58 protein-coding genes (2 of these 58 only partly in view) are annotated in these 56,459 nt (G+C 69.9%); 19 read left to right on the plus strand and 39 right to left on the minus strand.

The features are described from left to right. The 17 genes from rplF to rpsJ all read right to left on the minus strand — a co-directional run. On the minus strand, positions 1–387 hold the 5' portion of the coding sequence (gene rplF / locus IQ279_RS14175; protein WP_206348892.1) for a 50S ribosomal protein L6. 153 nt of this gene lie to the left of the window's left edge; 387 of the gene's 540 nt are visible here — the first part of the coding sequence; it begins with the start codon at positions 385–387; its stop codon lies beyond the left edge, outside the window. A 24-nt stretch (positions 388–411) separates the two neighbouring features. Then, complete coding sequence (rpsH, locus tag IQ279_RS14180) at positions 412–810, minus strand: 30S ribosomal protein S8 (protein WP_093660615.1); 399 nt, start codon at positions 808–810, stop codon at positions 412–414. Positions 811–1,027: 217 nt separating this feature from the next. Continuing rightward, positions 1,028–1,213: a type Z 30S ribosomal protein S14 gene (locus tag IQ279_RS14185; RefSeq protein WP_004571834.1), complete on the minus strand. Its 186-nt coding sequence runs from the start codon at positions 1,211–1,213 to the stop codon at positions 1,028–1,030. Positions 1,214–1,216: 3 nt separating this feature from the next. Next, positions 1,217–1,780: a 50S ribosomal protein L5 gene (gene rplE, locus IQ279_RS14190; protein WP_206348893.1), complete on the minus strand. Its 564-nt coding sequence runs from the start codon at positions 1,778–1,780 to the stop codon at positions 1,217–1,219. After that, on the minus strand, positions 1,780–2,103 hold the full coding sequence (rplX, locus tag IQ279_RS14195; RefSeq protein ID WP_206348894.1) for a 50S ribosomal protein L24: 324 nt from the start codon (positions 2,101–2,103) through the stop codon (positions 1,780–1,782). Before rplX ends, rplE begins: the two co-directional genes overlap by 1 nt. 3 nt (positions 2,104–2,106) lie before the next feature. After that, positions 2,107–2,475: a 50S ribosomal protein L14 gene (gene rplN, locus IQ279_RS14200; RefSeq protein ID WP_206348895.1), complete on the minus strand. Its 369-nt coding sequence runs from the start codon at positions 2,473–2,475 to the stop codon at positions 2,107–2,109. Between the two features lie 100 nt (positions 2,476–2,575). Beyond that, positions 2,576–2,863 (minus strand): 30S ribosomal protein S17, encoded by a 288-nt coding sequence (gene rpsQ, locus IQ279_RS14205; RefSeq protein WP_093660607.1) that lies wholly within the window; start codon positions 2,861–2,863, stop codon positions 2,576–2,578. Continuing rightward, positions 2,863–3,087, minus strand: a complete 225-nt coding sequence (gene rpmC, locus IQ279_RS14210; RefSeq protein WP_093851454.1) for a 50S ribosomal protein L29 — start codon at positions 3,085–3,087, stop codon at positions 2,863–2,865. Before rpmC ends, rpsQ begins: the two co-directional genes overlap by 1 nt. Beyond that, complete coding sequence (rplP, locus tag IQ279_RS14215) at positions 3,087–3,506, minus strand: 50S ribosomal protein L16 (RefSeq protein ID WP_093660605.1); 420 nt, start codon at positions 3,504–3,506, stop codon at positions 3,087–3,089. The genes rpmC and rplP overlap by 1 nt, the downstream gene beginning before the upstream one ends. A 5-nt stretch (positions 3,507–3,511) precedes the next feature. Beyond that, positions 3,512–4,342, minus strand: coding sequence for a 30S ribosomal protein S3 (rpsC, locus tag IQ279_RS14220; RefSeq protein ID WP_206348896.1), 831 nt, complete (start codon positions 4,340–4,342; stop codon positions 3,512–3,514). Next, a complete protein-coding gene (rplV, locus tag IQ279_RS14225; protein ID WP_006130776.1) occupies positions 4,342–4,689 on the minus strand; it encodes a 50S ribosomal protein L22 in 348 nt (115 codons plus the stop codon). The genes rpsC and rplV overlap by 1 nt, the downstream gene beginning before the upstream one ends. Before the next feature lie 46 nt (positions 4,690–4,735). Beyond that, positions 4,736–5,017, minus strand: a complete 282-nt coding sequence (rpsS, locus tag IQ279_RS14230; RefSeq protein ID WP_101255276.1) for a 30S ribosomal protein S19 — start codon at positions 5,015–5,017, stop codon at positions 4,736–4,738. Positions 5,018–5,031: 14 nt separating this feature from the next. Beyond that, the gene (gene rplB / locus IQ279_RS14235; RefSeq protein WP_093851457.1) at positions 5,032–5,868 is read right to left on the minus strand and encodes a 50S ribosomal protein L2; all 837 of its coding nucleotides are present in this window, start codon (positions 5,866–5,868) and stop codon (positions 5,032–5,034) included. Between the two features lie 39 nt (positions 5,869–5,907). Continuing rightward, complete coding sequence (rplW, locus tag IQ279_RS14240) at positions 5,908–6,231, minus strand: 50S ribosomal protein L23 (RefSeq protein WP_101255275.1); 324 nt, start codon at positions 6,229–6,231, stop codon at positions 5,908–5,910. Beyond that, positions 6,231–6,881: a 50S ribosomal protein L4 gene (gene rplD / locus IQ279_RS14245; protein WP_206348897.1), complete on the minus strand. Its 651-nt coding sequence runs from the start codon at positions 6,879–6,881 to the stop codon at positions 6,231–6,233. Before rplD ends, rplW begins: the two co-directional genes overlap by 1 nt. An 8-nt stretch (positions 6,882–6,889) precedes the next feature. Continuing rightward, positions 6,890–7,537, minus strand: coding sequence for a 50S ribosomal protein L3 (gene rplC / locus IQ279_RS14250; protein WP_093851460.1), 648 nt, complete (start codon positions 7,535–7,537; stop codon positions 6,890–6,892). A gap of 14 nt (positions 7,538–7,551) precedes the next feature. Next, positions 7,552–7,860, minus strand: a complete 309-nt coding sequence (gene rpsJ, locus IQ279_RS14255; RefSeq protein WP_004571821.1) for a 30S ribosomal protein S10 — start codon at positions 7,858–7,860, stop codon at positions 7,552–7,554. A gap of 566 nt (positions 7,861–8,426) precedes the next feature. On the opposite strand from rpsJ, the gene IQ279_RS14260 reads away from it, so the two are divergent. After that, a complete protein-coding gene (locus tag IQ279_RS14260) occupies positions 8,427–8,624 on the plus strand; it encodes a PIN domain-containing protein (protein WP_206348898.1) in 198 nt (65 codons plus the stop codon). A gap of 538 nt (positions 8,625–9,162) precedes the next feature. Here IQ279_RS14260 and IQ279_RS14270 read toward each other — a convergent pair. Continuing rightward, a complete protein-coding gene (locus tag IQ279_RS14270; protein ID WP_206348900.1) occupies positions 9,163–9,930 on the minus strand; it encodes a hypothetical protein in 768 nt (255 codons plus the stop codon). Positions 9,931–10,433: 503 nt separating this feature from the next. On the opposite strand from IQ279_RS14270, the gene IQ279_RS14275 reads away from it, so the two are divergent. Continuing rightward, positions 10,434–11,048, plus strand: a complete 615-nt coding sequence (locus tag IQ279_RS14275) for a hypothetical protein (protein ID WP_206348901.1) — start codon at positions 10,434–10,436, stop codon at positions 11,046–11,048. A 652-nt stretch (positions 11,049–11,700) separates the two neighbouring features. Here the strand turns inward: IQ279_RS14275 and IQ279_RS14280 are convergent. Together IQ279_RS14280 and IQ279_RS14285 are read right to left on the minus strand one after the other, a co-directional pair. Beyond that, a complete protein-coding gene (locus IQ279_RS14280) occupies positions 11,701–14,622 on the minus strand; it encodes a type 2 lanthipeptide synthetase LanM family protein (protein ID WP_206348902.1) in 2,922 nt (973 codons plus the stop codon). Positions 14,623–14,725: 103 nt separating this feature from the next. Further along, entirely contained in the window at positions 14,726–14,929 is a 204-nt protein-coding gene (locus tag IQ279_RS14285; protein WP_206348903.1) for a DUF6229 family protein, read from the minus strand. 507 nt (positions 14,930–15,436) lie between these two features. On the opposite strand from IQ279_RS14285, the gene IQ279_RS28495 reads away from it, so the two are divergent. Genes IQ279_RS28495 through IQ279_RS14320 form a run of 8 tightly spaced genes read left to right on the plus strand, consistent with a single transcriptional unit; the run spans position 15,437 to position 23,605 of the window. Continuing rightward, entirely contained in the window at positions 15,437–20,164 is a 4,728-nt protein-coding gene (locus tag IQ279_RS28495; RefSeq protein WP_206348904.1) for a DUF6531 domain-containing protein, read from the plus strand. A 10-nt stretch (positions 20,165–20,174) separates the two neighbouring features. Further along, positions 20,175–20,729, plus strand: coding sequence for a hypothetical protein (locus tag IQ279_RS14295; RefSeq protein ID WP_206348905.1), 555 nt, complete (start codon positions 20,175–20,177; stop codon positions 20,727–20,729). Then, the gene (locus tag IQ279_RS14300) at positions 20,726–21,361 is read left to right on the plus strand and encodes a DUF4291 domain-containing protein (RefSeq protein ID WP_206348906.1); all 636 of its coding nucleotides are present in this window, start codon (positions 20,726–20,728) and stop codon (positions 21,359–21,361) included. The genes IQ279_RS14295 and IQ279_RS14300 overlap by 4 nt, the downstream gene beginning before the upstream one ends. 20 nt (positions 21,362–21,381) lie before the next feature. Beyond that, positions 21,382–21,750, plus strand: coding sequence for a YwqJ-related putative deaminase (locus IQ279_RS14305; RefSeq protein WP_307792356.1), 369 nt, complete (start codon positions 21,382–21,384; stop codon positions 21,748–21,750). 25 nt (positions 21,751–21,775) lie between these two features. Then, positions 21,776–22,249 (plus strand): SUKH-3 domain-containing protein, encoded by a 474-nt coding sequence (locus IQ279_RS14310; RefSeq protein ID WP_206348907.1) that lies wholly within the window; start codon positions 21,776–21,778, stop codon positions 22,247–22,249. Then, positions 22,242–22,382, plus strand: coding sequence for a hypothetical protein (locus tag IQ279_RS28500; protein WP_277402545.1), 141 nt, complete (start codon positions 22,242–22,244; stop codon positions 22,380–22,382). The genes IQ279_RS14310 and IQ279_RS28500 overlap by 8 nt, the downstream gene beginning before the upstream one ends. A 12-nt stretch (positions 22,383–22,394) precedes the next feature. Next, entirely contained in the window at positions 22,395–22,631 is a 237-nt protein-coding gene (locus tag IQ279_RS28505) for a YwqJ-related putative deaminase (protein WP_307792357.1), read from the plus strand. Further along, complete coding sequence (locus IQ279_RS14320) at positions 22,628–23,605, plus strand: SUKH-3 domain-containing protein (protein WP_307792354.1); 978 nt, start codon at positions 22,628–22,630, stop codon at positions 23,603–23,605. Before IQ279_RS28505 ends, IQ279_RS14320 begins: the two co-directional genes overlap by 4 nt. Before the next feature lie 89 nt (positions 23,606–23,694). On the opposite strand, the gene IQ279_RS14325 is transcribed toward IQ279_RS14320, so the two are convergent. The 4 genes from IQ279_RS14325 to IQ279_RS14340 form a co-directional block, all read right to left on the minus strand. Beyond that, positions 23,695–23,901, minus strand: coding sequence for a DUF397 domain-containing protein (locus IQ279_RS14325; protein ID WP_206348908.1), 207 nt, complete (start codon positions 23,899–23,901; stop codon positions 23,695–23,697). After that, positions 23,898–24,785, minus strand: coding sequence for a helix-turn-helix domain-containing protein (locus IQ279_RS14330; RefSeq protein WP_206348909.1), 888 nt, complete (start codon positions 24,783–24,785; stop codon positions 23,898–23,900). The genes IQ279_RS14325 and IQ279_RS14330 overlap by 4 nt, the downstream gene beginning before the upstream one ends. 449 nt (positions 24,786–25,234) lie before the next feature. Continuing rightward, positions 25,235–25,417 (minus strand): hypothetical protein, encoded by a 183-nt coding sequence (locus tag IQ279_RS14335; protein WP_206348910.1) that lies wholly within the window; start codon positions 25,415–25,417, stop codon positions 25,235–25,237. Positions 25,418–25,817: 400 nt separating this feature from the next. Beyond that, positions 25,818–26,792 (minus strand): PASTA domain-containing protein, encoded by a 975-nt coding sequence (locus tag IQ279_RS14340; RefSeq protein ID WP_206348911.1) that lies wholly within the window; start codon positions 26,790–26,792, stop codon positions 25,818–25,820. Positions 26,793–27,096: 304 nt separating this feature from the next. Between IQ279_RS14340 and IQ279_RS14345 the strand changes: the two genes are divergently transcribed. Continuing rightward, the gene (locus IQ279_RS14345; RefSeq protein ID WP_372445134.1) at positions 27,097–27,564 is read left to right on the plus strand and encodes an ATP-binding protein; all 468 of its coding nucleotides are present in this window, start codon (positions 27,097–27,099) and stop codon (positions 27,562–27,564) included. A gap of 27 nt (positions 27,565–27,591) precedes the next feature. Here the strand turns inward: IQ279_RS14345 and IQ279_RS28805 are convergent, their stop codons facing one another. After that, a complete protein-coding gene (locus tag IQ279_RS28805) occupies positions 27,592–27,753 on the minus strand; it encodes a hypothetical protein (RefSeq protein WP_372445144.1) in 162 nt (53 codons plus the stop codon). Then, entirely contained in the window at positions 27,680–27,967 is a 288-nt protein-coding gene (locus tag IQ279_RS14350; protein ID WP_372445135.1) for a helix-turn-helix domain-containing protein, read from the minus strand. The genes IQ279_RS28805 and IQ279_RS14350 overlap by 74 nt, the downstream gene beginning before the upstream one ends. Positions 27,968–28,327: 360 nt before the next feature. On the opposite strand from IQ279_RS14350, the gene IQ279_RS14355 reads away from it, so the two are divergent. From IQ279_RS14355 to drmC, 5 genes are read left to right on the plus strand one after another with little or no spacing between them, the layout of a single operon-like run. Then, positions 28,328–29,251, plus strand: a complete 924-nt coding sequence (locus IQ279_RS14355) for a helix-turn-helix domain-containing protein (protein ID WP_206348912.1) — start codon at positions 28,328–28,330, stop codon at positions 29,249–29,251. Then, entirely contained in the window at positions 29,248–29,415 is a 168-nt protein-coding gene (locus IQ279_RS14360; RefSeq protein WP_206348913.1) for a hypothetical protein, read from the plus strand. Before IQ279_RS14355 ends, IQ279_RS14360 begins: the two co-directional genes overlap by 4 nt. Positions 29,416–29,426: 11 nt before the next feature. Continuing rightward, on the plus strand, positions 29,427–33,062 hold the full coding sequence (drmA, locus tag IQ279_RS14365) for a DISARM system helicase DrmA (RefSeq protein WP_206348914.1): 3,636 nt from the start codon (positions 29,427–29,429) through the stop codon (positions 33,060–33,062). Next, positions 33,059–34,945: an MrfA Zn-binding domain-containing protein gene (gene drmB, locus IQ279_RS14370; RefSeq protein ID WP_206348915.1), complete on the plus strand. Its 1,887-nt coding sequence runs from the start codon at positions 33,059–33,061 to the stop codon at positions 34,943–34,945. Before drmA ends, drmB begins: the two co-directional genes overlap by 4 nt. Beyond that, the gene (gene drmC / locus IQ279_RS14375; RefSeq protein WP_206348916.1) at positions 34,942–35,694 is read left to right on the plus strand and encodes a DISARM system phospholipase D-like protein DrmC; all 753 of its coding nucleotides are present in this window, start codon (positions 34,942–34,944) and stop codon (positions 35,692–35,694) included. Before drmB ends, drmC begins: the two co-directional genes overlap by 4 nt. A 36-nt stretch (positions 35,695–35,730) precedes the next feature. On the opposite strand, the gene IQ279_RS14380 is transcribed toward drmC, so the two are convergent. Continuing rightward, positions 35,731–36,186: a hypothetical protein gene (locus IQ279_RS14380; protein WP_206348917.1), complete on the minus strand. Its 456-nt coding sequence runs from the start codon at positions 36,184–36,186 to the stop codon at positions 35,731–35,733. A 387-nt stretch (positions 36,187–36,573) separates the two neighbouring features. Between IQ279_RS14380 and IQ279_RS14385 the strand changes: the two genes are divergently transcribed. From IQ279_RS14385 to IQ279_RS14395, 3 genes are all read left to right on the plus strand, one after another. Beyond that, positions 36,574–37,416 (plus strand): hypothetical protein, encoded by an 843-nt coding sequence (locus IQ279_RS14385; RefSeq protein ID WP_206348918.1) that lies wholly within the window; start codon positions 36,574–36,576, stop codon positions 37,414–37,416. Positions 37,417–37,568: 152 nt separating this feature from the next. Further along, a complete protein-coding gene (locus tag IQ279_RS14390; protein WP_206348919.1) occupies positions 37,569–38,165 on the plus strand; it encodes a DUF5819 family protein in 597 nt (198 codons plus the stop codon). A gap of 1 nt (position 38,166) precedes the next feature. Next, positions 38,167–39,393 (plus strand): HTTM domain-containing protein, encoded by a 1,227-nt coding sequence (locus IQ279_RS14395; protein ID WP_206348920.1) that lies wholly within the window; start codon positions 38,167–38,169, stop codon positions 39,391–39,393. A 129-nt stretch (positions 39,394–39,522) separates the two neighbouring features. Here IQ279_RS14395 and tuf read toward each other — a convergent pair whose 3' ends face one another. The 12 genes from tuf to nusG all read right to left on the minus strand — a co-directional run. Then, positions 39,523–40,716 (minus strand): elongation factor Tu, encoded by a 1,194-nt coding sequence (gene tuf / locus IQ279_RS14400; protein WP_206348921.1) that lies wholly within the window; start codon positions 40,714–40,716, stop codon positions 39,523–39,525. A gap of 227 nt (positions 40,717–40,943) precedes the next feature. Beyond that, the gene (gene fusA, locus IQ279_RS14405; RefSeq protein WP_206348922.1) at positions 40,944–43,064 is read right to left on the minus strand and encodes an elongation factor G; all 2,121 of its coding nucleotides are present in this window, start codon (positions 43,062–43,064) and stop codon (positions 40,944–40,946) included. 39 nt (positions 43,065–43,103) lie between these two features. Beyond that, positions 43,104–43,574, minus strand: a complete 471-nt coding sequence (rpsG, locus tag IQ279_RS14410; RefSeq protein ID WP_093660564.1) for a 30S ribosomal protein S7 — start codon at positions 43,572–43,574, stop codon at positions 43,104–43,106. A gap of 2 nt (positions 43,575–43,576) precedes the next feature. Beyond that, positions 43,577–43,948: a 30S ribosomal protein S12 gene (rpsL, locus tag IQ279_RS14415; RefSeq protein ID WP_003948652.1), complete on the minus strand. Its 372-nt coding sequence runs from the start codon at positions 43,946–43,948 to the stop codon at positions 43,577–43,579. A 383-nt stretch (positions 43,949–44,331) separates the two neighbouring features. Next, entirely contained in the window at positions 44,332–44,832 is a 501-nt protein-coding gene (locus IQ279_RS14420) for a DUF1707 and DUF4190 domain-containing protein (RefSeq protein ID WP_206348976.1), read from the minus strand. A 326-nt stretch (positions 44,833–45,158) separates the two neighbouring features. Beyond that, a complete protein-coding gene (locus tag IQ279_RS14425) occupies positions 45,159–49,082 on the minus strand; it encodes a DNA-directed RNA polymerase subunit beta' (RefSeq protein ID WP_206348977.1) in 3,924 nt (1,307 codons plus the stop codon). Positions 49,083–49,225: 143 nt separating this feature from the next. Then, the gene (gene rpoB, locus IQ279_RS14430; RefSeq protein WP_206348923.1) at positions 49,226–52,711 is read right to left on the minus strand and encodes a DNA-directed RNA polymerase subunit beta; all 3,486 of its coding nucleotides are present in this window, start codon (positions 52,709–52,711) and stop codon (positions 49,226–49,228) included. Positions 52,712–53,191: 480 nt separating this feature from the next. Beyond that, positions 53,192–53,578 (minus strand): 50S ribosomal protein L7/L12, encoded by a 387-nt coding sequence (gene rplL / locus IQ279_RS14435; RefSeq protein WP_101258311.1) that lies wholly within the window; start codon positions 53,576–53,578, stop codon positions 53,192–53,194. Between the two features lie 93 nt (positions 53,579–53,671). Beyond that, positions 53,672–54,223: a 50S ribosomal protein L10 gene (rplJ, locus tag IQ279_RS14440; protein WP_206348924.1), complete on the minus strand. Its 552-nt coding sequence runs from the start codon at positions 54,221–54,223 to the stop codon at positions 53,672–53,674. 478 nt (positions 54,224–54,701) lie between these two features. Next, on the minus strand, positions 54,702–55,421 hold the full coding sequence (gene rplA / locus IQ279_RS14445) for a 50S ribosomal protein L1 (protein WP_206348925.1): 720 nt from the start codon (positions 55,419–55,421) through the stop codon (positions 54,702–54,704). A gap of 160 nt (positions 55,422–55,581) precedes the next feature. Next, the gene (rplK, locus tag IQ279_RS14450) at positions 55,582–56,016 is read right to left on the minus strand and encodes a 50S ribosomal protein L11 (RefSeq protein ID WP_206348926.1); all 435 of its coding nucleotides are present in this window, start codon (positions 56,014–56,016) and stop codon (positions 55,582–55,584) included. A gap of 174 nt (positions 56,017–56,190) precedes the next feature. Next, a protein-coding gene (nusG, locus tag IQ279_RS14455) for a transcription termination/antitermination protein NusG (protein WP_206348927.1) crosses the window boundary here: on the minus strand, positions 56,191–56,459 show its final stretch. It continues 562 nt past the right edge of the window; the window shows 269 of its 831 coding nt (coding positions 563–831); its start codon lies beyond the right edge, outside the window; it ends in the stop codon at positions 56,191–56,193.

Below are 56,459 nucleotides of genomic sequence, written 5' to 3' on the forward strand. Positions count from 1 at the left end.
CGGGGACTCCACCTTGAAGGCGATGCCCTCGGGAGCCTTCACCGTGATCGGGTGGCTGTAACCCAGGGAGAACTCCAGGTCGGAGCCCTTCGCCTGGACGCGGTAACCGACACCGCTGATCTCGAGCTGCTTGCTGTGACCCTGGGTCACGCCAGTGATCATGTTCGCCACCAGCGTGCGGGACAGACCGTGCAGGGCCTTGTTCCGGCTCTCGTCGTTCGGGCGGGAGACCTTGATGGAGCCGTCCTCACCCTTGGCGACCTCGATGGGCGCGGCGACGGTGTGCGAAAGGCTGCCCTTGGGCCCCTTCACGTTGACCGTCCGGCCATCGATGGTGACGTCCACACCGGCGGGAACCTGGATGGGGAGCTTGCCGATACGCGACATGAGCTTTACCTCCGTTCCCTTCCGTTACCAGACGTAGGCGAGGACTTCCCCACCCACGCCCTTCTTCTGAGCCTGCTTGTCGGTGAGGAGCCCGTGGGAGGTGGAGATGATCGCCACGCCCAGGCCGCCGAGCACCTTCGGCAGGTTGGTGGACTTTGCGTAGACCCGCAGACCCGGCTTGCTGATCCGCTTGATGCCGGCGATCGAACGCTCGCGGTTCGGACCGAACTTGAGCTCCAGGACGAGGTTCTTGCCCACCGGGGCGTCCTCGACCTTCCAGCCGGTGATGTAACCCTCCTGCTGGAGGATCTCCGCGATGTGCGACTTGATCTTGCTGTGCGGCATCACGACGGTGTCGTGGTAAGCCGAGTTCGCGTTTCGCAGACGCGTCAGCATGTCTGCGATCGGATCGGTCATGGTCATGTGATGGCCTTCGGCCTCTCTCGCCGGGGTTTCCTGTCTGCTCCGTCCCTCTCCCCGTACGCGGGACGCGACGGGACGGGTGCGGTGCGGGGACCTACGGCGTAGTAAGACGGTCATGGGCGGCGAGCGCCCAACCCACAAGCCTAGGGCACGCGGGGAGGGCGTTCGCCGACCAGGATGCTCTTACCGAGAGTTCCTGAGGTCCGCTCGCGCGGACTTACCAGGAGCTCTTGGTGACGCCCGGCAGCTCGCCGCGGTGGGCCATCTCGCGAAGGCACACACGGCACAGGCCGAACTTGCGGTAGACGGAGTGGGGCCGGCCGCAGCGCTGGCACCGCGTGTACGCGCGCACCGCGAACTTCGGCTTGCGGGCGGCCTTGGCAATCAGAGCCTTCTTCGCCACGGCTCACGCCTCCTTGAAGGGGAATCCGAGGTGACGCAGCAGGGCGCGGCCCTCCTCGTCGGTGTTCGCCGTGGTGACCACGGTGATGTCCATGCCTCGGACCCGGTCGATCTTGTCCTGGTCGATCTCGTGGAACATGACCTGCTCCGTGAGACCGAAGGTGTAGTTGCCCCTGCCGTCGAACTGCTTCGGCGACAGACCGCGGAAGTCGCGGATGCGCGGCAGCGCGAGCGACAGCAGGCGGTCCAGGAACTCCCACATCCGGTCGCCCCGCAGGGTGACGTGGGCACCGATCGGCTGGCCCTCGCGCAGCTTGAACTGCGCGATGGACTTCCGGGCCTTGGTCACGGCCGGCTTCTGGCCGGTGATCGTGGCGAGGTCGCGGATGGCGCCCTCGATCAGCTTGGAGTCGCGGGCGGCCTCGCCCACACCCATGTTGACCACGATCTTGGTGAGACCGGGGATCTGCATGACGTTCTCGTACTTGAATTCGTCACGCAGCTTGCCCGCGATCTCCTCGCGGTAGCGCGTCTTCAGACGCGGCTGCACGTTCGTGGCGGTAGTCATCAGATGTCCTCACCGGTCCGCTTGGCAACGCGGATCTTGTTGCCGTCCTCGTCGAAGCGGTAACCGACGCGGGTGACGACCTTCTTGCCGTCCTTCTCCACGACGAGCTGAACATTGCTCACGTGGACGGGGGCCTCGGTCGTCACGATGCCGCCGGTCTTCGAACCGCGAGCGGTCTGGCCGGCCTTGGTGTGCTTCTTGACCCGGTTGACACCCTCGACCAGGACACGGTCCTCGCGGGGGTAGGCCTCGATGACCTTGCCCTGCTTGCCCCTGTCCTTGCCGGTGATGACCTGGACCAGGTCGCCCTTCTTGATCTTCATCGGTTACAGCACCTCCGGCGCGAGCGAGATGATCTTCATGAACTTCTTCTCGCGCAGCTCACGGCCGACGGGGCCGAAGATACGGGTGCCGCGGGGGTCGCCGTCGTTCTTGAGGATGACGGCGGCGTTCTCGTCGAAGCGGATGTACGAGCCGTCGGGGCGGCGGCGCTCCTTGACGGTGCGCACGACGACGGCCTTGACGACCTCGCCCTTCTTCACGTTGCCACCGGGGATCGCGTCCTTGACGGTGGCGACGATGACATCCCCGATACCCGCGTAGCGGCGGCCGGAGCCACCGAGAACACGGATGCAAAGGATCTCCTTCGCGCCCGTGTTGTCGGCGACACGCAGCCGCGACTCCTGCTGGATCACGTCTATCTCCTGATCGTCTGCCGGTTCCCGGCGGGTGCGCGCTCACCGCGCGCACCTCGCCGAGCCTGGCGGAACTCGTCCCGAGAAGGGATCTCGGGAATTACTTGGCCTTCTCGAGGATCTCGACGACGCGCCAGCGCTTCGTCGCGGACAGCGGCCGGGTCTCCATCAGGAGGACGCGGTCGCCGACACCCGCGGCGTTCTGCTCGTCGTGCGCCTTGAGCTTGTTCGTACGGCGGATGACCTTGCCGTACAGGGCGTGCTTGACGCGGTCCTCGACGGCGACGACAACGGTCTTGTCCATCTTGTCGCTGACGACCAGACCCTCACGGGTCTTGCGGAAGCCGCGGTTCTGCTCTGCAGTCTCAGTCACATTCGTCTCGCTCATCAGGCGCTCTCCACCGTCTCGATGCCGAGCTCGCGCTCACGCATCAGGGTGTAGATCCGGGCGATGTCCTTGCGGACGGCCTTCAGCCGGCCGTTGTTCTCCAGCTGTCCGGTCGCCGCCTGGAAACGGAGCTTGAACAGCTCCTCCTTGGCCTCGCGCAGCTTCACGACGAGCTCCTCGTCGCCGAGCTCGCGCAGCTCGCTCGCCTTGGTACCGGCCGCCATCACGACTCACCTGCCTCGCGCCGCACGATCCGGCACTTCATCGGAAGCTTGTGAGCAGCGCGGGTGAGCGCCTCACGAGCAATCTTCTCGTTCGGGTAGGACAGCTCGAACATCACCCGGCCGGGCTTGACGTTCGCGACCCACCACTCCGGCGAACCCTTACCGGAACCCATGCGGGTCTCGGCGGGCTTCTTGGTCAGCGGACGGTCCGGGTAGATGTTGATCCACACCTTGCCGCCACGCTTGATGTGACGGGTCATGGAGATACGAGCTGCCTCGATCTGCCGGTTCGTCACGTAGGCAGCGGTCACGGCCTGGATGCCGTACTCGCCGAAAGCAACCTCGGTGCCGCCCTTGGCCATGCCCTTGCGCTTCGGGTGGTGCTGCTTGCGGTGCTTGACCCTGCGGGGGATCAGCATGACGGTCAGGCCTCCTTCCCGGCAGAGCCGGTGCTCTCGGCGGCCGGAGCGGCAGCGGTGCCCTCGGCGGCCTTGGGCGCCTCGGTCCGCTCCTGCTGCGGCTTGCGGCCGCGGCCGCCGCGCTCGCCACCGCGGCGCGGGCGGTCGCTGCCACCACGCGACGGGCGGTTGCCGGCGCGGGCGGCGGCGTTCTCGGCGCGGACCTCGGCGATGTTCTTGACGTCGCCCTTGTAGATCCAGACCTTCACACCGATGCGGCCGAAGGTCGTCTTGGCCTCGAAGAAGCCGTAGTCGACGTTGGCGCGCAGGGTGTGCAGGGGGACCCGGCCCTCGCGGTAGAACTCGGAGCGGGACATCTCGGCGCCGCCGAGGCGGCCACCGCACTGGATCTTGATGCCCTTGGCGCCGGCCTTCATCGTGCTCTGCATCGACTTGCGCATCGCACGGCGGAAGGAGACGCGGGAGGACAGCTGCTCGGCGACGGCCTGGGCCACCAGCTGAGCGTCCGTCTCCGGGTTCTTCACCTCGAGGATGTTGAACTGGATCTGCTTGCCGGTCAGCTTCTCCAGCCGGCCGCGGATGCGCTCCGCCTCGGCGCCGCGGCGGCCGATCACGATGCCCGGACGGGCGGTGTGAACGTCGACGCGGACGCGGTCACGGGTGCGCTCGATCTCCACCTTGGAGATGCCGGCCCGCTCCATGCCCTGCGTGAGCAGGCGGCGGATCTCGACGTCTTCCTTGATGTAGTCCTTGTACAGCTTGTCGGCGTACCAGCGGGACTTGAAGTCCGTGGTGATGCCGAGCCGGAACCCGTGCGGGTTGACCTTCTGCCCCATTACCGGGTTCCTTCCTTGCTGCTGACGACCACCGTGATGTGGCTGGTCCGCTTACGGATCCGGTAGGCGCGGCCCTGGGCGCGCGGCCGGAACCGCTTCAGGGTCGGGCCCTCGTCGACGTAGGCCTCGGAGATGAAGAGGCTGTCGACGTCCGTGTGGTCGTAGTTGTGCGCGGCGTTGGCGATGGCGCTGTCGAGCACCTTGCCGACGGGCACGCTCGCGGCCTGCGGGGCGAAACGCAGGACCGCCTGAGCCTCCGTGGCGTCCATGCCACGGATGAGGTCCACCACGCGGCGGGCCTTCATGGGCGTGACGCGGATGTACCGCGCCTGGGCCCTGGCTTCCATGGTTGTCCCTTCGGTGTCAGTCATAGGTCTTCGCTACTTCCGCACATCAGCGACGACGCGACTTGCGGTCGTCCTTCTCGTGGCCGCGGAAGGTGCGGGTCGGCGCGAACTCGCCGAGCTTGTGGCCGACCATCGACTCGGTGACGAACACCGGGACGTGCTTGCGGCCGTCGTGCACCGCGATCGTGTGGCCCAGCATGGCCGGGACGATCATGGAGCGGCGGGACCAGGTCTTGATGACGTTCTTGGTGCCTGCGTCGTTCTGTACGTCCACCTTCTTCATCAGGTGGTCGTCGACGAAAGGCCCCTTCTTGAGACTGCGCGGCATCGAAAACCCGCCTCCTAGCGCTTCTTGTTCGTCTTGCGGCGGCGGACGATGTACTTGTTGCTGGCCTTCTTCGGCGAGCGAGTACGTCCTTCCTTCTTGCCCCACGGCGAGACCGGGTGACGACCACCGGAGGTCTTGCCCTCACCACCACCGTGCGGGTGGTCGACCGGGTTCATGACCACACCGCGGACGGTCGGGCGGACGCCCTTCCAGCGCATACGGCCGGCCTTGCCCCAGTTGATGTTCGACTGCTCGGCGTTGCCGACCTCGCCGACGGTGGCGCGGCAGCGGACGTCGACCAGGCGGATCTCACCGGACGGCATGCGCAGGTGGGCCATGCGGCCCTCCTTCGCCAGCAGCTGCACGGAGGCGCCCGCGGAGCGGGCGAACTTCGCGCCGCCGCCGGGCCGCAGCTCGATGGCGTGGATGGTCGTACCGACCGGGATGTTGCGCAGCGCGAGGTTGTTGCCCGGCTTGATGTCGGCGCCGGGGCCGTTCTCGACGCGGTCGCCCTGCTTCATGCCGGCCGGCGCGAGGATGTAGCGCTTCTCGCCGTCGACGTAGTGGAGCAGCGCGATGCGCGCGGTGCGGTTGGGGTCGTACTCGATGTGCGCGACCTTGGCCGGCACGCCGTCCTTGTCGTGACGACGGAAGTCGATCACCCGGTAGGCGCGCTTGTGGCCGCCGCCCTGGTGGCGGACGGTCACACGACCGGTGTTGTTACGGCCGCCCTTGCTGTGCAGGGGGCGGACCAGCGACTTCTCCGGCGTGGACCGCGTGATCTCGACGAAGTCGGCGACGCTGGAGCCACGACGGCCCGGGGTCGTCGGCTTGTACTTGCGGATACCCATTTCTCAGTCCTCGTCCGATATCGGACGGTACGACCTCCGTTAGGAGACCGGACCGCCGAAGATGTCGATACGGTCGCCCTCGGCGAGGGTCACGATGGCGCGCTTGGAGTCGGCGCGCTTGCCGTAACCGGTGCGGGTGCGCTTGCGCTTGCCCTGGCGGTTGATCGTGTTGACCCCGGTGACCTTGACCGAGAAGACCGCCTCGACGGCCTGCTTGATCTGGGTCTTGTTGGCACGCGGGTCGACGACGAACGTGTACTTGTTCTCGTCCAGCAGCGCGTAGCTCTTCTCGGAGACCACCGGCTTCACGAGGATGTCGCGGGGGTCGGAGAAGGTCTTGCTGGTGACGGTGGTCTCGGCCATCAGGCCTCGCTCCCTTCGTGCTGGGCGGCCTTGCGGCCGGCCACGAAGCTGTCGAGGGCGGCCTTGGTGAAGACCACGTCGTCGGAGACGAGCACGTCGTAGGTGTTCAGCTGGCCCGGCTCCAGGATGTGGACCTGGGGCAGGTTGCGGGCGGACAGCCACGCGGCCTCGTCGCTCCGGTCGGCGACCAGGAGCACGTTCTTGCGCTCGCTGATCTTCCCGAACAGGGTCTTGGCGGCCTTGGTGGAGATCTCGCCCTCGACCACGCCGCTCACGACGTGGACGCGGCCGTGGCGCGCCCGGTCGGAGAGGGCACCGCGCAGGGCGGCGGCCTTCATCTTCTTCGGGGTCCGCTGCGAGTAGTCGCGCGGCACGGGGCCGTGCACGACGCCACCGCCCGCGAACTGCGGGGCGCGGGTCGAACCCTGGCGGGCGCGGCCGGTGCCCTTCTGGCGGTACGGCTTCTTGCCGCCGCCCCGGACCTCGCCGCGGGTCTTGGTCTTGTGCGTGCCCTGGCGGGCAGCGGCCAGCTGTGCGACGACGACCTGGTGGATCAGCGGAACGCTGACCTGCGCGTCGAAGATCTCCGCGGGGAGCTCGACGGTCCCGGCCTTGTCGCCCGCCGGCGAAAGGATGTCAATGGTGCTCATCGGTTACCTCAGGCCCCCTTGGCCGCGGTACGGACCAGGACGAGGCCGCCGTTCGGACCAGGGACCGCGCCCTTGATGAGCAGCAGGCCCTTCTCCGCGTCAACGGCGTGGACGGTCAGGTTCTGGGTGGTGACCCGCTCGTTGCCCATGCGGCCGGCCATGCGCAGGCCCTTGAACACGCGGCCCGGGGTGGCGCAGCCACCGATGGAGCCGGGAGAGCGGTGCTTGCGCTGCGTGCCGTGGCCGGCGCCGAGGCCGGCGAAGCCGTGGCGCTTCATGACACCGGCGGTGCCCTTGCCCTTGCTCTTGCCGGTGACGTCGACCTTCACGCCCGACTCGAACACCTCGGCGGTGACCTCCTGGCCGAGCGTGTACTCGCCGGCGTCGGCGGTACGCAGCTCCACCAGGTGGCGGCGCGGGGTGACGTCGGCCTTGGCGAAGTGGCCCTTGAGGGGCTTGTTCACCTTGCGCGGGTCGATCTCGCCGAAGGCGATCTGGACGGCCTCGTAGCCGTCCTTGTCTGCGGTGCGCACCTGGGTGACGATGCAGGGGCCGGCCTTGACGACGGTGACCGGGACGACACGGTTGTTCTCGTCCCAGACCTGGGTCATGCCGAGCTTCTCGCCCAGGACACCCTTGATCTGCTTGGTGGTCATCTCTACCGCGCCTCTCAGAGCTTGATCTCGATGTCGACGCCGGCCGGCAGGTCCAGGCGCATCAGCGAGTCAACGGTCTTGGGCGTCGGGTCGAGGATGTCGATCAGGCGCTTGTGGGTACGCATCTCGAAGTGCTCGCGCGAGTCCTTGTACTTGTGCGGCGACTTGATGACGCAATACACGTTCTTCTCTGTGGGCAGCGGCACCGGGCCCGCGACCGACGCACCAGTACGGGTCACCGTCTCGACGATCTTCTTCGCCGAGGTGTCGATGACCTCGTGGTCGTAGGCCTTGAGCCGGATGCGGATCTTCTGTCCCGCCATGGCTACTTCGTAGTCCTGTCTCTCGTCACGCTCCGGGACCCGGCGGGACCACACTCTCCTCCGACCCACGCGGTCGGGCGTGTCGCATTCCCGCCACCATGGAAATCCTTGAATTTCCCTGCCTGGGGATGCGGTGCGCGAGACCGCGGAACCGGGGGAGGAAACCCACCGGGCGCCTGGTCGGTACCCCGCCCACGCTTCCCGGAAGATTCCCGTACTTCCGCCCCTGACGAGGGGCGACGAATACATTGGGACTCGCTTCCGGTCCTCCCGGCGGGAGGCGCGCAGCATCGGCACTCAACCGAGCAACCCGGACAGTCTGCCACACGGGGCATCGCCGATGCCAATCGGACCCATCACGTTACCCCGCCGGAACGCCGCCGAACCATGCCGGACCATGCCGGACCGGTGGCGCTTCCCCGCCGTCCGCGCGGCCATGGAGGACGCGGTCAAGCGCCGCCTGTGCAGTGAGTTCCGTGACGCCATCCGCGACGGCGAGATCGACACCACCGGGATCACCGAGTCCACCGGCCCGAAGAACCGCGACGGCAGCCTCAAGAAGCACGATGCCCTACCCCGGGAAGGCGGCGGTGTTCACCGCCGCCTTCCCGGGCGACAAGTCAGCGCTTTACCGCTGGGGCCGGGACGCGGTCGCCAGGCGGAACGGACTGACGGTGCTCCCCTACGACGGCGGCTTCGACGTGATCGCCGAGATCACCGGCCAGTGGACCCGCTGGGCGGCCGAGCCGGGCTCGGCGCACTGACTCCTCATCGGAGTGGGCTGGCCCAACGTCGACGAGGACGACCACCGCGACATGGCCGGGGAGCTGCGGGACTTCGCCGACGACGTCGACGAGGACACCCAGGCCGCGCACAAGGGCATGGAGCGGCCGGTCTCCTCCGGGCAGAGCGAGGCCCTGAGCGCACTGAACGGCTACGCGACGCCCCGCCGCCCGCGCCCGGCCCGACTCGCTGCGCACGGTGAAGTCCGATCCGCGCACCAACAGCGTCCCGCTGGACAGGAAGACCCGTCCGAACGATCCCGTCGACGTCGCCACCGGCGAGATGACCCTGGCCCAGACCGGCCTGGAACTTCCGGGTGTCCTGCCGCCGGCCCCTGCGCACCCCGGACGGGCCGGTGACGGGCCTCTCCCACGGCTTCGACACGGCCGGGAACGACGAACCGGGCCGCACCACGACCTGGACGTACGACGAGGCGGGCAACGTCACCTCTCATGAAAGCGCGAGGCCACGGAACAAGCTCAGGACTGGGTGCACGAGCGGTCATCCCCAGGGGTGCCGTCAGGCGGAACCGGAAGATGTCAGGACCGTCCTTCCCCGCTCCACCGCCCCGTGATGCTGTTCCGCCTCCTCGGGCGTGAGGACTCCCCGGTCGACGGCGTGATCAATACTCTGGTGCTGGTATCCCTTGTGTGCGGTGACGGGGTCCAGTTGCTGTTGGAACTGATAGATCTCCTCCATCTTCTTCAGGTAAGCCGGCGCCGCATCGTCGCCGATCTCCTGGCTGACGAGGTTGATCAGCACGTCGATCGGGACCGCCGTGTGATCGACGACAGAGCGTCCGAAGGAATAACAGAAGACGTTCTGCGTGTTACCGATCACGCCCTTGTCGGAAAAGTTGTAGCGCCAGAACTTGACGTCCACTCGGACGATGGCATTGTGCTCCAGAGCGATGAAGGTCTTGTCGTCGAGCTGCTCTCCCATGGAGGAGTTCCCGAGGATTGCGTTCACCGCCGTAGTGACGAGCGAATGGATGCCGCTCTTAACGGCCCCGTCTTTCCCTGCGAAGAAGGTGTCGACGGCACTGGAGATTCCCGCATCAGCACCTTCGTGCACGTTTGCCAGATACCCATGGTCGTAGTATGTGGGAACACCCACGATCTTGATGAGCTGAGATTCAGGATCGCTGTAAGAAAGTCGAAGTTCGTTATCGAAGACCTCTCCCTTGTTCTTCGCGGCGTTCAGCATGAAGTCGAGTTGCTCCTGCTGCCTCCTCTGGTCCGCGTCCGAGGTGTTGAGCGCATTACGCAGGGCGCTGATGACGGACACCGCAGCTCCATTCTCTTCGGTGAAACCTTGCAGGGAGATCGCTGCTCATGTCTGCGCCAGCGCAAACCAACCCCACCGCACGCTCATCCCTTCCAGTTGCTTCCGGCGTAGAGGGGTCTCCCAGCGGGTAGGGGAAAAGACAGGGACGACTTCGCAAGGAGAAACCTTTCACCTTTGCCGCTGCCGCGCCAGAATTTACCTGACCCGCGAAGCTCCCGTCTCGGAGCGAGGATGAAGGTACCCGGAATCGTGTCCGGGCCGGCCACGAAGACGCATGGATCCGCGCACGCGCACTCTCGGTGCACGCCTTGCGCACGCCCCAGAGCGAGGGCGCTCGTCCCAGCCCCTGTGCGCACCGGCCATCGCCCTTACCAGATGGGGTGGTTTAGCCGGCCGCTGGATGATCTCCCGGTCAGCGGTGTGCATCATTGGCTCATCTCCCATGCGCACACCCGATTTCCGAGAGGTGAAAGATGACCCGCGGTTGGAACAGAGAACAGTTCATGGACGCCGCCATGGAAGCACGGGGCCTGTACGACAACGCGGGCACGGCCGTGATCAACGGGAGAGACTCGTTCGAGACGCCATGGGTGGACGTGGCGTGGTGGGTGTACGACAGCACGCTTCGGGCGTGTCGGTCGAACGCCATCGAGGGTCTCATCGCGGGCGGTCTCCGGTCGGGGCGCCCCGGCGAGCCCGGAGGAGCTGGAATCGATGACATTCTGCGTGAGAATCTCAAGACCATCGACGAACGCGTTCCGGGTGTCGATCGGGGTGCGATTCTCCACACCAGGAACTGGTCGATCCTCGTCAACGACTCCTGGCTTCTCGGCGGTGTCCACTCGACCGCCCCCTTCTACCTTGCCTCTGAACGACGGCAGGAAAATCTTTATCTGGCACCGAAACTCAAGGTATTCGGGAGGGAGCTGGCCAACCTCAGGTCCTTCGGCTACCGAATTGTCATGGGCGCTCAGGAAGCCACCGGAGAAGCAGCCGTCCTTCCTGACGCGGCAGATCCGAAAGCGGATTTCGTCTTCTGCCAGTCCAATGCCACGGAGTACGAGACAGGCGAGAACTGGCGCGTACTGGAAGGAAAAATCGGCGAGCCCTGGGACTGAGAGGTTTTCTCACGTGGCGATGCCGTGGGGCGCGGCATCATGACGGTTCGTGAGCGTCGGTCTTTCGCGTCGGCTTGTCCCTGACGAGCAATGGGAGCCGGCCTCGTGCTTGCATGACGGTCCACCGACGGAGTCGGTGGACCGTTCCGCTTTCTCTGACTGGTAGTGGGCAGGCTCAGAAGCCGTCTGTCGTCTCGGGTGGATGCCGGGTTCCATCGTTCCGCGGCCTGTTCCGGCTCCCCCAAAAGGGCGGGAAGACTGCCGGTGAGTCGGGGTCCGGCGGGAGTGCAGGACGTCCGAGGAGACGACCAGGCCGAAGACGGCCAGCTCACTCCGCAGCACCGCGATGTCCGCGAGGCGGTTTCTGCCCAGTGCGAGCCTGCGGAGCAAGGTGCGGGAGGGCCCTGCCCGGATCGTGGGCGGCCCGCGGTTTGTGCCAGGGAGCCATGGCCTGGGAGATGGTTTGGCGGCCGTCGTCCTGGACGCGGAGACGGGGGTATAACCCGATGGAGTGCTTCACCCTGGGAAGTGCCTCCGACAGAGGCGGGAACAAAGACCTCAGCAATCCTCCTTGCGACTCAGGATCACCTGCATCACGAAGGACTCCGCGTCTGCTGGGCGCGCGAGAAAGCGAGAAAGCGAGAAAACGAGGCTATCGCGGACTTTGGCCCTCGGGAGCGGTGAGGAGCAGCGGGGTGCGGGGGCGCCCGGGTCCGGCGGCGTCCGGGGTGAGGCGGAGCAGCAGGTGCAGGACCCCGCTGAGGCCGGGCATCAGCCCCGGGGAGAAGGACTCCCGGGCCAGTCCGCCGACCGGGCCGCGGTGTTCGAGGTCGGTGAGCAGCCCGGCCAGCAGGTCCCGGGTGTCGGGGACGCGGACCGGGGGCGGGACGGGCACGGCGCCGGGATCGGCACCGGGGCAGGGCGCGGGCAGGGCGCGCAGGTGGGTGAGCAGCTCGACGAGCCCCAGATCGCCGTGGCACAGGGTGTGGCTCCAGCCGAAGCCGTCGGCCAGGCCGGCCGCCGCCGCGCGGTGGGCGTTGGCCAGGTGGGCCGAGTCCCCTGTGCGGTGGTAGAGGTCGACGGCGGCCAGACCGATGCCGGTGCTGCCGTGGCACCAGGCGGTGGCGTGGTCCTGTTGGCTGCCGATGCGGGCGTCGTGCCAGTTGCCGGCCTCCGGGTCCCACAGCGACTCCTCGTAGGACAGGGCGGCCCCGGCCAGCTCGCGCCAGCGGCGGCGGTCGGCCTCGGTGCCGGCCCCGCCGAGGGCGAGGCGGTGCAGCGCCCAGCCCATGCCGGTGGCGCCGTGGGCGAAGCCGCCGATGCCCTCGGCGAAGAGCGCGGTGGACCAGCGGGCTCCGCGGTCGTCGCGGACGGCGGTGCGTTCCAGGCGGTGGGCCGCGCGGGCGGCGGTGGCCAGCCACCGTTCCTCGCCGGTGAGGTGCGCGAGGTTCAGCAGCGGGACGATCACCCCGGCGGCGCCGCCGAGGATGTCTAGGTCGGTGTCCTCGTCGAGCAGTTCGGGGGTGAGCGCGGCGGCACGGAGCCGGGCGCGGGCCAGGTGGGCCTCGTCGCCGAGCAGCCCGTGCAGTTCGGTCCACGTCCACACCTGGGAGGCGATGCCGGTGTAGCCGCCGATGAAGGCGGTGGCCGTGGTGTCCTCGGTGGCGGCCAGCACGCGCAGCGCGCCTTCCAGGACGCCTTCGAGCCCGGGTACGGGGTCGGCCCGGCCGCGCCGCACCTCCCGCAGGTATCCGGCCAGGGCGACCGCGACGCCGCCCTGCCCGGTGTACAGATCGGCCGCCAGCGGGCGGATGGCCCAGCCGACACCGGTGAGGACCGGGCTCACCCAGGTGACGGTGGAGTCCTCGCCGGTGACGGCCTCCTCGCACAGGGTCCGCACGATCGCCGCCGCCATGGCGCGCCGGCGCCGCTCCAGCCCGTCGTGCCGGGGGGCGGGCAGGTCCGCCCGCACGCGGGGCGGCAGGGTGCGTTCGTTGAGGTATGCGCCCACCAGGGCGCCCTGGATGACGGACTCCTCCATCCGGAGATCCGCGCCGCGCCAGTCCGCCACCGCGTGCCGGATCGTCGCCTCGTCCACCACGGCGGTGAACACCGGGATGTCGCCGGCGAGCAGGTCCTCGATCTCCGATTCGATGGTCTGGGGGGAGTCCGGTGCGCCGGGCAGGGCCCGGGCGTTGCCGAGCAGTACCTCGCGGGCCCGCCGCCGGGCCTCCTGTGGCCGGTGCAGGGAGGCCGGGTGCCACAGCATCCGGCCGATGTCGACGTACGCCTGGGTGCCGCGGCGCAGGTTCCGGACCCGGCAGCCGGTGAACGGCCGCAGCAGCTCGGGCAGTCCGCCGCCCTCGGAGTCCATCCGGTGCAGATGGGCGGTCAGTTCGCGGAATCCTTCGAGCACCCGGTCCCAGTGCCGGAACAGGGCCGGTTCGGCGGCGGGCAGGTTCGCCGAGGGCGGTGGTGCGATGAGTTCGGTGTCCATCCGGGCGCCGTCGGTGCCGCCGCCGGTGATGACGGGCACCGGTATCAGGGGCTGCTGTCCGGGGATCGCCCCGGCCGCCGAGATGTCGGTGCCGCCCATGGCGTAACCGCCCATCCGGGTCGGCAGGATGCCGGTGCGCAGCACGGTGCGCCGGATGACGGCGGCGGCGGCGTCCACGGCGGCCCCGCGCCCGCTGTCCTCGGCGGGCGGGACGTCCTGGGTGAACAGGCATTCGGCGTCCACCACGACGGGTTCGGGGCCGTGGGCGATGAGGTTCTCGGCGTGCAGGTCGGTGCCGCCGGTCAGGCGCATCAGGGCCAGCCAGTGGCCCAGGGTGCGGTAGTACCGCGCGAGTTCGGCCTCGTCGGCGCAGTAGCGGTGGGGGACGTGGGCGGTCCAGCCGTAGCCGTCGCGCAGGAGTGCGCGGGGGGTGCGCGGGCGGGGGCCGGAGGGCGCGCCGGGGTGCGACCAGAGGCGGACGAGCAGGCGTTCCAGCGCGGTGTCGGTGTCCAGGGGGCGCGGCTTGTACATCACGCTGCCGCCCTCGAAGGTGAGGTGGGCTACGGTACGCCCGCCCTGGTGGGGGTCGCCCGCCCCGAGGCGCAGGGCCGTCAGCCGCCCGGCGGGGCGGCCCAGGAGTGCGGGGAGCCGGTCGCGGTCCCCGGCCAGGCGCCGGGCGAGTTCGGCGGCCGCGTCGGCCAGGGGGGCGGTGGCGCGTGCCACGCGCTCGCCGAGTCCGGGGTACCTCCTCTCCAGGCGCTCGCGGAACTCCGGGGTCCGGGCCTGCTCCTGGAAGGCCGCCCAGCGTTCGGGGCCGTCCGCGCCGGGGAGGGCTCCCGTAAGGCTCTGGGCCCGCAGTTCCAGCAGCAGGAGCCGGTTGAGCTTGCGTTGCAGGGAGGCGAGCTGGGCGGTGCGCGCGGTGGCCGCGATCAGGGTCCGCTCCGCGTCGCTCAGGCCGGGTACGGCCGCCAGGCGGCGGCGCAGCTCGGCGGGGAATCCGGCGGTCCAGGCGGCCACCGGCGCCTCGAAGTGGCCGGTCTCGGCCGGGGTGTCCTGCCTGCCGGTGACGTCTGTCATGGCCTGCTCGCTCCTGTCGGTGTCCGCGACCATGCCGCGGCGGGGTCCTCCGGTGGTGCCCCGGACGGCGGCACGGCACCGTCCGGGGCTGTGGTGGCGCCGGTCAGCAGCAGTAGCTGTTCATCGAGCCGCTACAGCTGCTGCACGCGGTGAACAGGGCGTCGGTGGCGTCCACCAGCGCGGCCTCGGTGGCGTCGCCGCCCACGTACAGCGGGCCGGCCGGGCTGAGCTCGCCGTGGGAGCTCTCCGCGCCGTCGAGCCAGGCGGCGACGATCTCGTCGGCCCGCGTCAAAGTTGCCTGGGGCATGACAAACCTCCAGAGTGGTGGGAAGTGTGAGGGCCAAGGTTCAGGTATTCACACTCCGTCCACAAGGACACCGGGCGGAATCCGGACTCTCCTCACTGGCGACAACAGGAGCTTGCGTCCGGGAAGGCACCGGCCCCCGCCGGGGCGCTCCGGGCGGACCGGCGGCGCCATGACGTGAGACGTTGTGCGCCCCGGCGCGCGCTCCCCTCGCCCGGCGGCCCGCGGGACCCGCCCGCGCGCGCCCCGGCGTACGCCGGAACCGGCCATGATCCGCCGGCCGACAGGGCCCGATCGCGCGGCCCGGCCCCCGGCGGGCCCGTCCCGGTGGCCCCACCGGCCCCTGCCGTACCGCAGCCGGCCCGTCCCTGGCCGTCGGTGCGGCCGGACCGTTCCGCCCAGGAGCAGGAGCCCCCCGGACGTTTCCCGGAGGCGCCGTGTCACCCCCCTGCGGCATGATGACCGCACGACCACAGTGCGAACTCATCGGCTGGCGGGGGGAGTTGGGCCATGGGATATGTGCTGCCCGAGGGCGCCGACGCGATGCTCGACATCATCGGCGTGGGCTGGCCCAACGTCGACGAGGACGACTACCGCGACATGGCCAAGGAGCTGCGGGACTTCGCCGACGACGTCGACGAGGACGCCCAGGCCGCGCACAAGGGCATGGAGCGGCTGATCTCCTCCGGGCAGAGCGAGGCGCTGAGCGCGCTGAACGGCTACTGGGGCAAGGTCAACGGCAAGCACATGAAGGATCTGGGCGATGCCGCCCGGGTGCTGGCCGACGCGCTGGACGGGGCGGCCGGTCTGATCGCGGGCCGCAAGGCCGTGGCGGTCGGCGAGCTGATCGCGCTGGCCGCCTCCATCGGCATCGGACTGGCCGCCGCCCCGTTCACCGCCGGACTGTCCACCCTGCTGAGCGCGGGCGCGATCCAGGCGTGCCGCATCGCGGTCAAGCGGGCGCTGAAGGAGGCCGCCGACCTGGCGGTGGAGGAGATCGTCACCGCGATGTCCGAGCCGGCGGTGGCCGCGCTGGAGAACATGGCCGCCGAGCTGGTGGTGCAGCTGGCCGCCAACGGACTGGGCACCCAGGACGGCGTCGACATGGACAAGGTCGGCGACGCGGGCAAGGAGGGACTCCAGCAGGGATGGAACCTGGCCTCCGCCGACGGCGGACCGCCGGTCCCGCCGCGCCTGGGCGGGCTGATCGGCACCCTGGACATCGACGAGGACGAGCACGACCGGGCCGCGACCAAGCTCAACACCGCCGCCGGCTCCCTCAACGGCCGCACCTCCGGCAAGCTGGGCAAGGCGCGCGGGCACCAGGGCCGCACCCGCGGCCGGGACGAGATCGCCGACCTCGTCAACGAGGTCGCCGACCGGGGCATGGACGCCCTGGAGAAGGCCACCAGACAGCTCGGCGACCACCTCGGCGGCGCCCTGCCCAAGGGCGTGCGCGGCATCGCCGACTCCCACAAGGACAACGACCGCCGCACCAAGGACTCCTTCGACAGGATCAAGACCGGCGACGGCACCGACGACGGCGGCAGGAGGGGCGGTGGGCCGGGAGGAGGCGGGCCGCGCCGCGACGGCGACACCCCCGCCGCCCGCACCCGGCCCGACTCGCTGCGCACGGTGAAGTCCGATCCGCGCACCAACGGCATCCCGCTGGACAGGAAGACCTGTCTGAACGATCCCGTCGACGTGGCCACCGGCGAGATGATCCTGGCCCAGACCGACCTGGAACTGCCGGGCGTCCTGCCGCTGGTGCTGCGCCGCACCCATCTGTCGAACTACCGGTGGGGCCGGTGGTTCGGCCGCTCCTGGGCCTCCACTCTGGACGAGCGGCTGCACGTCGACGGCGACGGCACGGTGGTGTGGGCGCGTGAGGACGGCTCGGCGCTGACGTATCCGCGGGTGCCGGGGGCCGGCGGGGAGCCGGTGTGGCCGATGGAGGGTCCGCGGCTGCCGCTGGCCCGCACCGCCGGCGAGCCGGGCATCCTCTTCGCGGTCACCGATCCGCACACCGGCATCACCCGGTGCTTCGCCCGGGCCGAACTGCCGGAGAGCGTCTTCGACGCCCCGGCCTTCTGCCACCTGGCCGCGGTCGAGGACCGCAACGGCAACCGCGTGGAGATCGCCCGCGGCGCCGACGGCACGCCCGAGGCGGTGGTCCACTCCGGCGGCTACCAGGTCCAGGTCACCACCACCCGCCCGGACGGAGGCGGTCCGGTGCGGGTGGCGGGCCTGGCCCTGCGCACCCCGAACGGGCCGGTGACGGTCCTCTCCTACGGCTTCGATGCGGCCGGGAACCTGGACGCGGTGGTCAACTCCTCCGGCCGGGCCCTGCGCTTCTCCTACGACCGGGACGCACGGATCACCTCCTGGACCGACCGCAACGACTCCGCCTTCGAATACGCCTACGACGACGCCGGCCGCGTGGTGCGCACCACCGGCCCCGACGGCTTCCTCTCCTCCACCTTCGAATACACCGCGAACGAGGCCGGGAACCAGGTCACCCGCTACACCGACTCCACCGGCGCCGTCACCGCCCTGGAGATCAACGGCCTGCGCCAGGTCACCGCCCGTACCGACCCGGCCGGCCACACCGTCCGCCAGACCTGGGACGACCGGGACAACCTGCTGACCCGCACCGACGGACTGGGCCGCACCACGACCTGGGCGTACGACGAGGCGGGCAACGTCACCGCGATCACCCTGCCCGACGGCAGCACCGCCACCGCCCGCCACAACGACCTCAACCTCCCCGTCGAGATCACCGGCCCCGACGGCGGCATCTGGCGTCAGGGATGGGACGAGCGCGGCAACCACATCTCCCTCACCGCGCCCGACGGCGCGACCACGGCCTTCACCCACGACAGCACCGGTGCTCCGGTGACCGTCACCGACCCGGCGGGCGCCGCTCAGCACGTGACGAACGACTCCGCCGGACTGCCGCTGACGGTCACCGATGCGGCCGGTCACACCACCACCGTCACCCGCGACGCGTTCGGCCGACCCGTCGCCGTCACCGACCCCCTCGGCGCGGTCACCCGCCTGGAGTGGACGGTCGAGGGGAAACCGGCCCGCCGCACCGCCCCGGACGGCACCACCGAGTCCTGGACCTGGGACGGCGAGGGCAACTGCACCTCCCACACCGATCCGAACGGCGGCACCACCCGCTTCGAGCACACCCACTTCGACCGGCTCGCCGCCCGCACCGGCCCGGACGGGGCACGCTACGAGTTCGCCCACGACACCGAGCTGCGCCTCACCCAGGTCACCAACCCCCAGGGACTGAACTGGAATTACACCTACGACCGGGCCGGCCGGCTGGTGTCCGAGACCGACTTCGACGGCCGCACCGTCGCCTACGCCCACGACGCGGCCGGGCGCCTGACGGCCCGTACCACTCCGCTCGGCCACGAGATCCGCTACGAACACGACGTCCTCGGCCGCCTGGTGGCCAAGGACGCCGACGGCGCCCGCACCGAGTACTCCTACGACGCCGCAGGACGCCCCGCAGGCGCCGCCTCGCCCACCTCCAGCCTCACCGTGGAGCGCGACATCCTCGGTCGGGTCCTGGCCGAGACGATCGACGGCCGCACCACCCGCTACACCTATGACGCCCTGGGCCGCCGTACCTCCCGCACCACCCCCACCGGCGCGGTCACCGAACTGGCCTACGACACGGCGGGCAACCGCACCGCCCTGACCGCCTCCGGCCACCCCCTCGCCTTCACCCACGACGCGCTCGGACGTGAGCTGGAACGCTCCTTCGGCGCCACCGACCGGCCCGTCACCCTGGCCACCGCCTTCGACGCCCTGGGCCGCCCCACCGAACAGACCCTGGCCGCCCAGGGCCGCACCCTGCGCTCCCGCGGCTACGCCTACCGTCCCGACGGCCACCTCACCGCCGTCACCGATCACCTCACCGGCACCACCCGCCACTACGGCCTCGACCCGGTCGGCCGGCCCCTGACCGTCACCGCCGAGGACTGGACCGAGACCTACGCCTACGACACGGCGGGCAACCAGACCTCCGCCTCCTGGCCCGACGCCGCCCCGCACCCCGAGGCCCGCGGCGAACGCACCTACGACGGCACCCGCATCACCCAGGCCGGCCGTATCCGCTACACCCACGACGCGGCCGGCCGCACCGTCCTGCGCCAGAAGACCCGCCTGTCCCGCAAACCCGAAACCTGGCGCTACGAGTGGGACGCCGAGGACCGCCTGGTCTCCTGCACCACCCCCGACGGCACGGTGTGGCGCTACCGCTACGACCCGCTGGGCCGCCGCACCGCCAAGCAGCGCCTGACCGCCGACGGCGAGGTCGCCGAGGAGACCCTGTTCACCTGGGACGGCACCCGCCTGGCCGAGGAGTCCAACACCGCCACCCACACGGTGCTGACCTGGGACCACGACGGCCACCGCCCCCTGGCCCAGACCGAACGCCTCCTCGACCCCGGAGATCAGGCCGAGATCGACCGGCGGTTCTTCGCCATCGTCACCGACCTGGCCGGTACCCCCACCGAACTCGTCGACGAGACCGGCACCGTCGCCTGGCACACCCGCACCACCCTGTGGGGCACCACCACCTGGAACCGCGACGCCACCGCCTACACACCCCTGCGGTTCCCCGGCCAGTACGCCGACCCCGAGACCGGCCTGCACTACAACCACTTCCGCCACTACGACCCCGACACCGGCCGCTACACCACCCCCGACCCCCTCGGCCTGGCCCCCGCCCCCAACCCGGTCGCCTACGTCCACAACCCCCACACCTGGACCGACCCCCTCGGCCTCGCACCCGACTGCGAGAACGGGGACGTCGTGACCGTCTACCGTAAACAGACCGACCACCCGCTGAGTCAGCGAGTACACATTGGAGACAACGGCGAGGTGACGATCACAGGGAACGGAAAGCTCTACGTGAACATGAGCGGAGACATCAGGCACACCACCGAGTTCCGCGGTGACGGGGGACAGATCGTCGCCTTCGACGTTCCCCGGGCGTACCGTGATGCCGTCAAAGCCGACGCCCTGCCCCAGGACAAGGACGAGCACCCGGACGGCTCCGCGTTCACCCGACAGGAGTGGAAGCAACTCCTCAAGGAGTACCCCGAGATCTCCGACCCCACCAAGGGGCCGGATCTCTACGGGATTCCGAACAATCTCCTCGGCCAACTCAGGAATTCCGTTGTCCCCGGCTCGGGACGCGTAATTCAAGAAGGATGATTCTCACCCGATGATGCACAGCGAGGAAAGTCTGGAGGCGGAGGCGGAGCGTCTTCGGCGCCGCCCTGCCGCCGAATCGGCTCCCCCCGTCCTCTCCGAGTTCACGGTGGACCTCCCCGGTGATCCGGACCGGTACGCCGAGCGTCTTCGCTCGGTCCTGTCGGCCGCGGTGAACCTGGGGATCGCCGCCGACTTCGAGCAGGAGGAACTTCCCACCGAGGGCGTACCGGGCTGGTTCGCGGCGGTCTGCGCACCGGGCGGTGAAGGGGTCCCGGATTTCGCCGGGGATGGTCGTGGCGCGTACGAGTCCCACACCCAGAGCAGGCCGTGGTCACTCCAGAACTGGCTCTACCGGTTCGACCCCGATGACGACTCCAGGGGGTGGCAGTGGTGGGACGTCACACGGGCCGGTCCCTCACACGTGCACATCTGGGTCGACAGTTGGGGCGAGTCCTTCTTCGGATGCCAGGAGTTGCGCTGGGCCGCGTACACGGCCGGCGCCCTGCGCGTCGACGGGCCCGTCGTCCGGCGTTCCAGTGCCTGGGCGGAGGGAACGCCGGTATGACGTCCGGGGGAAGGCCCACGGAGGCACCGCTGCCTGTGGCGGAGCGGCAGGTGAGAGCGCGTTTCACGGAGGAGACCATCACGGTGTACCAGGCGTACGCGCCGGCGATAGCCGATGCCGCGCTCGCCACCGGCACGTTCGTGGCCCCTTTCAAACGTGAGCGGATGACGTGGATCAAGCCGTCGTTCCTGTGGATGATGTACCGCTCCGGTTGGGCCACCAAGCCGGGCCAGGAGAGGGTCCTCGCCATCGAGATGACGAGGGAGGGGTTCGAGTGGGCACTCGCTCATTCGAGTCTCAGCCACTACGCGCCGAAGGTCCACGCCGATGTGGGGGCGTGGAAGGAGCAGCTGAGGGCCAGTCCCGTGAGGGTCCAGTGGGATCCGGAACGTTCGATCACGCTTCAACCCCTGCCGTACCGCGCCATTCAGATCGGTCTGTCGGGCGAAGCCGTGGAACGGTATGTGGAGAAGTGGATCGTCCGGATCTCGGATATCACCGACTCCGCTCGGGCGATTCACCGTGATGTCACGGCCGATCGCCTGGACCAGGCGTCGGCCGGACTCCCACGGGAGATCCCGTACCCGCTGCCTGAGGGCATACGCGAACGCATCGGCGGCACGCTCGGGTAGCCCTCCCGCACGACGGTGTCATCGCCTCACACACCAGCACCACCAAGAAGCACGGCATGAAGATCCCCGAAACCCACCCCGCCGTCTCGGATGCGTTGAGACGAGCGGAGAACGAGATCTCGGCGAAGGGCCTGGACAAGGGAATCGGCCACGGGAAATGCGCCGAAGTCCCCCTCATATCAGACCGACTGCACCAACTCGACCCCGACGGGTCGAAGATCCGCACGGTGGAGGATGCACGAGAGGCCCTCAAAGGAGCCATGGTCCACAGTCAGCAGATAGGCGACATCCAGACACGGGACGGCACGATATCCCACGGGGACTGCAAACCGCCGTGCACATCCTGTGAACACATGCTTCCCGTTCTCGGAGTGAAGGCCCACAGGTGAGGAAAGTGGAAAGGGCGGAAGGCCGATGAGTTCCTCTTCGGGACGGCAGGCCGCAGAAGCATGGCTTCGCCTGTACGGGTGGTCTCCGGAACGTGACATCGGGGCCGAGGCGGATGAACTCATTCGAAAAGCCCGGGAACAGGCGGCGGAACACGGGGCCTCCTGGTCTCCCTCGGAGCATGCGTACAGCTTCGTCCGGAATTACGGAGGCCTCAAGATCCTCCTCCACGAGAGTCCGGAGAACCATTTCTTCGCGGACCCCGGATTTCCCTATAAGGGGGGCGCCGAGGAGATCGAGGAGCTTTCCCGGGAAATCGGGGAAAAAGTCTTCCCGTTGGGGTATGACTCCTATGACGGTGCCGTCATGGTGGCGGACGAGAAAGGACGCTTCTTCGTCGTACACCACACAGGGAACTACTATCTGGCCGACGACTCGCTACAGGCCCTCTGGAATTTCAAAAAGAGCGACGTCCAGGATGCGGAGGATTTCTATGTCTGACGGCGTCCCCCGCGTCGCCGCCTCCCTGCTCGTCCGGGGCACGGTCGTGAGCCAGACGAACCCGACCGGGGACGGGCGGCCCGAACTTCATCCGGCGGTCCGGGAGTTCTTCGACGCGCTCCCCCCTGAGTAACGGGAGCCGTTCATCGGCTACTGCGCCGAGTCCGCGCTCGTCTCCGACCAGTTGTGGCGCCTGGACCAGGAGCGCGCGGACGGCCGTACGACCACCCTCGACGAGGCGCTCCCGCACTTCGAGGGCTCGGCGATCATGTCCCGGAAGATCCGCGAGCAGGGCGATCCCGAGCACGGGCAGCCGACCCCGCCATGCCGTTCGTGCACGGCACTCCTGGAGAGGCTGTCCGTGCAGATCCTGAGCGCGTGAGGGCAGCTCCCGTGGACCTCGTGGACGCCATGGAACCCGTGGAGGAGCACCCGGCACTGCGGGCCGGTGGCTGGAGCCCCGGCCGGGACGTACAGGATCAGGCGATGACGGCGCTGCTGGAAGTGCTGAGCATGGTCTCCCCGGCTTCGGGCCCGCACCCGGCCCGGTGGGAACTCTTCCCCGCGGCGGAGCGGGCGCTCCGGGAGTTCCACGGCCTGCGCATACCGCCCGCCGAGGCGGGGAGGGACTGCGCGGCCACCGGGGCCGTCATCGATCCGGCTCTGGCCCGGCACGCCCACCGGGCGTTCGGTGAGCCGGCCGAGGCGCTCGGCGTACGGCTCTTCCCCTTCGGCCGCACGGACGGCGACTCGCTGCTCGCCGTGGACGAGGCGGGCCGCCTGTTCGCCGTGGACCACGGCGGATGGTGGCTGCTGGGCGACTCTCCGGGTGCCGGGCTCGAAGCGCTGGCGCACGGGCACGCGCCGCACCGCCTGGAGAACCGCCGATGGCGGTGGCCGATTCCCCGCGACGGGGACGGCCCGGTGGCCGAGGCGCTGCGTACGGCCATGACCGCCGTCTACGTCCTGCACCGCCACGGCGTCCGCAGCGCCAGGACGCTGGGCGTCCGCGTCACGGCGCTGCGCGGCTTCGGAGCCGTGTCCTTCGACGAGCGGTTCGACCTGCACCCCACCTCGTTGGAGGAGAACGCCGGTCTCCTGGCTCGGGAGGTATCCGGCTCTCTGGGGAAGGCCGGGGCCACCCTGCGCGGGGCGGAACTCGCCGTCTCGGTGCTCCCGCCGCCGGACACGGCGATGACCCTGGCCTCGGTCGACTGCCGGATCCGCGTGGACGGCTCGGCGGACGCCGCGCCCCTCGCACTCGATCTGGCCGCCGGCCCCGGGGCGTCCGTCAGCACCGCCGGTGCGGCCGTGTCGGCCGCCGCCCGCGCCTTCGGCGCCTGGGCGGATGCCTGAACAAGGCAGGGCAGACTCTTCCAGCCGCCGCACGGCGACGCGTCCCGCGCCCAGCCGGGGCCGGGCACGGGAGTGCGGGCCGCTGGAGGTCAGTGACCCGCTGTGCGCGACAGGAAGTCGGCCCACGCGCCGGGCGCGAAGGCGAGCTGCGGGCCCTGTATGTCCTTGGAGTCGCGGACACGGATGGCGCCAGGGGTGGCCGCGACCTCGACGCAGTCGTTGTTGTCGCTGCCGCTGTAGCTGCTCTTGACCCAGTTCGGCGCGGAACCGTCTCCGGCGGAGGGCTTGAGCGTCATGTGATCTCTCCCAGCAGTTTCTCGATGAAGGCCGAGGACTCCCGTGGGCTGAGAGCCTGGGCGCGGATGATGCCATACCGCAGCTCAAGCACCTGGACTTCCTTGGGGTCGGAGACCAGGTGGGTGATTAGCTGCGCCTCGGAGTACGCCACCGCTGTGCCGTCCTTCAGCTTCAACACCTGAAGCTGACCTCCCATCCCTGCGTGGTCTTCACGATCCAACGGCATCACCTGGACCTCGACGTGCCTCAACTGGCCGATGTCCAGAAGGTGTTCGAGCTGGCGGCGCAGCACCATTCTGCCCCCGAGTGGGCGTCGAAGCGTCGCCTCGTCCAGGACAAAGCCCAGTGTGGGAGTGGGCGTCCGCTCGAAGATCCTCTGTCGAGCCATGCGCGCCGCCACGTGCCGTTCGAGATCATCCTTGGAGTAGGCGGGTCGCCGCATGTTGAACAGCGCCCTTGCGTACTCCTCCGTCTGCAACAAGCCGTGGATGTTGTGGCTGCCGTAAGCACCCAACTCAACGGCGTCGGCCTCCAACCTGGCCAGATCCCGCACCTTCTTCGGGTAGCGGGCCTCCTCCACGTCCTTCTTCATCGCGGCGAGCTTGCCGCTCGCGCCCACGACCTCGTCCGCCTTGCCCAGGAAGTCCGGGTGCGGCAGCCGCTTGGCGCGCTCGACGGCCGAGACCATGCCCAGGCTGTAGCCGATGGCGTCGCCCAGCTCCTGCTGCGTCAGGCCCGCACCTTCTCGCCACAGCTTGATCTGGCGGCCGGCGGCCTTCACCACCGGTGCGTACTCGTCGTCCCAGTCGGGTTCCCAGGACGTGCCGTCCGCGCCGTCCGTGGTGTGGATCCCGCGTGTCGCGCCGTTGTCGTCCACAGCCATGTGCACCAACCCCTCCGTGTTCGCCGTGCCCGTGTCCAACAGCGCCCGAAACGAAGCCGTCACGCCGTACAAGCCGCACAGTCGCGGCCCGCACTCGCACAGCCACTCCCCGTTCAAGCGCCGTAACCAAGAGTCACATTAGGCACGGAGAGTCCGCCAACGCACTCATTCGGCGGAAAATCCCTCGAACAGGAAATTCCACTTCATACAGTCGTTCCGTCGGAGACGACGGGAGGGCGAAGCCCCCGTTCAGAGGGTCACCGAGATGAGCCCAAAAGCCGCCAGTACTTGATCTCGGAGTCGGGTGATCACCGGCCGTCCAGTGGATGCCGGTTCCCGAAGCCTGACGAGCACCCGGAGATGGTGGTCGACTTCGTCCGCCGCACGGTGGAGCTGTCGGAGGGGACCGTGCCGTTGTGGGCGACGGGTCGGCCCGCTCCACCACCGGGTCAGTCCGGCTCGATACCGAGTGGTCCAGCGGGATCGGCGTTCCGGATGCGTTCCTCGGTCCAGTACTCCCGGGCCCGCTCCCTCTCCTCCTCGGGCACCCGGTGCTCGACGATGCGGCCGCTGGGATCACGGTGCGCGGTGTAGGCCGTCGCAGCGCCCGCGACGACTGCCCCGATGCCCACTGTCAGCAGAATCGCAACGCAAGCCTTCCGCAGGCTTCCATGCCTGCCGTTCCGACGTTCTCCCACGCCTGCCACTTTCGACATCCTCCGCTGGAGACCTTCCCGTGACCGTAACCGCACACTGCCCGCCGAACGGGCTCGTGCACGGTAGGCGGTGAGACGTCGAGTTCTCGGTCGGCGATACCGCGCATCCGCGTCGAGCACGGCACCGGCGCCGTCGCCCGACACGTCACCGAACGCGACCCCGCCGCCCGCCGGAAGCGCCGACGCCTCCGAGATCAACTGTTGCCGGCTTCCGGGTTCACTTCGACGAGGCCCCTGCCCGTCGCGCCGGTGGACTCGTCCACCAGTGCTTCGGACAGGGGCCTCGCCGGTCGGCGTCCCCTACCGGGTCACGCCCTTACGAGTAGTTCCAGCGCTGCCCGTCGGCGCGCTGCTTGCAGTAGATGATCCGGCCGGCGGAGTTGTGCGTCTGCATACCGAGGTGCTTGTTGGCGCAGAACTGGCCTGCCTGGTAGCAGTTGCCCGCCGGGGAGGTCAGTTCGCACTGGCCGTTCCACTGGGCGGCACCGCCGGAACCACCCGAACCACCCGAGGAGCCCGAGGAGCCGGAACCGCCGCCGGTGGAACCCGAACCTCCAGTGGAACCACTGGCGGCCGGAGGCGGCGGCGGGGTGTAGTCGGGGTCGTTCTTGCGGTCCTTGTAGGTGCCCTTGCCCGACGGGCAGGAGCCGCCCTCGACCAGGGTCAGCTTCGCCTCGGTGTCCGGCTTGGCGTCCTTGCCCGCCGAGGGCGACTGGAAGCAGACCTTGTAGCCTTCCGGGTCCTCCTCCACGTCGGAGGCGGAGATGGAGACGTCCTTGTACGCCGACTCGACGTCGATCTCGTCCTCGTCGACGCCCACCTTGGCCAGTGCCTTGACGGCCTTGGCGTAGACCTTGCCGGTGACGTCGGGAATCCGGGGCCAGGCGAGCGGGCCGCCGTCCTTCTTCGGGCAGAGAGCGCCCTCCCGGACGGCCCCGTAGTCGACGGTGCCGTAGCCGATCTCCTCGAAACACACCTTCCATTTCCCGGAAGGCTCGGCGTCGCCCTTGTTGGCGTTGTGGACGGAGACCTCGTAACCGGCCTCCTCTGCGGCCTCCCTGGCCGCTTCGAGGGCCTCGCCCTTCTGGGAGGAGATGCTCTCCGGCTCCGCCGTCACGGTGGCGGTCGCCGTCGCCGTGACGGTGACGGTCTCCTTCGGTTCCGCCCCGGCGTCGGCGTCCGAGCAGGCCCCGAGCAGAAAAGCGCCGAAGACTCCGAAGGCGATGAACCTCCCGCGGATCGCGGCACGGCCCCCCGCCCGCTTTCCCCGCCCCGGAAGACTCCGGATCATCCGCCGACCATGTGCTTGTCGTCCGCGCGATATGTTCCGCGCAGCGTGAAACAACGTCATCCCGCCCCCCTGGCAGTGCCGTTCGTGCCGCGAATGCTAGCCGCGCGGGGCCGCCGGGGCGGGCGATACGCAAAACCGGTTCTCCGCCCGTGACGGGTGTCTGGGCCGAATGCCGCGCACAGCGGGGCGGGAAGGCTCGCCCCTCACGCACCGGCCGCACAAGCCCGCACAAGAGCCGAACAGGATTCCCCTGAGCAGGAGTCAGGTATGGCCGGGGCGGATGCGGGCGGACACGCTGGGTGACGTGACTCCAGAGACCACCCGCACCGAGAGGCCCGCCCCGGCCCCCGCCTCCGCCCCCACCCGGGAGCTCGCCGTGCTCCTGTCCTCGACCCGCCGGGGAGCCCGGCTGGCCCGGCTCCTGACCGTCGCGCACCTGGCCGACCAGGGGCTGCCCACCGAGACGGCCGCGCAGATCACCGCCGAGCTGGCGGGCAACGCCGTCCTGCACGGGCGCGTGCCCGGCCGTGATTTCCGGCTGGGCCTGCGCGTCACCGGGGACGGCGGTGACGTCGGCGGCGTCACGCTGCGCATCGAGGTGTCCGACGCACGCGGCGACCGCCTCCCGGCCGCGCCCGGCCCGTCGGCGCCCGAGGACGCGGAGGGCGGGCGCGGGCTGCTGCTCGTCGAGGCGCTGGCCGACCGCTGGGGCGTGGAGAGCTGGCCGCCGCCGCGCAAGACGGTCTGGGCCGAACTCGACCTCCGCCCCTGATCCCGGCGGCGCCCGCGAAACTGCCGCTCAGGCGACGGAGGAGTGGCCGGGCGGGGCGTTCCCGCCGGACGGGCCGTCGCCGTCGCGGCGCGGGGCGAAGACGAACGCCGACTCGTCACCGTCCAACTCGGCGGCCGGCGAGGCGTCCAGTGCCTTGGTCAGGCGGGTCGGCAGAGGCAGGGTCGGCACCGAGTCGCCCCCCCTCGATGGTGGAGATCCGCTGCTGGGTCATTCCGGCACGTCTGGCCAACTCGGTCTGCGAGAAACCGAGTTCGGTACGCCGGTCGTAGACCGCCCGGCCGAGCGCGAACGCGTGCCCGGCCTCGGCGTAGGCCGGGGACTCCTCGACCGCCTCGCCCAGGAGCCTTCTGGTCCGGCGGGTCCTCCACCGCGCGTGGTTCACAGTCCGTCCTCCTCGGTCCGGTCACGGGTGTGCCCGGCGGGGCCCGTCCACCGGCTCGCGGGAAAGCACGTTGCGGTGGGTGGAGACCCGGCGGGGCACGGCGTCAGAAGCATCAAAGGACCGGAGAGAGAACCCCACCCAACCCAACCGGACCCCGTCACTCGTACGGGTGAGCCGAGGGGCCGGACCGGCGTGGCGGCCGACTCCCCGGCATAGGCTCGCCGCGACAGGCACCAGCGAGCACTGCGGGACACCGCAGAGCACCACGCATCACCGCCGCCACCGCAGACATGCGACGGCCCCCGCCGGGACGGCCATCCCGGACGAGGGCCTGACCACCGAGGAAGTAGGGCTTCCCAGATGGCTGAGCCGCAGCCTAGCGCGCCGCCGCGCGCGCCGTCCGCCGTTCCGGGCGGCGGCGTCGTCCACGTCACCGCCCGGCACACCGAGCGCTTCACCGTCGTCGGCAACCACCTCGCCCAGCACCGCGAGCTGTCGCTGACCGCGATCGGGCTGGGCGTCCACATCCAGTCGCTGCCCGACGGCGCGCGGGTGGACATCCGCACCCTCGCCGCCCGCTTCGCCGAGGGCGAGACGCGGATCGCGGCCGCCTTGCGGGAGTTGGAGGCGCACGGCTATCTGTCGCGCAAGCGGGAGCGGCTGCCGAGCGGGCGGGTGGTCACCCGCACGGTGTCCTACGACAACCCGGCGGCGGTACGGGCGGGGCAGGCCGAGCGGGTGCGGCCGTCCCGGCCGCCCGTACGCCTGCCGGAGCCCCGGCCGACCCCGGCCCCGGCCCCCGCCGCCGAGCCGACGCCCGTGCCCGCGCCCGTGGCGGCGCCGCCTCCCCCACCCCCGCCGCCGCTGCCGCAGCCGCGCACCACCGGCAACCCGGTGCGCGAGCGGGCCGCCACCGCCATCCTGGCCGAGCTGCGGCGCGACGACCCCCGCCTGCTGCTCTCCGAACGGGACGTGACGCGCCTGGCCCCCGCCGTGACGGCCTGGCTGGAGCGCGGGGCCGCACCCGACGCCGTACGCCGCACCCTGGCCGCCGACCTGCCCGCGGAGCCGCTGCGCCACCCGGCCGCGCTGCTCGCCCACCGCCTCACCGCGCTGCTGCCGCCGCATCTCCCGGCCGCACCGCCGCCCGCGCCCCGGCCCCCGCGACCGGACCCGCTCCGGAACTGCGACGGCTGCGACCGCGCCTTCCGCTCCCCCGCCCCCGGCCTGTGCCGCGACTGCCGCGAGGCCCGTGCCACCGCCCCACCACCCCTGGCCGCATGACCGGGGAGTACAAGCGGCGCCGCCCCCGCGCCGAGGCACGGCCGCACCACTTCGAGCAGGCCCGGCAGTGGGACGAGGAGGGGTTCCGGCAGCGCCACGCCACCAGGAAGGATCTGATCACCTCGTGTGCCGAAACCCCGCCCGCTGCCGGCGGCCGTCACTAGGGTGTGGCGGTGTGAGCCAGCACAGCGACACCTCCCCGCCCGCGGGCACCGGCGGCCTGCCGGTCCTGGCCGCGCCCACACCGCAGCGGATCAGGGACGAGCTGGCCGAGCTCGTCGTCACCGATCTGCTCGGCCCCATCGGGGGCGAGACCGAGGAACTGCCCGGCAATCCGGCCGACCACTACATCATCGGGCGGCTCGCGCCGGGCGGCGCTGTCTCCGGCGGCGAAGTGACACCGTCCGGGCAGCTGATCGAGCCGGACGAGCTGGACGGGAACCCGGTGGCCGCGATCCCGGACACCGAGGAGGGCGACCACGACCCCGACGCGCCCAACGTGCCCAGCCTCCAGCCCTCCGCCCTGGGCATGACCTTCCGCGTCGACGGCTCGGTGGACGAACTGCGGGTGCACTGCTCGTGGGCCCGCTACGAGCCCGGCCCCTCCCACGACCCGGAACAGACGGGCAGGGTCTGGCACCGGCGGCCCTTCTCCGGCCCCGTGACGGTGAGGCTGCGGGAGGAAGGGCCCGTCGAGGCCGGGCCCGTGCTGCGCGGGGAGTTCCCCCGCGTCGTCGTTCGCGGCAGGGCCCGCAGACACGACGGGGACTGGCTCGTCTCCCTCTTCCTCGTCAACGGACAGGATGGACAGAACGGGCAGGAGGCCGGCGGGCGTCCGAGTTCACGCAACTGGCTCTTCCAGGCCCGGATGTCCGTCCGCGGCGCCCCGGGGACCGCCCCCTTCCTCCCCCGCCGCACCACCGACCGGCCCGGCGGTGACACCGCCGACCGGGCCGAGCGCCGGTCGCTGGCGATGGCCTACCGCTTCCACCCGGAGTTCGCCGTCGGGCACGGCACCGGGGTGCACGCGGAGACCGCGCCCGGCGATCCGCTGCGCGCCGAGGAGATCTCCACCGTCGCCGCCCCCTCCTACGAGATCCCGCACACCGACGTCCCGGACCCGCACTCGGAGCAGGACGCGGACCTCGCCGAACTGCGCGACCTCGTACTGGACATGAGGGAGCTGTGCGAAAAGGACGACCCCGCGGCGCTACAGGCCGCCCTGCGGCCCCTCGTCGAGGGATACCGGTCCTGGATCGCCCGCGCCGGGGAGAGGATCGCGGACCCCGACGCCCGCCTCGACGGATACGGCACGGAGGCCCGCGAGGCCCTGGAACGCGCGGAGGAGGCCGCCGCGCGCATCGAGGAGGGCATAGCCCTCCTCGCGGAGGAGGCCGCGTTCGACGCCTTCCGGTTCGCCAACCGCGCCATGTGGCTGCAACGCGTCCACACCCTCGCCGCCGCCGCCCGCCGCCGCGACCCCGGCCTCCCCCTGGACGCGGCCGTCGCGGCCGCGGACGTACCGGGGAACCGGAGCTGGCGGCCCTTCCAGCTCGCGTTCATCCTGCTCGGCCTGCCCCCACTGGCCGACCCCTCCCACCCGGACCGCGCCGACGGCGAACGCGGCGACGGCGAACGCGCACTGGCCGACCTGCTCTGGTTCCCCACCGGCGGCGGCAAGACCGAGGCCTACCTCGGCCTCACCGCCTTCACCCTGGCCGTCCGGCGGCGCATGCCCCGCCTCGGCGGCCTGGACGCCGAGCACGGCGTGGCCGTCCTGATGCGCTACACCCTGCGGCTGCTCACCATCCAGCAGTTCCAGCGCGCCGCCGCGCTGATCTGCGCCTGCGAGACGATCCGCCGCGCGGACCCGGACCACTGGGGAGCGAACCCCTTCCGCATCGGCCTGTGGGTCGGCGGCCGCGTCACACCCAACACCACCGACCAGGCCGAGGCCTGGCTCAAGGACCGCCGCAAGGACGGAGGGCGCGGCCTGCGGGGCCGGACCGGCTCCCCCCACCAGCTCACCAGCTGCCCCTGGTGCGGCACCGGGCTCGACGCCGGCCGGGACATCACCGTCGACCCCGCCCTCCGCCGCACCTTCGTCACCTGCCCCGACGTCTACCACTGCCCCTTCGGCGAGGGGGCCTTCGGCGCGGCACCGCAGGAGCGGGGGCTGCCCGTCCTCGTCGTGGACGAGGAGATCTACCGGCTGCCGCCGAGCCTGGTCATCGCCACCGTCGACAAGTTCGCCCAGCTCCCCTGGCGGGGCGAGACCCAGACCCTCTTCGGCCAGGTCGCGCGCCGCTGCACCCGGCACGGCTACGTCACCGCCGACGCCGCCGACGGCGAGTGGGAACGCGCCACCCACCCGGCCCGCGGCGGCCTCCCGGCGGCCCGCACCGTCGACGCGCCGCGCATACGCCCCCCGGACCTGATCGTGCAGGACGAGCTGCACCTGATATCCGGCCCGCTCGGCTCCCTCGTCGGGCTGTACGAGGCCGCCGTCGACCGGCTCGCCACCTGGGAGGTCGAACCGGGCCGCACGGTGAGGCCGAAGGTCATCGCCTCCACCGCGACCGTCCGCCGCGCCCACCGGCAGATCAACGACCTCTTCAGACGCCGCACCGCGGTCTTCCCGCCCCCCGGGCTCGACGCCGACGACAACTTCTTCGCCCGCCGCCGGCCCACCTCGGCCAGGCCCGGCCGCCGCTACGTCGGCATCTGCGCACAGGGCGTGCGCACCAAGTCGGTCGCCATCCGCGTGTACGTCGCACAGCTCGCCGCAGCCCAGCTCCTCCACGACCGCTACGGGCGCAACGAGATCACCGACCCGTACATGACCCTGGTCGGCTACTTCAACAGCCTGCGGGACCTCGGCGGCATGCGGCGCCTGGTGGAGGACGACATCTCCACCCGCCTGACCCGGACCGACCGGCGCGGCCTCGCCAGGCGGCACGCCGACAACGTCGCCGAGCTGACCTCGCGCATGTCCTCGGACACCATCCCCGGCATCCTGGAGAAACTCGAACTGCCCTTCACCGACCGGCCCAAGGGGTCGCCCCGCCCCATCGACGTGCTGCTGGCCACCAACATGATCGCGGTGGGCGTGGACGTCTCCCGGCTCGGCGTGATGGTCGTCAGCAACCAGCCCAAGTCCACGGCCGAGTACATCCAGGCGACCAGCCGCGTCGGCCGGCGGGACCCCGGACTGGTCCTCACCCTCCTCAACTGGGCCCGGCCGCGCGACCTGTCGCACTACGAGACCTTCGAGTCCTTCCACGCCTCCGTCTACCAGCACGTGGAGGCCCTCTCCGTCACGCCCTTCGCCGACCGCGCCGTCGACCGGGGGCTCACCGGCGTACTGGCCTCCCTCGTCCGCGACCTGAAGCAGGAGTACAACGGCAACCGCGGCGCGCAGTCCTTCGACACCCGCGGGGAACTGGCCGACCACGTGGTGCGCCACCTCCAGCGCCGGGCCGAGGGCGTCACCGGCGAACGGCGGGTGGGCGGCAAGGTGCGCGACCACCTCGACCACCGCCTGGACCACTGGGAGCAGCGCCGCAGGGAGCCCGGCGCCGTCCTCGGCTACCGGAAGGCGCGGCGCCGGGGCGATGTGACCCCCCTGCTGCGGGAGCCGGACGGCACCCGCTGGCAGCTCATGACCTGCCCCACCTCGCTGCGCGAGGTCGAACCACCGGTCCGGCTGCTGTTCCTGGGCGACACCGGCCGGGACCACGCCGCGGAACCGCCCTTCACCCCCCGCCCGCAGGCCGGGGAACCGCACGACGACCCCCGGGAGCAGCCGTGACCACACCGGCCAACGGACCGCTGCGCGTGGGCGAACTCCGCCCCAGCCAGTTGCTGCACACCTACGGCATCGGCTCGGTCACCGACCTGCCCAACCTCTCCACCATGGTCCTCGGCCTCGACCACTGGGAACTGGAGAAGGCCACTCCGCTCACCGAGGACCGGCTGCTGGCCGCCGTGCGCCGACGCCTGGGCCCCCAGGTCGCCGCGCTGCGCACCCCGCCCCACCTGCCCGAGACCACCAACCCCTTCGACGAGTGGGCCCGCGTCGGCGTCCCCGTCGCGCTCTTCCCGCGCTGGCTGCGCTGCTCCCGCGAGCGGTGCAACCGGCTGGCGCCCGCCTCCTCCGGCCTGTTCGAGCTGGTCGAGAACTTCTTCCACCCCGAGGAGACGCGCTACGTCCACAACTGCCACGGCCAGGGCCGCGGCAGGCCGACCGCGGTACCCGCCCGCTTCCTGCTCGCCTGCCCCGCCGGGCACCTGGACGACTTCCCCTGGATGTACTTCGTCCACCGCGGCGCGCCGCACCCGGACGACTGCATCCTCGAACTCCTCGAACGCGGCACCATGGGCGAGGCCGCCAACATCTTCGTCAGGTGCTCCTGCAAGGACGTCAAAGCACGCTCCCTGGCCGAGGCGATGGGCGCGCGAGGGGAGCGGGAACTGCCCGCGTGCCGGGGACACCACCCCCATCTGGGCACCTTCGAGGAGTGCGGCGAGAAGGTGCGCACCATCGCGCTCGGCGCCACCAACAGCTGGTTCGCCTCCCAGCTGAGGATCTTCAGCCTGCCCCGCGCCCAGGAGCCGCTGGTCCAGGCCGTACGCGAGCACTGGAACCTGCTCTCCCTCCTGACGGCCGTCCCCGCCGACGCGGCGAAGACACTGCTGCCCACCCAGACGTGCTGGCCCGACCTGGAGCCCTACGGCGTCGACAGGGTGTGGGAGGCGGTCACCAGGGAGGCCGCGCACGTCGCCACCGGACAGCCCGGACAGCCGGGACAGCCGGGGCAGTCCTCCGAGGAGGACGACTTCGACCTGGCCACCCCCGAGTGGCGGGCCTTCACCAAGCCCCACCCCTACGACCTGCCCGACTTCACCACCGAACGCGAACCGGTGCCCGCCGGAGCCTCGGGCTGGCTCCACCGGGTCGTCCTCGTCCACCGGCTGCGCGAGGTCGCCGCGCTCACCGGCTTCACCCGCATCGACGCCCCCGAGTGGCTGCCCCGGAGCGACGACCCCACCCAGGAGCGGAGGCGGACCGCCCCGATCTCCCGCGAGGCCCCGACCTGGGTGCCGTGCGCCGAACTGCGCGGCGAGGGCATATTCCTGGCCTTCGACGAGGAGAGAGTGGCCACCTGGGAGAAGGACCCCGCCGTCCTCGACCGGGAGAAGGTCCTGCGCGGCGCCCACCGCACATGGTGCCTGGCCCGCGGCATCGCCGAACCCCACTGGCCCGGCATGCGCTACGTCCTGCTGCACACCTTCGCCCACGCCCTCATCCGGGAGCTGGCCCTGGAGTGCGGCTACGGGGCCTCCGGCATCGCCGAGCGCGTCTACGCCCGCACCGGGGACGAGCCCATGGCGGGCGTCCTGCTCTACACCGCCGCGCCCGACAGCGAGGGCACCCTGGGCGGCCTGGTCTCACTCGGCCGGCACGAGAGCCTGGGGGCCTCCATCGAACAGGCCCTGGCCGCCGCCCGGCTGTGCAGCTCCGACCCGATCTGCGCGGAACACGACCCGCGCCTCCACGGACGCCTCCACGGCGCGGCCTGCCACGCCTGCCTCTTCGCCGCGGAGACCTCCTGCGAACGGGGCAACCACTACCTGGACCGCTCCCTCCTGGTCGAGACCCTCACCGCAGGCCCCGGGGCCTTCCTCCCATGACGCCCGCCCTGGCCGGACTCCTCGCCGACCTCGCCGGGCGGCTCCCGCGGGACCGGACCCGCGACTGGGCCGGGAGGCTGGGCGGCGCCCACGGCCCGGACGACCCGGCCCTCGACCGGTTCGCCGCGCGGCTCCCGACCGCGGGGCTCGCCCACCACCTGGCCCGCGTACGGCAGGCCTGGCGGGAGGAGGCCCCGCAGCTCACCGGGGCGGCCCTGGCCCTGGCGCTGGAGGCGTCCGCCGTCCAGTACGAGACCTGCCGTCCCGGCCGGCTCGTCGAACCGGTCGTCAGCGGCCCGGTGAGCCCGTCCATACCGGTGCGGCTGACCAGCGGCGTGGCCGTCGACGTCATACGGTCCGCCCGGGAGACGCTGATCGTCGCCAGCTTCGCCGCGTACGGCGTCGGGGACGTCGTGGAAGAACTGCGACGGGCCGTACGGCGGGGCGTCATGGTCGATCTGCTGCTGGAGGAGTCCACGGCGGCCGTCCGGGCCTTCGCACCGCTCCACGGGCACGTCCGGGTCTGGCACCGGACGGACGGCACCCTCCACGCGAAGGCCGTCGTCGCCGACCGGCACACCGCCCTGCTCGGCAGCGCGAACCTCACCGACCGGGCCCTGCGCGACAACATCGAGATCGGTGTGATCGTCCGCGACCCGGAGGCCGTGGACCGGATCGCCGACCACCTCCGCTGGCTCGTCCGCCCCGGCGAAGGGCCCCTCCGGCCCGCCCGCACCGACGGCGCCTGACGGCCGCGGCTTACGGCGCCGCCCCCGGCAGGGCCCTCACTTAACCATGTGCTTGCAGCCCAGGACGTCCTTGCCGTCCTGGTTGTCGTCGACCTTCTCGCCGTCGACGGTGATGGTGCAGGGCGCCGGCTTGAGCATGCCGTCCTCGCCCGGGACCGAGCCGGGCACGACCGACACCAGGACGCCGACCTCCTGCTCGGCCTTGGTCAGGGAGAGCTCGACCGTCTTCTTCCACGGGAGCGTGACCTGCTCGGCCTTGTTCCCGTCCGCGACATAGGCGATCTGCGTCTTCCCGGTGCCCTCGACCTCAAGGGTCACCTCGCGCACCACCTCACCGCCCTTGTCCGCGCCGCCCTCGCCGCCGCCCGGCTCCTCGCTACCGGAGGCCGAGGGGGCGGGCTTCCCCTCGGCTCCCCCGTCGTCCCCGCCGCCGCATCCCGTCAGCAGCACACCGGAGACGATCAGAGCCAGTCCTGCGGTCGCCCTGCGCACACCCATTCCCCCTCGCGGATCGAAAGCCGCCCGGGACGTCTCCCGGACGGCGCCGACGATCCTAGTCGGCCGGACCGGCCCAGCGGCTTGGGGGCAGCCCTGTTCACCGGCCGGAGCGGCCGTGGCGGCCCGCGCACACCGCTCGGGGCCACCGTCTCGTGGGTCGTGTCCGTCGGGCACCGCGCCGGGGGCACCGGGCGGCGCCGGGCGCGGTGCCCGACGGTCGGCCGCCGTTTGCGCCACCGCCGGATACCCGGACGGGTGGAAGCCCACCGGGCTCCGCGCCGACCGCCCACTCCCTCATGACGACCCATTACCTTTCTCCCTATTTGAACCGTTATCACATAGGCGCTTTTCGCCTGTGCGGACCAGGAAGGCGGGAAATCCATGAGAGCTGCGAAGGCCCTGCTCATCGGGTGCTCGGTGGGCACTCTGCTGCTGGGCGGCGTCACCGCCGCCGAGGCGATGGGCTGGGAGCACCCCGGCGCGCGGCAGGGCGGACAGGGCGGGCACAGCGGACAGGGCGGCGGACAGGGCGACCACCGGGGCGACCACGGGAGCGGCGGGCGCAAGCACAGCGACGGCCCCGACCGGAACCAGGACAACTCCAGGCACCACAACACCGACAACTCCAAGCGCCACACGGAGGTCTCCAAGCACTCCGTCGACAACTCCCGCCGGGACATCAAGTCGAAGTCCAACCGGGTCGACGGGTGCCAGGGCGTCAACAGCAAGCAGTGCACCCAGGACAACTCCAACCGCCCGGTCCTGATCGGTATGTCCGGCGGCGGCCTCATCGGCCTCATCGGTGGCTCCAACGGCATGACCACCGGCATGACGACCACCGGCACCGCGACCAACGGCATGACCACCGGCATGACGACCAACGGCACCACCACCAACGGCGGCGCGGCCCAGTGGTGCTCCCCGGGCTTCTGGAAGAACAACTACCCCGAGGCCTGGGGCCCGACCGGCTACACCGGCAACGAGACCTACAGCAGCGTGTTCGGCGCGCCGCCTCCGCGCTCACCCCAGGGCATCAGCGCGGGCGCGCCGACCGACCCGACGCTGTTCGAGGTCGTCGACAACCCCCAGTGGTACGGCGGCGACGCCGCGAACAACGTGGCCGACCTGCTGAGCGACGCCCACCCCGACATCGACTACCAGGGCGTACGCGTGGACAACTGCCCGCTCTCGGCCAACCAGGCGGCCAGTGGAAACAACCCGTGACCGCACGTCCACCGCAGGACGCCGGCGCACCGCCGGGCACGGCCTTCCCTCCCCCTCGCACGGCCGCCGGCGAGGGGGAGGGTCCGGTTTGCCACAGCGGACCGAAACACGGGGCGGGCTCCGGCCGCCGGGCACCGCTGTGGGCGACGGGCGTGTCGGTGGTGACCGCCCTCGTCCTGGCGGGCGTCACGCTGACGCACCTGGCCATGCTCTTCCTGCACATCGCCCCGCCCAACGCCGTCACCGCCCGGTACGGGGAGCGGATCGACGCCTACGTCCAGCCGGAGTTCGGCCAGGACTGGAAGCTGTTCGCGCCCAACCCGCTGCAGCGCGACGAGGTCGTTCTGGCCCGGGTGAGGACCAGGGACGAGGACGGCGGCCACCGCACCTCGGAGTGGACGAACCTCACCGCCCGGGACATCGAGGAGATCAGGGGCAACCCGGCCCCCAGCCATGTGCACCAGAACATGCTCCGCCGCGCCTGGGACTCCTACGTCGCCACACACGGCACGAGCGACCGGGACACCGGCGTCCGCGCGGAGCTGGCCACCGCCTACCTCAAGCGCGTCGTCCTCCAGCGGATCGGACGCGAGTGGCGGGGGCGGCCGGTCGTCGCCCTCCAGGTCGGCGCCCGCTTCACGCTGATTCCGCACCCCTGGCGGCCCGCGCAGGGAACCGGGCCGGGCACCGTATCGCGCCGGACGCTGCCGTGGTGGCCCGTGACGGAACGAGACCACGAGGGACTGTGAGTTGAACACCATCACGGCGACGACCGCCGATAGCGGCGCCCCGGCCGCGCCGCGGCCCGCTCCCCCGGGCCACCGCCCGCGCACCCGCCTCGCACGGGCCGCCGGTGCCGCCCGCACCACCCGGGCCCCGTACCAGGCCGCTCTGTTCCGCATCGCCTTCGCCGCCGTCGTCACGGCCTTCCTGCTGCGGGAGTGGCCGCACCGCCGCGTGCTCTACGGCGACCGCAGCCCACTGTCCTTCGACATGGCCCTCACCCTCCTCCGGGAGGGCGGCGGCTTCACCGTGCTGAGCTGGTGGGGCGGGCGGCCGTGGTTCGAGGCCGTCTACGCCCTGACGATCGCGGCGTCCCTCGCCGTGCTGGTCGGCTGGCGCACCCGGACCGCTTCCGTGTTCCTCCTGGTGGGCGTGGTGTCGCTGGAGAACCGCAACACCCTGGTGGGGGACGGCGGCGACAACATCATCCGCATCATGGTGATCTACCTGGTGTTCGTCCGCTGCGCGCGGGTGTGGTCCCTGGACGCGCGCCGCGCGCGCGGGCGGGGAGCCCACGACAGCCCCGACCGGACGGGTGTCGTTCTGTGGTCGGTGACGGGCCTGCTGCTGCTGTGGGCCTTCGGCCCGGGGACGCTCCTCACACCGGGCTGGCCGCTGTTGCTGTGGGCCCTGTGGGCCGTCCACGGCCTGTGGTACACGGTGAACCGCAGACTCCCCGGACACCATCTGCGGACCCTGCTGGACGGCTGCGCGGCCATGGTCCACAACTGCGCGCTACTGGTGATCGCGGTGCAGATCTGCCTGATCTACTCCACGGCGGGCTGGTACAAGATCCAGGGTGGCCGGTGGCAGGAGGGGAGCGCCCTGCACTACGTGCTGCACCTGGACTACTTCACGCCCTGGCCGTGGCTGTCCGGCGCCCTCGCCTCGAACGCTCTGCTCGTCATACTGCTGGGGCACCTGACGGTCGTACTCCAGGTGGCCTTCCCCTTCACCCTCTTCAGCCGGATCAAGAACGTCATGGTGGTGGCGCTGATCGCCGAGCACCTGGGGATCGCGGTCCTGCTCGGCATCCCCTTCCTGTCGCTGGTCATGGTCGCCTGCGACGCGCTGTTCCTGCCGACCGCGCTCCTGCTCCGCCTCGGCCCGCGGTGCGCGGCCCCGCTCCGGCGGGCCGCGGGGCGCCCGCCGGGCCGGGCGGCGCCCCCTCCGGCGGGGTCGGCCGGTCCCTGAGCCCGCCCGGCGCCGCCGGGCACGGCAGCCGGTACAGCCACCGGGCAACGGAAAGGGCCCGTACGACTGGCGTCGTACGGGCCCTTTCGCCGACCGAGAGGTCAGCGGTGCCTCAAGAGGCGGACCGGGTCACTTGACGATCTTGGTGACCTGGCCGGCGCCCACGGTCCGGCCACCCTCGCGGATGGCGAACTTCAGGCCCTCCTCCATGGCGACCGGCTGGATGAGCTCGACCTTCATCTCGGTGTTGTCGCCCGGCATGACCATCTCGGTGCCCTCGGGGAGGGTCACCACGCCGGTCACGTCCGTGGTACGGAAGTAGAACTGCGGGCGGTAGTTGTTGAAGAACGGGGTGTGGCGGCCACCCTCGTCCTTCGACAGGATGTAGGCCTGGGCCTCGAACTCGGTGTGCGGGGTGACCGAACCCGGCTTGATGATGACCTGGCCGCGCTCGACGTCCTCGCGCTTGATGCCGCGGAGCAGCAGACCGACGTTCTCACCGGCCTGACCCTCGTCGAGCAGCTTGCGGAACATCTCGATACCGGTGACGGTGGTCGAGGTCTTCTCGGTCTTGATGCCGATGATGTCGACGTTCTCGTTGACCTTCAGGACACCGCGCTCGATACGGCCGGTGACGACCGTACCGCGACCGGTGATCGTGAAGACGTCCTCGATCGGCATCAGGAACGGCTTCTCGACGTCACGCTCGGGCTCGGGGATGGACTCGTCCACGGCCTTCATCAGCTCGAGGACGGAGTCGGCCCACTTCTGGTCGCCCTCGAGCGCCTTCAGCGCCGAGACGCGGACGACCGGAACCTCGTCACCCGGGAACTCGTACTCGGAGAGCAGCTCACGGACCTCGAGCTCGACGAGCTCCATGATCTCCTCGTCGTCCACCATGTCGGCCTTGTTCAGGGCGACGACGATGTACGGGACGCCGACCTGGCGGGCCAGGAGCACGTGCTCCTTGGTCTGCGGCATCGGGCCGTCGGTGGCGGCGACCACGAGGATGGCGCCGTCCATCTGGGCAGCACCGGTGATCATGTTCTTGATGTAGTCCGCGTGACCCGGGCAGTCGACGTGGGCGTAGTGACGGGACTCCGTCTGGTACTCGACGTGCGCGATGGAGATGGTGATACCGCGCTGGCGCTCCTCGGGCGCCTTGTCGATGTTCTCGAACGCCGAGGCCTCGTTCACGTCCGGGTAGGCGTCGTGCAGCACCTTGGTGATCGCCGCGGTAAGAGTGGTCTTACCGTGGTCGATGTGACCGATGGTGCCGATGTTGACGTGCGGCTTAGTCCGCTCGAACTTCGCCTTCGCCACTGGGGTCCTCCTGTGGACTGGTGCTGTACTCCCCCGCGCTCTGCGGAGGGGTTCAGGTGGTCGTGCCGAACCGGTCAGGACCCCTGAGGGACGACCTTGACCGCTTCGTATCTGGGTGGGCGGGCTGCCGGGGCCCCGTCACCGGGTGGTCTGCACCCGGTGACGGGAGACCCCGAAGGCCTTGTTGTGCTCCAGCCTAATGGGTGGATAGCGACACGAAACGTGCGCTACTCGCCCTTGACCTTCGCGATGATCTCCTCGGCGACGTTCCGGGGAACCTCGGCGTAGGAGTCGAACTGCATCGAGTAGCTCGCGCGACCGGAGGTCTTGCTGCGCAGGTCACCGACGTAACCGAACATCTCCGACAGCGGAACCAGGCCCTTGACGACCTTGGCGCCGGCGCGGTCCTCCATGGCCTGGATCTGGCCACGGCGGGAGTTGATGTCACCGATCACATCGCCCATGTAGTCCTCGGGCGTGGTGACCTCGACGGCCATCATCGGCTCCAGCAGGGCCGGGCTGGCCTTGCGGGCGGCCTCCTTGAAGACCATGGAACCGGCGATCTTGAACGCCATCTCGGAGGAGTCGACGTCGTGGTAGGCGCCGTCCAGCAGCGTCACCCGCACGCCGGTGAGCGGGTAGCCCGCCAGCACGCCGAACTCCATGGCCTCCTGGCAGCCGGCGTCCACCGAGGGGATGTACTCCTTGGGGATGCGGCCACCGGTGACCTTGTTGACGAACTCGTAACCGTCGCCCTCGAGGGGCTCGACCGCGATCTGCACCTTCGCGAACTGGCCGGAACCACCAGTCTGCTTCTTGTGCGTGTAGTCGATCTTCTCGACGGCCTTGCGCAGGGTCTCGCGGTAGGCCACCTGCGGCTTACCGACGTTCGCCTCGACCCTGAACTCGCGCTTCATCCGGTCGACCAGCACCTCAAGGTGCAGCTCGCCCATACCCGCGATGATGGTCTGCCCGGTCTCCTCGTTCGTCTTGACCTGGAAGGACGGGTCCTCCTCGGCCAGACGCTGGATGGCGACACCCAGCTTCTCCTGGTCGCCCTTGGACTTCGGCTCGATGGAGACCTCGATCACCGGGGCCGGGAAGTCCATGGACTCCAGGATGACCGGAGTCGACGCGTCGCAGAGGGTCTCGCCGGTGGTGGTCTGCTTCAGACCCATGACGGCGACGATGTCGCCGGCACCCACGCTCTGGATCTCCTCACGCTTGTTCGCGTGCATCCGGTAGATCTTGCCGATGCGCTCCTTCTTGCCCTTCACGGAGTTCAGCACCTGCGTGCCGGACTCCAGGCGACCCGAGTAGACCCGGATGAAGGTGAGCTTGCCGAGGTGCGGGTCGCTCGCGATCTTGAAGGCGAGCGCGGCCAGCGGCTCGTCCTCGGACGGCTTGCGCTTGATGACCTCGTCGGCGTCGGACGGGGACTGCCCCTCGATCGCCTCGATGTCCAGCGGCGACGGCAGGTAGCGCACGACCGCGTCGAGCAGGGGCTGAACACCCTTGTTCTTGAACGCGGTACCGGTGAACACCGGGGTGACGGTGGTGCCCTCGCCCTTGCCGGACTCGATGGTGATACGGCGGATCGCCGCGTACAGCTGCTCCTCGGAGGGCTCGTTGCCCTCCAGGTACAGCTCCATCAGCTCCTCGTCGTTCTCGGCGACGGCCTCGAGCAGCTTGCCGCGCCACTCCTGGGCCAGCTCCGCCATGTCCGCCGGGATGTCGACGGTGTCGTACATCTCGCCCTTGGCGGCCTCGGCCGACCAGACCAGGGCCTTCATGCGGACCAGGTCCACGACGCCCTGGAAGTCGGACTCGGCGCCGATCGGGACCTGCATGACCAGCGGCTGCGCGCCGAGGCGGTCCACGATCATCTGGACGCAGCGGAAGAAGTCCGCGCCGGTGCGGTCGAGCTTGTTGACGAAGCAGATGCGGGGAACGCCGTAGCGGTCCGCCTGACGCCACACCGTCTCGGACTGGGGCTCGACACCGGCCACACCGTCGAACACCGTCACCGCACCGTCGAGCACGCGCAGCGAGCGCTCCACCTCGACGGTGAAGTCGACGTGGCCCGGGGTGTCGATGATGTTGATGGTGTGGTCGACGTTCTCGAGCGGCCAGTGGCAGGTCGTCGCGGCCGACGTGATGGTGATGCCGCGCTCCTGCTCCTGCTCCATCCAGTCCATGGTGGCAGCGCCGTCGTGGACCTCACCGATCTTGTAGCTCACACCGGTGTAGAACAGGATCCGCTCGGTGGTGGTCGTCTTGCCCGCGTCGATGTGGGCCATGATCCCGATGTTGCGGACCCTGGCCAGGTCAAGTGAAGTGGTAGCCATAAGGCTCAGTCTTCTCTCGGTTCTCGATGGGGGAAGCGACTACCAGCGGTAGTGCGCGAAGGCCTTGTTGGACTCGGCCATCTTGTGGGTGTCCTCGCGCTTCTTCACGGCGGCGCCGAGCCCGTTGGAGGCGTCGAGCAGCTCGTTCATCAGGCGCTCGGTCATCGTCTTCTCGCGGCGCGCGCGGGCGTAGCCCACGATCCAACGCAGCGCGAGAGTGGAGGAACGGCCGGGGCGGACCTCGACCGGAACCTGGTAGGTGGCGCCACCGACGCGGCGGGAGCGGACCTCGAGGGTCGGCTTCACGTTCTCGAGCGCGCGCTTGAGCGTGATGACCGGGTCGTTGCCGGTCTTCTCACGCAGGCCCTCCATGGCGCCGTACACGATGCGCTCGGCGGTGGAGCGCTTGCCGTGCAGCAGCACCTTGTTGATGAGGGAGGTCACCAGAGGAGAGCCGTAGACCGGGTCGATGATGACCGGTCGCTTCGGGGCGGGGCCCTTACGAGGCATGCTTACTTCTCCTTCTTGGCGCCGTAGCGGCTGCGAGCCTGCTTGCGGTTCTTGACGCCCTGGGTGTCGAGGGAGCCGCGGATGATCTTGTAGCGAACACCCGGCAGGTCCTTCACACGGCCACCGCGCACGAGCACGATGGAGTGCTCCTGCAGGTTGTGACCCTCACCCGGAATGTAAGCGGTGACCTCGATGCCGCTGGTCAGACGCACACGCGCGACCTTACGCAGGGCCGAGTTCGGCTTCTTGGGGGTGGTGGTGAAAACGCGCGTGCAGACGCCGCGGCGCTGGGGCGAACCCTCGAGTGCCGGCGTCTTGTTCTTCTCGACCTTGTCCTGTCGGCCCTTGCGGACCAACTGCTGGATCGTAGGCACCGTTTCTCCGGTTTCTGTGTGCCAGTCTCGGTACAACTAACCCGGGCCACTCGCCGACCCACGCGGTCGGGTGTGTCGAAGGCTGCACACTCCCGCGACGCGGGGCCCAGTGGGTGGGAAGCATGCAGATTTCGGTGTCCCCGCCTCACATCCCGCGGCGTATTGGCGCACACGAGAGCGCAGGGGATACCCCAGGCACAAGGTCAGAGCGTACCTACCGCACCGGCTCCGGTCAAAACAAATGCCCATGCCACCGTAGTGGGCGCGAAGCGGGAGCGGAAGAGCACCCGAGGGCCCCCGCGGCCCGCGCCGAAGGACTCCCGCGGCTCCCTTCCCCGGCCCTTTCCGGGCCTCTTCACCGGCGGCGGAGCCCGCGCGGAAGCTCAGGAGGACCCGGACCCGGACCCGGACCCGGCCGCGAACACCACGATCCCCACCAGCGCGAGCGCGACGAGCCCGATCGTCAGCCAGCCCAGGACCAGGCCGGCCATGGCCATCCCGTCGCCCTTCTCCCCGGTACGGCGGATCTCGGCGCGCGCCTTGTGCCCCAGGATCACCGCGGGGATGGCGGTGACCCCGTAGAACGGTGTGAGGACCCCGCAGACCAGGGCACCGACCGCGGAGTTGTTCGTCTGCGGCGGAGGCGGCAGGAAGGTGCGCGGCACCGCCTGCTGGTACGGCTGCGCGTACTGCGGCGAGGGCGCGGGCACCGCCATCGGCCCCTGCGGCAGATCGGCGATGAGCGCGTGCAACTCCCCGTACGTCTGCGCGTGGTGGGCCCGGCCCATCCGCTGCTCGTACTCGGCGTGGCTCAGCCGCCCCTCCGCGTACCCGGCCTTGAGCACGTCGACGGTGCGCTCGCGGTCCGCGTGGGACGCGCGCATCATCGGCAGCTGCGACGCCTGGTGCGCGGCCTGCGCTGCCTGCGAGGGCTGCGGCAGATACGGCGGGTGCTGCCCCGCCGGCCCGGGCGGTCCGCCGTACTTGCCCTGCTGACCCGGCTGTCCCCACGGCTGGTACGACACCGGCTCCACCTCCCCACGTTCGGGCTGCCCCCATCATCCATGACGCCCGCGGCCCCTGGGGAGTTCCGGGCGCCCGGGACACACCGCGCACACCGGAGAAGAACGCCGCGGGGCGGCCCCTTCCGAGAAGGGACCGCCCCGCGGGCGCGGCGGCCGGGCCGTACGGCCCGGCTCGGCCGTCTCGCTCAGCCGTTGTACGGACCGTAGTCGTAGTCCTCCAGCGGGACCGCCTGGCCGGAGCCGGTGCCGAAGGGCGAGTAGTCGATGTCGTCGTAGCCGACGGCCGAGTACATCGCGGCCTTCGCCTCCTCGGTCGGCTCGACCCGGATGTTGCGGTAGCGGGACAGGCCCGTACCGGCCGGGATGAGCTTACCGATGATGACGTTCTCCTTGAGGCCGATCAGGGAGTCCGACTTGGCGTTGATCGCCGCGTCGGTCAGGACCCTGGTCGTCTCCTGGAAGGACGCCGCCGACAGCCAGGACTCCGTGGCCAGCGAGGCCTTGGTGATGCCCATCAGCTGCGGACGGCCGGAGGCCGGCTGGCCGCCCTCCTGCACCACGCGGCGGTTCTCGCCCTCGAACTTCGAGCGCTCGACCAGCTCGCCCGGCAGCAGCTCGGCGTCACCGGACTCGATGATCGTCACACGGCGCAGCATCTGCCGGATGATGATCTCGATGTGCTTGTCGTGGATCGACACACCCTGCGAGTTGTAGACCTTCTGGACCTCGCCCACCAGGTGCACCTGCACCGCGCGCTGGCCGAGGATGCGCAGCACGTCGTGCGGGTTGGTGGCACCGACCGTCAGCGGCTGGCCGACGTCGACGTGGTCGCCCTCGGAGACCAGCAGACGGGCGCGCTTGGACACGCCGTAGGAGGTCTCGTCGGAGCCGTCGTCGGGGGTGACGACGATCTTCTTGGTCTTCTCGGTCTCCTCGATCCGCACGCGGCCGGCGGCCTCGGAGATCGGGGCGACACCCTTGGGGGTGCGGGCCTCGAAGAGCTCGACGACACGCGGCAGACCCTGGGTGATGTCGTCACCGGCCACACCACCGGTGTGGAAGGTCCGCATCGTCAGCTGGGTGCCGGGCTCACCGATGGACTGGGCGGCGATGATGCCGACGGCCTCGCCGATGTCCACCAGCTTGCCGGTCGCCAGCGAGCGGCCGTAGCACATGGCACAGGTGCCGACGGCGGACTCGCAGGTGAGGACCGAGCGGGTCTTGACCGTCTCCACGCCGTGCCGCACCAGCTCGTCGATGAGCACGTCGCCCAGGTCGGTGCCGGCCGGGGCCAGCACCTTGCCGTCGACGGTGACGTCCTCGGCGAGGCAGCGCGCGTACACGCTGGTCTCGGCGTCCTCCGCCTTGCGCAGAACGCCGTCCGCGCCCTTGGAGGCGATCACGAGCTTGAGGCCGCGGTCGGTGCCGCAGTCCTCCTCGCGAATGATCACGTCCTGCGAGACGTCCACAAGACGACGGGTCAGGTAACCCGAGTCGGCGGTGCGCAGCGCGGTGTCCGCCAGACCCTTACGGGCACCGTGCGTGGAGATGAAGTACTCCAGCACGGACAGACCCTCGCGGAACGACGCCTTGATCGGCCGCGGGATGGTCTCGTTCTTGGCGTTGGACACCAGACCGCGCATACCGGCGATCTGGCGCATCTGCATCATGTTTCCGCGAGCACCCGAGTCGACCATCATGAAGATCGGGTTGGTCTTCGGGAAGTTCTCCGACATGGCCTCGGCGACCTCGTTGGTCGCACGGGTCCAGATGCCGATGAGCTCGTTGGAACGCTCGTCCTTGGTGATCAGACCGCGCTCGTACTGCTTCTGGACCTTCTCGTCCTGCGCCTCGTAGTTCGCGATGATCTCCTTCTTGGCCTCGGGGACCACGACGTCGGAGATCGCGATGGTGACGCCGGAGCGGGTCGCCCAGTGGAAACCGGCCGACTTCAGGTTGTCCAGCGCCGCGGCGACGACGACCTTGGGGTAGCGCTCGGCGAGGTCGTTGACGATCGCGGAGAGCTGCTTCTTGCCCACGGTGTAGTCGACGAACGGGTAGTCCTCGGGCAGCAGCTCGTTGAAGAGCGCGCGGCCCAGGGTGGTGCGCAGCCGGAACGGGTCGCCGGTCTGCCACTCCCCCGAGGCGAAGCCTCCATCGGACGCGGCGCCCTCCTCGGCGGCCGGCGGGGTCCAGCCGCGGGGCGGGACGGAGCCGACGGGGAAGCGGACGTCGATCTTCGCCTGGAGCGACAGCTCCCGGGCGTCGAACGCCATGATCGCCTCGGCCACCGAGTTGAACGACCGGCCCTCGCCCTTGACCTCGCCCTCCACCCGGTCGGTGGTGAGGAAGAACAGGCCCAGCACCATGTCCTGGGTCGGCATGGTGACGGGACGGCCGTCGGCCGGCTTGAGGATGTTGTTCGAGGACAGCATCAGGATGCGGGCCTCGGCCTGCGCCTCCGCGGACAGCGGCAGGTGCACGGCCATCTGGTCGCCATCGAAGTCCGCGTTGAACGCGGTGCACACCAGCGGGTGGATCTGGATGGCCTTGCCCTCGACCAGCTGCGGCTCGAAGGCCTGGATGCCCAGACGGTGCAGCGTCGGCGCGCGGTTGAGCAGCACCGGGTGCTCGGCGATGACCTCTTCGAGCACGTCGTACACGACCGTGCGGCCGCGCTCGACCATGCGCTTGGCCGACTTGATGTTCTGCGCGTGGTTGAGGTCCACCAGGCGCTTCATCACGAACGGCTTGAACAGCTCCAGCGCCATGGCCTTGGGCAGACCGCACTGGTGCAGCTTGAGCTGCGGGCCGACGACGATCACCGAACGCGCCGAGTAGTCGACGCGCTTGCCCAGCAGGTTCTGGCGGAAGCGGCCCTGCTTGCCCTTGAGCATGTCGGACAGCGACTTCAGCGGACGGTTGCCGGGGCCCGTGACCGGGCGGCCGCGGCGGCCGTTGTCGAAGAGCGCGTCGACGGCCTCCTGGAGCATGCGCTTCTCGTTGTTCACGATGATCTCGGGCGCGCCGAGGTCGAGAAGCCGCTTCAGGCGGTTGTTGCGGTTGATGACGCGGCGGTACAGGTCGTTCAGGTCGCTGGTCGCGAAGCGGCCACCGTCCAGCTGCACCATCGGACGCAGGTCCGGCGGGATGACCGGCACGCAGTCCAGCACCATGCCCTTGGGGCTGTTGCGGGTCTGCAGGAACGCGGAGACGACCTTGAGGCGCTTGAGCGCACGGGTCTTCTTCTGGCCCTTACCGGTCCGGATGATCTCGCGGAGCCTCTCCGCCTCCTCCTCCAGGTCGAAGGTCTCCAGCCGCTTCTGCAGCGCGGCGGCGCCCATCGAGCCGTCGAAGTAGGTCCCGAAGCGGTCGCGCAGCTCGCGGTAGAGCAGCTCGTCGCCCTCCAGGTCCTGGACCTTGAGGTTCTTGAAGCGGTTCCAGACCTCGTCCAGGCGGTCGATCTCGCGCTGGGCGCGGTCGCGGATCTGCTTCATCTCGCGCTCGGCGCCCTCACGCACCTTGCGGCGGACGTCCGCCTTGGCGCCCTCGGCCTCCAGCTCCGCGAGGTCGGCCTCCTGCTTCTTGGCACGGGCCTCCAGGTCGGCGTCGCGGCGCTGCTCGATCTGCTGGCGCTCCACGGAGACGTGGGCCTCCAGGGAGGGCAGGTCGCGCGTGCGGCGCTCCTCGTCCACCCACGTGATCATGTAGGCGGCGAAGTAGATGACCTTCTCGAGGTCCTTCGGGGCGAGGTCGAGCAGGTAGCCCAGGCGGGAGGGCACGCCCTTGAAGTACCAGATGTGGGTGACGGGGGCGGCGAGCTCGATGTGGCCCATCCGCTCACGGCGCACCTTGGCGCGGGTCACCTCGACGCCGCAGCGCTCGCAGATGATGCCCTTGAAGCGGACGCGCTTGTACTTGCCGCAGTAGCACTCCCAGTCCCGGGTCGGACCGAAGATCTTCTCGCAGAAGAGCCCGTCCTTTTCCGGCTTGAGGGTGCGGTAGTTGATGGTCTCCGGCTTCTTGACCTCGCCGTGGGACCACTGACGGATGTCGTCAGCGGTGGCCAGGCCGATTCGCAGCTCGTCGAAGAAGTTGACGTCGAGCACTCTCGTCAATCCCTCTCAGGGTTTGTGCCCCTCGCGTCGGTGGGACCGAGGAGCTCTGTGGTGGTCTGAACGGGGGTCGCGGGGAGGCCGGGGGGCCGCACCCTGCCGCCTCGGCGGGAAGGTGCGGCGCCCCGGCCGGCCCGTCAGACCTCTTCGACGCTGCTCGGCTCGCGCCGGGACAGGTCGATGCCGAGCTCTTCCGCGGCGCGGAAGACGTCCTCGTCGGTGTCGCGCATCTCGATGGACATGCCGTCGCTGGACAGCACCTCCACGTTGAGGCACAGGGACTGCATCTCCTTGATGAGCACCTTGAAGGACTCGGGGATGCCGGGCTCGGGGATGTTCTCGCCCTTGACGATGGCCTCGTAGACCTTCACGCGGCCGGTGACGTCGTCGGACTTGATGGTCAGCAGCTCCTGGAGGGCGTACGCGGCGCCGTAAGCCTCCAGCGCCCACACCTCCATCTCACCGAAGCGCTGGCCACCGAACTGAGCCTTACCGCCCAGCGGCTGCTGGGTGATCATGGAGTACGGACCGGTCGAGCGGGCGTGCAGCTTGTCGTCGACCAGGTGGTGCAGCTTGAGGATGTACATGTAGCCGACCGAGATCGGGTCCGGGAACGGCTCGCCGGAGCGGCCGTCGTAGAGCCGGGCCTTGCCGGAGGGCAGGACCATCCGCTCGCCGTCGCGGTTGGGCAGGGTCGCCGTGAACAGACCGGCGATCTCGTCCTCGCGGGCGCCGTCGAACACCGGGGTGGCGACGTTGGTGCCGGGCTCGACGTCGTCGGCGCCGATCGAGGCGAGCCGCTTCTGCCACTCCTCCTCGATCCCCTCGACTTTCCAGCCCTGGGAGGCGAGCCAGCCCAGGTGGATCTCCAGGACCTGGCCCGGGTTCATCCGGGACGGGACGCCCAGCGGGTTGAGGATGACGTCGACCGGGGTGCCGTCCTCCATGAACGGCATGTCCTCGATCGGCAGGATCTTGGAGATGACGCCCTTGTTGCCGTGGCGGCCGGCGAGCTTGTCACCGTCGGTGATCTTGCGCTTCTGGGCCACGTAGACGCGGACGAGCTGGTTGACGCCCGGAGGCAGCTCGTCGCCCTCCTCGCGGTCGAAGACGCGCACGCCGATGACCTTGCCGGTCTCGCCGTGCGGCACCTTCAGCGAGGTGTCGCGGACCTCGCGCGCCTTCTCGCCGAAGATCGCGCGCAGCAGCCGCTCCTCCGGGGTCAGCTCGGTCTCGCCCTTCGGGGTGACCTTGCCGACCAGGATGTCGCCCGCCTCGACCTCGGCGCCGATGCGGATGATGCCGCGCTCGTCGAGGTCGGCCAGGACCTCCTCGGAGACGTTCGGGATGTCCCGGGTGATCTCCTCGGGGCCCAGCTTGGTGTCACGGGCGTCGACCTCGTGCTCCTCGATGTGGATCGAGGACAGGACGTCGTCCTGGACGAGGCGCTGCGACAGGATGATCGCGTCCTCGTAGTTGTGGCCCTCCCACGGCATGAACGCCACGAGTAGGTTCTTGCCGAGCGCCATCTCGCCCTGCTCGGTCGAGGGGCCGTCGGCGAGGACCTGGCCGGTCACCACGCGGTCGCCCTCGTCCACGACGACCTTCTGGTTGAAGGAGGTGCCCTGGTTGGAGCGGAAGAACTTGGCGACGCGGTAGGTGGTGTAGGTGCCGTCGTCGTTGGCCACGGTGACGTAGTCGGCGGAGACCTCCTGGACCACGCCGTCCTTCTCGGCCTTGATCACGTCACCGGCGTCGACCGCGCAGCGGTACTCCATGCCGGTGCCGACCAGCGGGGCCTCGGCGCGGATCAGCGGGACGGCCTGGCGCATCATGTTCGAGCCCATGAGCGCACGGTTGGCGTCGTCGTGCTCCAGGAACGGGATCATGGCGGTCGCCACCGACACCATCTGGCGCGGCGAGACGTCCATGTAGTCGACCTCGTCACCGGGGATGAGGTCGACCTCGCCGCCGCGGCGGCGGACCAGGACGCGGTCCTCGGCGAACCGCATGTCCTCGCCCAGCGGCGCGTTGGCCTGGGCGATGACGTAGCGGTCCTCCTCGTCGGCGGTCAGGTAGTTGACCTCGTCGGTCACCACTCCGCCGACCACCCGGCGGTAGGGGGTCTCCACGAAGCCGAACGCGTTGACCCGGCCGTAGGAGGCCAGCGAGCCGATCAGACCGATGTTCGGGCCCTCGGGGGTCTCGATCGGGCACATACGGCCGTAGTGCGAGGGGTGCACGTCGCGGACCTCGAAGCCCGCCCGCTCACGGGACAGACCACCGGGGCCCAGCGCGGACAGACGGCGCTTGTGGGTCAGGCCCGACAGCGGGTTCGTCTGGTCCATGAACTGCGACAGCTGGCTGGTGCCGAAGAACTCCTTGATGGAGGCGACGACCGGCCGGATGTTGATCAGGGTCTGCGGCGTGATCGCCTCGACGTCCTGGGTCGTCATCCGCTCGCGGACGACGCGCTCCATACGGGCCAGACCGGTGCGGACCTGGTTCTGGATGAGCTCGCCGACGTTGCGCAGACGGCGGTTGCCGAAGTGGTCGATGTCGTCGGTCTCGACGACGATCGTCCGGCCGTTCTCCCCCATCGTCTCGGTCTCGCCGGCGTGCAGCTTGACCAGGTACTTGATCGTGGCGATGACGTCGTCGACGGTCAGCACGCCGGAGTCCAGCGGCTGGTCGCCGCCGAGCTTCCGGTTGATCTTGTACCGGCCGACCTTGGCCAGGTCGTAGCGCTTGGGGTTGAAGTAGAGGTTCTCCAGGAGCGTCTGGGCGGCCTCGCGCGTCGGAGGCTCACCCGGACGCAGCTTGCGGTAGATGTCGAGCAGCGCGTCGTCCTGGCCCTGGGTGTGGTCCTTCTCCAGGGTGGCGCGCATGGACTCGTACTGGCCGAACTCCTCCAGGATCTGCTCGGTGGTCCAGCCGAGCGCCTTGAGGAGGACGGTGACGGACTGCTTGCGCTTGCGGTCGATGCGGACACCGACCATGTCGCGCTTGTCGATCTCCATCTCCAGCCAGGCGCCGCGAGACGGAATGATCTTGGCGGAGAAGATGTCCTTGTCGGACGTCTTGTCGATGCTGCTGTCGAAGTAGACACCCGGCGAGCGCACCAGCTGGGAGACCACGACACGCTCGGTGCCGTTGATGACGAAGGTGCCCTTGTTGGTCATGAGCGGGAAGTCGCCCATGAAGACCGTCTGGGACTTGATCTCGCCGGTCTCGTTGTTGGTGAACTCGGCGGTGACGAACAGGGGCGCGGCGTAGGTGAAGTCGCGCTCCTTGCACTCGTCGATCGAGTTCTTCGGCGGCTCGAAGCGGTGATCGCGGAAGGTGAGCGACATCGACCCGGAGAAGTCCTCGATCGGGGAGATCTCCTCGAAGATCTCCTCCAGACCGGACTTGGTGGGGACATCCTCACCGCGCTCCAGCGCCGCCTCGACGCGAGCCTTCCAGGCGTCGTTGCCGAGCAGCCAGTCGAAGCTCTCGGTCTGCAGCGCAAGGAGGTTCGGAACCCCGAGGGGCTCCTTGATCTTCGCAAAGGAGATACGCAGCGGGGCGGTGCTGGCGCCGTTGTTCGAATTGGCGGTCGAGGCGTTGCGCGAGGCGGCCAAGAGGGGGTCCTTCCGAGGGCTCGGACTCACTACGCGCATGCCGTGCCCCTGGTGACGGGCAGGGGGCAGTTAATAGGCAGCGCAAAGGGTCAGTGTAGCCACAAGGCCCACTGATGTCCAGTGCGGTATCCGGAGACCGGCACGCGGTACCAATCTCTCCCTCCGGAGGGGCGAGCCCCTCGTCAGTTGTTCAACGCCTGCCGCAAGGTTTCCCACTTCGCCCGCGATCCATGCCTCGGATTGTGGATCGGTGTGACGACGCGTCCCGAGAATTGCGTGCTACGTGCGGTTCGTCAAGGCCCCACCCTCTTCCGGGACCACAGGGAGCGTACGGCCGGACAGCGTTGATCACCATACCCGCAGGCCCTCGCCAGGCGATACGGCTGTCGCGGAAACGACCGAGGGCGACCACCCGCATGGGTGATCGCCCTCGGAAGGAGAGGAGTCAGCGGACTCCTTCAGTGACCTGGGTCACTCGGTTCACTTGACCTCGACGGAGGCGCCGGCGCCCTTGAGGGACTCGGCGGCCTTGTCGGCGGCCTCCTTGTTGACCTTCTCCAGGACCGGCTTCGGGGTGCCGTCGACCAGGTCCTTGGCCTCCTTCAGGCCGAGGGAGGTCAGCTCGCGCACGACCTTGATGACCTGGATCTTCTTGTCGCCGGCGCCGGTGAGGATGACGTCGAACTCGTCCTTCTCCGGCTCGGCCTCGGCGGCCGGGCCACCCTGGGCGGGGCCGGCGGCGACGGCGACCGGGGCGGCGGCCTCGACGTCGAACTTCTCCTCGAAGGCCTTCACGAACTCGGAGAGCTCGATGAGGGTCATCTCGCTGAACTGCTCGAGCAGCTCGTCCTGGCTGAGCTTCGCCATGATGGCGGTCCTTCCACTAAGTCGGCTGGTGCCGGGGTGTTCATGTCGGCGGGCGTACTGGGGCCCGCTGCGACCGAGTGCGCCTGGAGCGGGTTACTCGGCCTCGGCGGGAGCCGGCGTACCGGCACCGCCCTGCTCCTGCTTGGCGCGAAGGGCGTCCGCGGTACGGACGAACTTCGACAGCGGGGCCTGGAAGGTCGCCGCGGCCTTGGCCATGGACGCCTTCATGCCACCGGCCAGCTTGGCGAGCAGCACCTCACGGGACTCGAGGTCCGCGAGCTTCTTGATGTCGTCGGCGCTGAGCGCCTTGCCCTCGAGGACACCGCCCTTGATGACGAGCTGGGGGTTGTCCTTGGCGAAGTCACGCAGGCTCTTCGCCGTCTCGACCGGGTCACCGGTCACGAAGGCGACGGCGGTGGAGTCGACGAAGAACTCGTCGAGCTCGGTGACCCCGGCCTCGTTGGCCGCGATCTTGGTGAGCGTGTTCTTCGCCACACGGTACTGAGCGTTCTCACCGAGAGAACGGCGCAGGTCCTTGAGCTGAGCGACGCTGAGACCGGTGTACGCGGTCACAACGGCGGCGTTGGAGTTCTGGAACTTCTCCCTGATCTCCTCGACGGCTGCGACCTTGTCGGGACTCGCCATGAGCCTCGGCCCTCCTTTCCGGGTGATGCGATCCTCGACCGTGCCTTTCGGCAGGTCATGACGCCGGACCGCCCACGTCGGGCGCACGAGGAAGGGGTATTGCACAAAACGAAACGCCCCGGCGCAGGCGCACGGGGCGTGACTCGACCGGTGCGCACACCGGGAGTCCTCCACTGTCACCTGCGCAGGTCGCCCGCTCCAAGCGGATCCTTCGGCCACCGGCCCCGGATCCGCGGGAGATCTGGGAGCACGGCAACGACCAGCGGTCTTTGGCTTCGGTGGAAGAGTACGCGAACGCCGTCACGGCAGGCAAATCCGCCGGCCCACTTCCGCCGGCGCCCTCGCTCCGGCCGCCCGTACCCCGCACCGCATCCCGTGTCCCGCACCCCGCACGCGCAAAGGGCCGGGCCCCGCCTTCCGAACAGGAAGCGGGGCCCGGCCGCCGTGCTGGACCGCTCTCGCGGAGTCGCGCGCCGGATCAGGCGGCGACGTCCTCCTCGGCGAGGAGGTTCCGGGTGCGGTTGGAGTCGACGGGGACACCGGGGCCCATCGTGGTGCTGATGACGGCCTTCTTGATGTACCGGCCCTTGGCCGCGGACGGCTTCAGCCGCAGGACCTCTTCCAGCGCCGCCGCGTAGTTCTCCACCAGCTGCTTCTCGTCGAACGAGACCTTGCCGATGATGAAGTGGAGGTTGGCGTGCTTGTCGACGCGGAACTCGATCTTGCCGCCCTTGATCTCGGTGACGGCCTTGGCGACGTCCGGGGTGACGGTGCCGGTCTTCGGGTTCGGCATCAGACCACGCGGACCGAGCACGCGGCCGAGGCGGCCGACCTTGCCCATCAGGTCCGGGGTGGCGACGACGGCGTCGAAGTCCAGGCGGCCCTTGGAGACCTCGTCGATCAGCTCGTCGGAGCCGACGATGTCGGCGCCGGCGGCCTCCGCGGCCGCGGCACGCTCACCGGTCGCGAAGACCAGGACCCGGGCGGTCTTGCCGGTGCCGTGCGGGAGGTTCACGGTGCCGCGCACCATCTGGTCGGCCTTGCGCGGGTCGACACCCAGGCGCATGGCGATCTCGACGGTCGCGTCGAACTTGGTCGGGGAGGTCTCCTTGGCGAGACGGACGGCCTCCAGCGGGGCGTAGAGCCGCGTCCGGTCGATCTTGGCGTCCGCGTTGCGGAGAGCCTTGCTGCGCTTCACTTCTGCTCCAGTTTTCTGGTGTACGGAGTCGTGGTCCAGGGGGCCAGCGCCTGACCCTGCCACTTCCATCTGTCTGTGCCCGGCGCGTCTGTCCGGCCCATCCGCCCCGAGGGGAGGAACGGAACCGGCCGCGCCTCGCGGGTACCGCGAGCGGAGCCGCTCAGCCCTCGACGGTGACGCCCATCGACCGGGCGGTGCCGGCGATGATCTTCTCGGCGGAGTCCAGGTCGTTGGCGTTGAGGTCGGGCATCTTGGTCGTGGCGATCTCGCGCACCTGCTCGCGCGTGATCTTGGCGACCTTCTTGGAGTGGGGCTCGCCGGAGCCCTTGTCCACGCCCGCGGCCTTGAGGATCATCTTCGCGGCCGGCGGGGTCTTGGTGATGAAGGTGAAGGAGCGGTCCTCGTAGACCGTGATCTCCACCGGGATGACCCAGCCGCGCTGCGACTCGGTCGCGGCGTTGTAGGCCTTGCAGAACTCCATGATGTTCACGCCGTGCTGACCCAGCGCGGGGCCGACCGGCGGGGCCGGGTTCGCGGCACCGGCCTGGATCTGGAGCTTGATCAGCCCCGTGACCTTCTTCTTCTTGGGAGGCATGTTCTCTCCGGGTCCTGGTGAGAGGTGTCGAATCCTCCGGCGGGCTGATCCACCCGTACGGAGGCATACCGCACAACGATAGCCCGTATCGCGGTGCGGTCGGAAACCGGCCAGGCCGGGCGGCCCCTCAGGGCTGCCCGACCTGGCCGGAAATCGATGACCGGAAGAACCTCGTCAGTTCTTCTGGATCTGGTCGAAGCTCAGCTCGACCGGGGTCTCGCGGCCGAAGATCTCGACAAGGCCCTTGACCTTCTTCGAGTCCGGGTTGATCTCGTTGATCGTCGCCTGGAGCGTCGCGAACGGGCCGTCGGTGACGGTGACCGAGTCACCGACCTCGAAGTCCAGGACCTGGACCTCGACCTTGCGGCTCGGCGCCGGCAGGCCCGCCTCGGCCGCGGCCTCCGCGGCGGCACGCTCCTCCGCCTCGGGGGCGAGCATCTTGA

Origin of the sequence: Streptomyces verrucosisporus, assembly GCF_017114865.1 — a bacterium.
Taxonomy (GTDB): Bacteria; Actinomycetota; Actinomycetes; order Streptomycetales; family Streptomycetaceae; genus Streptomyces; species Streptomyces fenghuangensis.

What these genes read in the sequence shown, in the direction of transcription:
- IQ279_RS14355 (WP_206348912.1), top strand. Translation starts at nt 28,328, where the DNA reads ATGGCTGAGCCGCAGCCTAGCGCGCCGCCGCGCGCGCCGTCCGCCGTT.
- rplP (WP_093660605.1), bottom strand. Translation starts at nt 3,506, where the DNA reads ATGCTGATCCCCCGCAGGGTCAAGCACCGCAAGCAGCACCACCCGAAG.
- IQ279_RS14330 (WP_206348909.1), bottom strand. Translation starts at nt 24,785, where the DNA reads ATGGCTGTGGACGACAACGGCGCGACACGCGGGATCCACACCACGGAC.
- drmC (WP_206348916.1), top strand. Translation starts at nt 34,942, where the DNA reads ATGACGCCCGCCCTGGCCGGACTCCTCGCCGACCTCGCCGGGCGGCTC.
- IQ279_RS28495 (WP_206348904.1), top strand. Translation starts at nt 15,437, where the DNA reads ATGGGATATGTGCTGCCCGAGGGCGCCGACGCGATGCTCGACATCATC.
- rpsH (WP_093660615.1), bottom strand. Translation starts at nt 810, where the DNA reads ATGACCATGACCGATCCGATCGCAGACATGCTGACGCGTCTGCGAAAC.
- rplD (WP_206348897.1), bottom strand. Translation starts at nt 6,881, where the DNA reads ATGAGCACCATTGACATCCTTTCGCCGGCGGGCGACAAGGCCGGGACC.
- rplE (WP_206348893.1), bottom strand. Translation starts at nt 1,780, where the DNA reads ATGACTACCGCCACGAACGTGCAGCCGCGTCTGAAGACGCGCTACCGC.
- rpsJ (WP_004571821.1), bottom strand. Translation starts at nt 7,860, where the DNA reads ATGGCGGGACAGAAGATCCGCATCCGGCTCAAGGCCTACGACCACGAG.
- IQ279_RS14285 (WP_206348903.1), bottom strand. Translation starts at nt 14,929, where the DNA reads ATGCCCCAGGCAACTTTGACGCGGGCCGACGAGATCGTCGCCGCCTGG.
- rpsG (WP_093660564.1), bottom strand. Translation starts at nt 43,574, where the DNA reads ATGCCTCGTAAGGGCCCCGCCCCGAAGCGACCGGTCATCATCGACCCG.
- rpsC (WP_206348896.1), bottom strand. Translation starts at nt 4,342, where the DNA reads ATGGGGCAGAAGGTCAACCCGCACGGGTTCCGGCTCGGCATCACCACG.
- fusA (WP_206348922.1), bottom strand. Translation starts at nt 43,064, where the DNA reads ATGGCTACCACTTCACTTGACCTGGCCAGGGTCCGCAACATCGGGATC.
- IQ279_RS14325 (WP_206348908.1), bottom strand. Translation starts at nt 23,901, where the DNA reads ATGACGCTCAAGCCCTCCGCCGGAGACGGTTCCGCGCCGAACTGGGTC.
- rplV (WP_006130776.1), bottom strand. Translation starts at nt 4,689, where the DNA reads ATGGAAGCCAGGGCCCAGGCGCGGTACATCCGCGTCACGCCCATGAAG.
- IQ279_RS14280 (WP_206348902.1), bottom strand. Translation starts at nt 14,622, where the DNA reads ATGACAGACGTCACCGGCAGGCAGGACACCCCGGCCGAGACCGGCCAC.
- IQ279_RS14275 (WP_206348901.1), top strand. Translation starts at nt 10,434, where the DNA reads ATGGACGCCGCCATGGAAGCACGGGGCCTGTACGACAACGCGGGCACG.
- rplB (WP_093851457.1), bottom strand. Translation starts at nt 5,868, where the DNA reads ATGGGTATCCGCAAGTACAAGCCGACGACCCCGGGCCGTCGTGGCTCC.
- IQ279_RS14340 (WP_206348911.1), bottom strand. Translation starts at nt 26,792, where the DNA reads ATGATCCGGAGTCTTCCGGGGCGGGGAAAGCGGGCGGGGGGCCGTGCC.
- rplW (WP_101255275.1), bottom strand. Translation starts at nt 6,231, where the DNA reads ATGGCCGAGACCACCGTCACCAGCAAGACCTTCTCCGACCCCCGCGAC.
- rplC (WP_093851460.1), bottom strand. Translation starts at nt 7,537, where the DNA reads ATGACCACCAAGCAGATCAAGGGTGTCCTGGGCGAGAAGCTCGGCATG.
- rplX (WP_206348894.1), bottom strand. Translation starts at nt 2,103, where the DNA reads ATGAAGATCAAGAAGGGCGACCTGGTCCAGGTCATCACCGGCAAGGAC.
- IQ279_RS14420 (WP_206348976.1), bottom strand. Translation starts at nt 44,832, where the DNA reads ATGCGCGCGTCCCACGCGGACCGCGAGCGCACCGTCGACGTGCTCAAG.
- IQ279_RS14295 (WP_206348905.1), top strand. Translation starts at nt 20,175, where the DNA reads ATGATGCACAGCGAGGAAAGTCTGGAGGCGGAGGCGGAGCGTCTTCGG.
- IQ279_RS28500 (WP_277402545.1), top strand. Translation starts at nt 22,242, where the DNA reads ATGTCTGACGGCGTCCCCCGCGTCGCCGCCTCCCTGCTCGTCCGGGGC.
- rpsS (WP_101255276.1), bottom strand. Translation starts at nt 5,017, where the DNA reads ATGCCGCGCAGTCTCAAGAAGGGGCCTTTCGTCGACGACCACCTGATG.
- IQ279_RS14360 (WP_206348913.1), top strand. Translation starts at nt 29,248, where the DNA reads ATGACCGGGGAGTACAAGCGGCGCCGCCCCCGCGCCGAGGCACGGCCG.
- rplK (WP_206348926.1), bottom strand. Translation starts at nt 56,016, where the DNA reads ATGCCTCCCAAGAAGAAGAAGGTCACGGGGCTGATCAAGCTCCAGATC.
- rplJ (WP_206348924.1), bottom strand. Translation starts at nt 54,223, where the DNA reads ATGGCGAGTCCCGACAAGGTCGCAGCCGTCGAGGAGATCAGGGAGAAG.
- IQ279_RS14260 (WP_206348898.1), top strand. Translation starts at nt 8,427, where the DNA reads ATGCCCTACCCCGGGAAGGCGGCGGTGTTCACCGCCGCCTTCCCGGGC.
- IQ279_RS14300 (WP_206348906.1), top strand. Translation starts at nt 20,726, where the DNA reads ATGACGTCCGGGGGAAGGCCCACGGAGGCACCGCTGCCTGTGGCGGAG.
- IQ279_RS14385 (WP_206348918.1), top strand. Translation starts at nt 36,574, where the DNA reads ATGAGAGCTGCGAAGGCCCTGCTCATCGGGTGCTCGGTGGGCACTCTG.
- IQ279_RS14310 (WP_206348907.1), top strand. Translation starts at nt 21,776, where the DNA reads ATGAGTTCCTCTTCGGGACGGCAGGCCGCAGAAGCATGGCTTCGCCTG.
- rplL (WP_101258311.1), bottom strand. Translation starts at nt 53,578, where the DNA reads ATGGCGAAGCTCAGCCAGGACGAGCTGCTCGAGCAGTTCAGCGAGATG.
- rpmC (WP_093851454.1), bottom strand. Translation starts at nt 3,087, where the DNA reads ATGGCGGCCGGTACCAAGGCGAGCGAGCTGCGCGAGCTCGGCGACGAG.
- rpsQ (WP_093660607.1), bottom strand. Translation starts at nt 2,863, where the DNA reads ATGAGCGAGACGAATGTGACTGAGACTGCAGAGCAGAACCGCGGCTTC.